The sequence below is a fragment of the Pseudomonas sp. FJ2-5-13 genome (assembly GCF_029201605.1).
Taxonomy (GTDB): domain Bacteria; phylum Pseudomonadota; class Gammaproteobacteria; order Pseudomonadales; family Pseudomonadaceae; genus Aquipseudomonas; species Aquipseudomonas lactis.
In genome coordinates this window covers 2528679-2586349 of the sequence record NZ_CP104045.1, presented here as the reverse complement: position 1 = coordinate 2586349, position 57671 = coordinate 2528679, and the positions used below count along the sequence as shown (strand labels likewise).

The window sequence follows — 57671 nt, the reverse complement described above, 5'->3', positions numbered from 1 at the left end:
GGCTGGTGTTCGGCGACAGCGAGCACTACGAGATCAAGCCACGGCGCAGCAAGCAAAGCCTGTTGCAACTGCTTAACCGGCTGGTGCGGGTCAACCAGAGCCTGAACACCGAGCGTCAGCCGGAAGCCGACGCCCTGGGTATGGCCTTGCGCCGTGGCCGCGAGGTGCTGCGCCCGGGCAGCCTGGTGGTGGTGATCTGCGATGAGCGCGCCCTCACCGAAGGCGCCGAGCAACAGTTGAGCCTGTTGGCGCGCCATTGCGACCTGCTGTTATTACCGATCTCCGACCCGCTGGACCACGCCCTCCCCGCCGCCGGGCTGCTGCGTTTCGCGCAAAGAGGCGCGCAATTGGAACTGGACACCCTGAATATCGACCTGCGCCAGGCCTACAAGGCCCAGGCCGAAGCCCGCATCGCCCGCTGGGAACTGCTCGCGCAAAAACTGCGGCTGTTGTTGATGCCCTTGAGCACCCAGAGTGAAATGGTCGAGCAACTGCGCGAATACCTCAACCCGCAACGCCCGGTTAAAAAACCATGAGCAGCCTGGACCAACTGCAACCGCTGATCGCCCCGCCCGCCATTGGCTTCTGGCCACCTGCGCCCGGCTGGTGGCTGTTGCTGCTGGTGATCCCCCTGCTCGGTTGGGGCCTGTGGTGGCTGCGCCGTTTCCTGCCGGCCCGCCGCCCCGTGGCGCGTGCCGAACAACCGCTGGACCCGTTGCGTATCGCCGCCCTGGCCGAGCTGGCTTTGATGCCCAAGCCCTACGACGGCGCGCCGGCTGGCGCCTGGTTGCAGCAACTCAACGGCCTGCTCAAGCGCCTGTGCCGTAACGACTACCCTTATAGCCAGAGCCACACCCTCAACGGGCGCAAATGGCTGGCCTTCCTGGATAACCGGTGCCCCGCCGCCGGCCTGACGCGCTGGATGGTGTTGGTGGAAGGCGCCTATAAGCCCGAATGCAAGCTCGACGACAAAGCCATCGCTGGCCTGACCCAAGCCGTCGACACCTGGATTCGCAAACATGTTTGAGTTCGCCTGGCCGTGGATCTTCGCCCTGTTGCCATTGCCGTGGATCATGCGCCTGGTGCTGCCCGTGGCCGACAGCGGCGAACCGGCGCTCAAAGTCAGCTACCTCAGCGACCTTGAGGGCCTGGCCCGCCGCCGTGCCCGCGTCAACCTGCCAGGCTGGCGCCAGCAAGCCCCATTCGTGGTGCTGTGGTTGCTGCTGTTGACCGCCGCCGCCCGCCCGCAATGGCTGGGCGAACCCTTACCGATTGCTGCCAGCGGCCGGGATCTGCTGGTGGCGGTGGACGTCTCCGGCTCCATGGACTTTCCCGATATGCATTGGCAGGACGAAGACGTGAGCCGCCTGGCCCTGGTCAAGCACCTGCTGGGGGACTTTCTGGAGGAGCGTGAAGGTGACCGCGTGGGCCTGATCCTGTTCGGCAGCCAAGCCTACCTGCAAGCGCCCCTGACCTTTGACCGCCGTACCGTGCGCACCTGGCTGGATGAGGCACGCATCGGCATTGCCGGCAAGAACACCGCCATCGGCGACGCCATCGGCCTGGCCCTCAAGCGCCTGCGCCAGCGCCCGGCGCAAAGCCGCGTGCTGATCCTGGTCACCGACGGTGCCAACAATGCCGGGCAGATCGACCCGTTGACCGCCGCGCGCCTGGCGGCCGAGGAAGGCGTGAAAATCTACCCCATCGGCATCGGCGCCGACCCCGAGCAAACCGGCTCCCTGGGCATCCTTGGCGTCAACCCGAGCCTGGACCTCGACGAACCGGCGCTCAAGGCACTGGCCGAGGCCACCGGCGGCCAGTATTTCCGCGCCCGTGACGGCGAGGAACTGCTGAAGATCAAGGACACCCTCGACACCCTTGAGCCGGTGGAGCAACAACCCACCCAGGCCCGACCGGCCCAGGCGCTGTACGGCGGCCCATTGGCCCTGGCGTTGGTGTTGAGCCTGTTGCTGGTGGTGCAGGAACGCTGGCCGAATAACGCCTTGCAGCGCGCCTTCAATCGACTATCGAGCAGGAGCATCTTTTTGCAGCAACACCCTGAATGGCGCCAGCGTCTGCAGCGCCTGCGTTTGCGGAGGCGTCGATGATCGCCCTGTGGCCGCACTGGTTGCGCCCCTGGTGGCTGTTGTTGCTGCCCCTGCTTGGCTGGTTGCTGTGGCAGCTATGGCATCGGCAAAAGCGCGCCGGGCGTTGGCAGATGATCCTACCGCCGGCGTTCCATGCCGAGTTGCTCAGTGGTGGCAATGGCCGCGAGAGTAAATCGCCGTGGGTCGTGCTCGGCATCGCCTGGCTGTTGGCCGTGCTGGCGTTGCTGGGCCCCAGTTGGCAACGGGTTGAACAGGCCAGCCAGAAACCTTCCGACCCCTTGGTGGTACTGCTGGAACTGACCCCGCAAATGCTCGCCACCGACAGCCCGCCCAACCGCCTGGAGCAGGCGCGGCGCAAGTTATATGACTTGCTGCAAGCGCGCACCGATGCGCAAACAGCCATCATCGTGTACGCCGGCAGCGCCCATACCTTGGTGCCGCTGTCCGATGACCTGGCCACCAGCCGCAACCTGTTGGAAGCCCTGCGCCCCTCGATCATGCCCGAGCCCGGCCATCGAGCCGACCTGGCCGTGGAAAAAGCCCTGGGGTTGCTCAAGCAAGGCGGTCTCGGCCACGGGCGCCTGCTGCTGATCGGTTCCTCACTGTCCAAACAAGAGCGCCAAGGCATCCGCCTGCAACTGCAAAGTGCCCAGGCTCCGACATTGTCGATCCTCGGCATCGGCAGTCGCGAAGGCACGCCGGTGACTCAGGAGAGCGGCGAATTTCTCAAGGACGACCAGGGCGCGATCTTGGTGCCGCGTCTAGACAGCCCGACCCTCAAGGCGTTCGCCAGCGAAATGGGCGGCCGCTACCGTGCGGCGCGCCTGGATGACAAGGACCTGCGCCAACTCGGCATGCTCGACAGCGCCCAAGCGCTGCGCGACGACGGCCAACGACTGCGCCTGGACACCTGGGCCGACCAGGGTTACTGGCTGCTCTTGCCGTTGTTGCTGCTGGCCGCGTGCGCCGGGCGTCGCGGCTGGCTGTTCTGCCTGCCCTTATTGCTGATGGGCGTGCCGCAACCCAGCTACGCCTTCGGGCTGCAGGACCTGTGGCTGCGCCCCGACCAACAAGGCCAGTACCTGCTCAAGCACAAACGCCCGGCCGAAGCCGCCGAACACTTCCAGGACCCACAGTGGCAAGGCGTGGCGCTGTACGAAGCCGGCAATTACGCCGAGGCCATCAAGCGGTTTGCCCAAGGCAGCGACGCCTATTCCCACTACAACCGTGGCAATGCTCTGGCCAAGGCCGGTGAGCTTGAAGCGGCCATTGATGCGTATGAACAAGCCCTGGAAGCCCAGCCCGATTTGCAACCGGCACTGAAAAACAAAGCCCTGGTTGAAACCCTGATGCAGCAGCAAGCACAGCCCGAGGCAGAGCCGCCAGCAAAAAACGAAGATGACGAAACCTCCCAACCCGGCCAAACTGCGCAACCGGGTGCCAGCGCACAAACGGCCCAGGGTGGCGAGCAGTCGTCCCACGGCCAGGGCGAAGCCGGCACCGGTGAGACTCAGACAGCCGCTACGCCACAGCCAGGCGGCAACGAAGTGCCAGGCAGCGAACTGGGCGACGAGCAAACCACCACGCCGCCACTGCGCCCCGCCGACACACGCCTGGAAGGCGAGCGCCGCCAGGCCTTGGAGCAATGGTTGCAGGAGATCCCGGACAACCCCGGCGAGCTGTTGCGCCGCAAATTCTGGTACGAACAGCAACAACATCAGGACACCACTCGATGAGCCGCCGCACCACCCTTTTGCTTCTGCTCGCGCTGTCGGCAGGCCACGCCCAGGCGGCGGACCTGGTCGCCAGCGTAGACCGCAGCCGCCTCAACTCCGGGGAAACGGTGGAGCTGACGGTGCAATCGAGTGATGTGACCCAGTTTGGCAAACCGGACTTGTCGCCCCTGGATGCGCAGTTCGAAGTCAGCGGCACCCGCCAGATCAACCAACTCACCACGCTGGACGGCGACAACCACGCCACCACCCGCTGGATCATCACCCTGCTGCCCAAGGTGAACGGCAACGTGGTCATCCCGCCACTGCAAGTGGGCGCACTCAAGACCCAGCCGATCACCCTGCAAGTGGTGGAAAGCGCCAGCCAGAACACCAGCGCCGAACTGGCCCCGGTGTTCATCGAAGCCAACCTCGACCAGACCAGCGTATACGTGCAGGCCCAGGCCCTGTTGACCGTGCGCGTGTACCACTCGGTGTCGCTGTATGACGACAGCAGCCTCACGCCCTTGCAGATACCGGATGCGCGTGTCGAACAACTGGGCGAATCACGCACCTATGAAAAGGTCATCAACAGCATCCGCCATGGCGTGATCGAAACCCGCTACGCCCTCTACCCGCAACACAGCGGCTCGGTAGTGATTCCGGCGCAGACCTTCAGCGCCACCCTGGTGGAATCGCGCCCGCCCCAGGAAAACACCCTGCAGGGCACCAAGCCGGGCAAGATGATTCACGTCAGCTCCGCGCCTCTGCCCTTGACGGTCAAACCCAAACCGGACGCCTACCCCACCGACGCCCCCTGGCTGCCCGCACGCAGCCTGACCTTGAGCGAAGGCTGGAACCCCACGCCGGACCACGTGCAAGTCGGCGATTCCCTGACCCGCAGCCTGACCGTGGAGGCCGAAGGCCTGTCCAGCGCACAATTGCCGGCGCTGCCCGGCACCGAGGTCAACGGCCTGCGCCGCTACCCCGACCAACCGGTGATGGCTAACCGCACCAGCGACCGCGGCCTGACCGGCAGCCGTGAAGACCGCGAAGCCCTGGTGCCGACCCGCGCCGGCGAGCTGGAACTGCCCGCCGTGGAAGTGGTGTGGTGGAACACCCACGAAGATCACCTGGAACGCACCAGCCTGCCGGCGCGCACCGTGCACGTGGCGGTGAACCCCAGCCTGGTGGTAGACACCCCGGCGACACCGACCATCATCACCGCACCCGACGATGACCGCCTTTGGCTGTGGCAACTGAGCACACTGATACTTGCCTGCACCACCCTGCTGGGCTTTGGCCTGTGGTGGCGCGCACGCCGGCAACCGGCGGTACAACGCGCCGCCCAAACCGGCCCCAGCCCACGCACGCTGCTCGACGACCTCAAGCGCGCCACCCAGGCCAACGACCCCCACGCCACCCGCCAGGCCCTCGACGCCTGGGCGCGGCAACAACCCGAAACCCTGGCCGACATGGCCGCACGGTTTGTGCCGTTGTCGGATGCCCTGGATGGTTTGAATGGCGCGTTGTACAGCGAAAGCGGCCAATACTGGTTGGGTGATGACCTGTGGCGTGCGATCAAAGCCATCCCCGTGGCCGAACGCGAGCAAGACCCGGCGACCGACACCACCAGCTTGCCGCCGCTCTACCCCAAATAACCCAGCCTCAACCAACACCACAAAACCCTGTGGGAGCGGGCTTGCCCGCGAAGGCCATAGGTATCTACACAACTTTGTAGCCTGTAGCAGCAGCCGGTAACCACGATGCGAAGCGAGCCGCTCTTGATCTTGATCTTAGGCGCCCCGTCAAACCACGCTGGCCGGAATTCGACAGGGATTTGGGGGGTAAACCGGCAGGGATGCCGGTTTAGCCGCCCCGCGCCATGGATGGCGCGTGGCGGCGGCCCCCCAAATCACTGGCGGATTACGGGCACACCGAGCCTAGGCGAGGTGCCGAGTGGTGGGGCAAGAGCGTTTTGCTTACTTTTGCGCTGTTCAAAAGTGAGCCGCTGTCAGAGCGGAACCCTAGGTGGCCGTTACCTAAATAACGGATATGTACCCGGTCCAACTGTGGTGACTGTTAGGCCGCCTTCGCAGGCAAGCCAGCTCCCACATTTGAACTGCGGCGCGTCAGCTAGATCAGCGTCGGCTGTCAGGCCGTCACGGGAGCAAGCTCCCTCGCCACAGGTTCAGCGTCGCACCAAAATTGTGTAGATACCTATGCCGCGTCCGCCATCGCAGCATAGGTCTCTACACAACTCTGTAACGCTCAACGGTAACCACGATGCGAAGCGAGCCGCTCTCGATCTTGATCTGCTTTTGATCTCAGGCGCCCCGTTAAACCACGCTGGCCGGAATTCGACAGGGATTTGGGGGGTAAACCGGCAGGGATGCCGGTTTAGCCGCCCCGCGCCATGGATGGCGCGTGGCGGCGGCCCCCCAAATCACTGGCGGATTACGGGCACACCGAGCCCAAGCGAGGTGCCGAGTGGTGGGGCAAGAGCGTTTTGCTTACTTTTGCGCTGTTCAAAAGTGAGCCGCTGTCAGAGCGGAACCCTAGGTGGCCGTTACCTAAATAACGGATATGTACCCGGTCCAACTGTGGTGACTGTTAGGCCGCCTTCGCAGGCAAGCCAGCTCCCACATTTGGACTGCGGCGCGTCAGCTAGATCAGCGTCGGCTGTCAGGCCGTCACGGGAGCAAGCTCCCTCGCCACAGGTTCAGCGTCGCACCAAAATTGTGTAGATACCTATGCCGCGTCCGCCATCGCAGCATAGGTCTCTACACAACTCTGTAGCGCTCAACGGTAACCACGATGCGAAGCGAGCCGCTCTCGATCTTGATCTGCTTTTGATCTCAGGCGCCCCGTTAAACCACGCTGGCCGGAATTCGACAGGGATTTGGGGGGTAAACCGGCAGGGATGCCGGTTTAGCCGCCCCGCGCCATGGATGGCGCGTGGCGGCGGCCCCCCAAATCACTGGCGGATTACGGGCACACCGAGCCCAAGCGAGGTGCCGAGTGGTGGGGCAAGAGCGTTTTGCTTACTTTTGCGCTGTTCAAAAGTGAGCGCTGTCAGAGCGGAACCCTAAGCGGCCGTTACCGCAGCAATGGATATGTACACAAACCAACTGTGTTGACTGCCAGGCCGCCTTCGCGAGCAAGCCCGCTCCCACAGTTTGATCGTGGGGGATCAGGTAGATAGGCGTCGGCTGCTCCCACAGTTGATCTGCAGTGCCTGCTCGAACGCCTGCCTGCACTTAATGATTACGACGCGGCACCTTCCATTCACGATGGGGGAATTTGTACAGATAGTTCAGGTTATCCATATCGAACCGGCCATCCTCCTTGCCGGGGCCACCGAAGAAGCTGATGCCGATATCCAGCTTGCGCAGCAATTTGGGCCGTGAGAGTAACTCCTTGGCCGCGTGGTGGGCCTCTGGTGAAAATGTCCTGTCGGTGGCTATCAGGCCGGCGGCCTCCCTCAGCTCGTTGAAGTTCACATAGCTGTCTGTCGCGCCAGCGGCGAACTCGCGGAAATGGTCGCGGATCAGCCCTATCAGTTGCCGGTCAGTCACGCTTGCGAATGGGCGTGCGTACGCAGCGTTGGCCTGGGTCTCAGCGCTTCGTGTCTGACGGTGGTTAGCTTGGGTTGAGCGACTGTCAGCTTCCAGTTGCTCTGGTAGAGCGGTGGGAGCAGTGATGGAAGGTGGCTTTATTGAAAATGTCATGCTGGGCCTCTGATTCATTCAGGGATTGATTGAAAAATCCACCTTGTGGGTGGTCGTCACTCAACCTGCCGTTCCATTTATCACCGCCCGCTCGACATGCATTGTTAAAGGCCAGCAATCCATATCCCTTTAACTTGCAGGACGTTTCCTAGACAATCCTTTGGCCTTGCGCCTGCTCATTTCGCTGGCTAGCCTTCGCTTCGTCGCTGCCTATCAGCGATCGGGTGTGAGATCCCGTTACTAGCAGGCGCAATGCGCTACAACCGTCAATGGCGGCTGTGTGCGGGCAGACTTCGGTCTGGCCGGGTCCTGTTTTCCGGTATCTCACCCCGCACATAGCTGCCACCTTTTGACGTGTGAGATCGGCAAAAGAATGGCTCCCCACCCAAGCAGGAGCTTTATCCATGAACAAACTCATACCCGACCCACCCTTCCCAATTTTCGTCGCCCACGAAGACCTGAGTTTCGAAGACGCCATCGCCAGCATCTCCTCGCTACTGCGCTGCGCCGCCGCCACCGCCACCGAAACCGCCGAGGGCCTCAAAGGCACCCAGCGCGACATGGCCTGCTCCACCGCTCACCTGATCGACATGGCCCGCACCCTCGCCGACCGTGCGCTGGATTGCCTGCAGCCCAACCCCACTAACACCCCATAACCCCCGTGTAGGAGCGAGCTTGCTCGCGAAAAACTCACAGGCGCCGCGTTTATCCAGAAAGCCCGCGTTATCGTTGACGTTTTTCGCGAGCAAGCTCGCTCCTACAAATAACCATCGCGTCGGCCATGAGTCCACGCGCACTTTTACAGGTAAACTCCCCTCCTTTTCATCTTCTCCACGGAGTTCGCCTTGCGTCTGTTTCATACCTCCGACTGGCACTTGGGCCAAAACCTTCACGGCCAGGAACGCGACTTCGAACACGCCTGTTTCCTTGAATGGCTGCTGGGCCAACTCAAGGCCCAGCGCCCGGATGTGCTGTTGATCGCCGGCGATATCTTCGACACGGTCAACCCGCCGCTCAAGGCCCAGGAGCGCTTGTATGACTTCATCATCAGCGCTCACGAACAACAGCCGACACTGACCATTGTGATGATTGCCGGTAACCATGACTCCGGCTCGCGCATCGAATTGCCCGCGCCCCTGATGCGCCGCCTGCGCACCCATGCCCTGGGCCGAGTACTGTGGCTGGATGATGGCCAATTGGATGCCGAGCGCCTGCTGATCCCGCTGCCCAATGCCAAAGGCAAGATCGCCGCCTGGTGCCTGGCACTGCCCTTCCTGCGCCCAGCGGAAGTCACCGGCGCGCAGCTAGGCGATGATTACCTGCGCGGCATCGGCCAAGTGCATGAATGGCTGATCGCAGCCGCCAATGCCAAGCGCAACAAAGGCCAAGCATTGATAGCCATCAGCCATGCGCACATGGCCGGTGGGTCGGTGTCCGAAGACTCCGAACGCAGCCTGATCATCGGTAATGCCGAGGCGCTGCCCGCCACACTGTTCGACCGAAGCGTGGCGTATGTGGCCCTCGGCCATTTGCACAAGCCGCAAAAGGTCAATGGCGAGGAGCGCATTCGCTACAGCGGCTCGCCTATACCCTTGTCCTTCTCCGAAATCGGCTACAAGCACCAGATTCTCGACGTGACGTTCCAGGGCGAAAGGCTGGTGGGCTGTGAACCGATCCTGATTCCCCGCTCCGTCAACCTGCAACGCCTGGACGCCGCGCCCCTGGCCGATATCCTCAAGCAACTCGGTGAGTTGCCCGACATCGACCTGCTCGCTGAAACCCAGCGCCACCCTTGGCTGGAAGTGCGCGTGCGCCTCGACGAGCCGCAACCAGACCTGCGTCAACAGATCGAAACCGCGTTGCAAGGCAAGGCCGTGCGCCTGGTGCGTATCGCCGCCGAGTACGCCGGCACGCGCGGCAGCGCAGAGGCAGACGATGCGCAACTGATCGAACTCGACCAACTCACGCCCCAGGAATTGTTCAGCCGCGCCTGGCAGGACAGCTACGGCAGTGAGGTGGATGAACAGACCTTGAAGGACTTCGCCGTGCTGCTCCAGGAAGTGCAACAGGAGGGCGAACAGCCATGAAGATCCTCGCCATCCGCTTGAAAAACCTCGCCTCCCTGGCGGGCCCGTTCGAAATCGACTTTACCGCCGAGCCCCTGGCCAGTGCAGGCCTGTTCGCCATCACCGGGCCAACTGGCGCGGGGAAAAGCACCCTGCTCGATGCGTTGTGCCTGGCGCTGTTTGGCGCGGTGCCGCGCCTGGGTGATACCGGCCAGGCCAAAATGCCGGATGCCGACACGGATATTTCCATCGGCGACCCGCGCACCCTGATTCGACGCGGCACTGGCGGCGGCTATGCCGAGGTGGATTTTGTCGGTGTCAGTGGCCGTCGCTACCGTGCGCGCTGGGAAGCCAACCGCGCCCGCGACAAAGCCAGCGGCAAGCTGCAGAACAGCCGGCAAAGCCTGATCGACCTGGACAGCGACCAACTGCTGGCCAGCCAGAAAACCGAGTACAAGACCCAGCTGGAATTGGCCCTGGGCCTGAACTTCGAGCAGTTCACCCGTGCGGTGCTGCTGGCGCAAAGCGAGTTCAGCGCCTTCCTCAAGGCCAATGACAATGAGCGCAGCGAACTGCTGGAAAAGCTCACCGACACCGCGCTCTACACCCAGCTCGGCCGCCGCGCGTTCGACAAGGCCAAAGAGGCCAAGGACGCCCACAAACAGCTGCAGGACCAAGCCACCGGCGTAGTGCCCCTGGCCCCCGAAGCCCGCGCCGAGCTGGACCAACAGCTGGCCGAAGCTCAGCAACAGCTCAAGACCCAACAAGCCCAGCTCAAGCAGTTAGAGTTGCAGCACACCTGGCTCAAGGAGTTGCGTGAATGGCAGGAGCGCCATCAACACGCAGTGGAGCAACTGCAACGCGACGAAGCAACCTGGGCGAGCCAAGGCCAGCAACGCCAGGACCTGAACCTGCTGGAGCAGTTGGCACCGCAACGCCATCACTTCCTGCGCCAGGCAGAACTCGCCACCTTGCTGACGCCCCTGGCGGCACAGATTGCCCAGCACCTGGAGCAACAGACCGCCCTGCACACCCGCCAAGAACAGGCGCAACACCAGCAAGTGGCCGCCCAGGCAGCACTGGCTGAGGCCCTGAAAAACCAGGCCGACGCCGCCCCCCTGCTGCGCCAGGCCATCGAAGAGCAAAACACCCTCGCCCACGTGAGCCGCGAACTGGCCAAGCGCAGCGAGGAAAAACACCAGCACGAAAGCGCCTGCACCGAAGGCCAGGCCCTGCTCGACGGTTTGCAACACACGCAGGCCCAAGGCACCGAGCGCCTGCAACGCCTAACCACCGAGCTTGAGCACAGCGCCGCCCTCGCGCCGCTGAGCGATGCCTGGAACGCCTACCGTGACCGCCTGCAACAGCTGGTGTTGATCGGCAATCGCCTCAACCAAGGCCAGGCCGAGCTGGGGCAACTCGAACAGCGCGCCAGCGCCGCCGCCGAACAGTTCACCCAGCAGCGCGAAGCCCTGGACCTGCTCTACCACGAGGCCGGTGCCGAACCGCACGCGGTGGCCGAACAAATCCAGTTACTGGCCAGCCTGCTGCAAGACAATCGCAAGCAACAGCGCGCCTTCGAAGACCTGGCCCGCTTGTGGGACAGCCAGCAACAGCTGGATCAACAGGCCGCTGCGCTCACGCAAAGACTCGCCGAGGCCGCGCAAAAACGCGAACAACTGAACCAGACCGGCCTGCAGACCAAGGCCGAACTCACCGTTGCCGAACAAACCCTGGCGGTGACCAAACAACTGCTGGAACGCCAACGCCTGGCCCGCAGTGCCAGCGTCGAGGAATTACGCGAGCAATTGCAGGATGACCAACCCTGCCCGGTGTGCGGTAGCCACGAACACCCCTATCACCAGCCTGAAGCCCTGCTGCAAAGCCTGGGTCGCCATGATGAAAGTGAAGAGGCGGCGGCGCAGAAAGCCGTCGACAGCCTCAAGGAAAAACTCACCGAACTGCGCGGTGAAGTGGGCGGCCTGATCGCTCAGCAAAAAGAATTCCTGCAACAGCAGGAACAGCTGGCCACGCAGCAGCAGGGTTTGGCACCGAGCCTGCAAGCCCATCCGCTGTGCGCCTCGCTGTTCAACCAAGACGTCGACAAGCGCAGCCCTTGGCTGGCCCAGCAACTGGCCCAATTGACTCAAAGCATCAGCCAGGACGAACAACGCCAGGGCGCCCTGCTCAACCTGCAACAGAACGCCGGGCGCTTGCAGCAACAATTGCAAGCCGCCCAGGACGCCAGCCAGCAAGCCCGGCAATTGCTGGTGGATCAACAGCGGCAATTGGCCGGCGACCGCGAACGCCTGGAGACGGAACTCAGCGCCTTCGCCAGCCTGTTGCCCGCCGATACACTGGAAGGTTTGCGCAACGCGCCTGCGGCGACTTTCATGCAGCTCGACCAACAGGTCAGCCAGCGCCTTGAGCAATTGGGCCATCAACGCGATGAGCAGGCCGAGCAGCAGGAGCGCCAACAGGCCATCGAGAAACAACACACCCACCAGCAGCATCGTCAGCAGCAACTCGACACCTTGAATCTGCAAGTCGCCGAGCTGGCCGACCAGCAACACGCCGTCCAGGAAAAACTCCGCGCCTTGCTAGGGGACCACCCCAGCGCCGAACACTGGCAACAGCAACTGGAGCAAGCCGTCATCCAGTCTCGCCAAAGCGAGGCCGACGCCAACCAGGAACTGCACGCCGTGCACACGGCCCTGGTACAACTGGCCGCCGACCTCAAGGCCCAGCAGCAACGCCAGCAGGCATTGGAGGCGGAACAGCAAGCCCTCGCGACCCGCATCGGCGAATGGCGCGCCCTGCACCCCGAACTGGATGATCAGGGCCTGGCACGCCTGTTGGCCTTTGATGAGCCCCAGGTCGCGCAGTTACGCCAGCACCTGCACAGCAGCGAAAAGGCCGTGGAGCAAGCCAAGGTTCTGCTGCACGAGCGCGAACAGCGCCTGGCCGAACACCAGGCCCTGCACAATGGCAACCTGGAGGCCGAGCAACTGGACGCCACCCTGGCAACGCTTAACCAGCAACTGCTCGAGGGTGAGAAACACTGCGCCGAACTGCGCGCACGCCAGTCCGAAGACCAGCGCCGCCAGAATGCCAACCAGGCCCTGGCCGAACAGATTGCCAAGGCTTACGAGCAGTGGCAGCGCTGGGCCCGCCTGAATGCGCTGATCGGCTCGGCCACCGGCGACACCTTCCGCAAGATCGCCCAGGCCTACAACCTCGACTTGCTAGTGCACCACGCCAACGTGCAACTGCGCCAACTGGTGCGCCGCTACCGGCTTAAACGCGGCGGCAGCATGCTCGGGCTGTTGGTCATGGACACAGAAATGGGCGATGAACTGCGCTCGGTGCACTCGCTGTCCGGTGGCGAAACCTTCCTGGTGTCGTTGGCACTGGCGTTGGGGCTGGCGTCGATGGCGTCGAGCACCTTGAAGATCGAGTCGCTGTTTATCGACGAAGGCTTTGGCAGCCTCGATCCCGAGTCATTGCAACTGGCGATGGACGCCCTGGACGGCTTACAGGCCCAGGGTCGCAAGGTGGCGGTGATCTCCCACGTACAGGAAATGCATGAACGCATCCCGGTGCAGATCCAGGTCCAGCGCCAGGGCAATGGCCTGAGCACGTTGGAGGTCAAGTGAGCGAAGCGCTGCTGTATTCGTTCCGGCGCTGCCCCTATGCAATGCGCGCGCGGCTGGCGCTGCGCTACTCCGGCGTGGCGGTGCGCATTATCGAAGTCAGCCTGAAAGCCAAGCCGGCCGAGATGCTCAAGCTGTCGCCCAAGGGCACGGTGCCGGTGCTGAGTGTCGAAGGTCGAGTGATCGAGGAAAGCCTGCAGATCATGCAGTGGGCGCTGGCGCAGCACGATCCCGATGATTGGCTGCTGCAAGGTGACCCTGGGGTGCTGGCGTTGATTGCCGAGAATGATCAGGTGTTCAAGCATCATTTGAATCGATACAAGTACGCCGAACGCTACCCGGAGCAATCGATGGAGCATTATCGGGCCGAGGGTGAGGTGTTCTTGCGCAAGCTGGAAGATTTGCTGGCGAACCGTGAGTATCTGCTCGCCGACCACCTGAGCCTGGCAGATGCGGCACTGATGCCGTTTGTACGCCAGTTTGCCCATGTGGATCGGGAGTGGTTTGCGAGCACGCCGTATGGGCGTTTGCAGGCCTGGCTGCAACGGTTTCTGGATTCACCGTTGTTTATGGCGGTGATGGCAAAACCCTAAGGCCCACTTGTAAGTTATAGCAGCCGACGGTAATCACGATGCGAAGCGAGCCGCTTTTGCTCTGCTTTTGCTCTTGATCTTAGGCGCCCCATCAAACCACGCTGGCCGGAATTCGACAGGGATTTGGGGGGTAAACCGGCAGGGATGCCGGTTTAGCCGCCCCGCGCCATGGATGGCGCGTGGCGGCGGCCCCCCAAATCACTGGCGGATTGCGGGCACACCGAGCCTAGGCGAGGTGCCGAGTGGTGGGGCGAGGACCTTTTGGTTACTTTTGGGTCCTTCCAAAAGTGACCCGCTGTCAGAGCGGAACCCTAAGTGGCCGTTACCGCAGCAATGGATATGTACACAATCCAACTGTGTTGACTGCCAGGCCGCCTTCGCGAGCAAGCCCGCTCCCACAGTTGGATCGTTGGGGTGTCAGGTAAATATTGGTCGGCTGTGAGGCCGTCATCGCAGGCAAGCCAGCACATTTGACCTTGGCTCAATGGCGCCTCAGTGCTGGCTCTTGTGATCCAGCGCAGCATAGAAGTTGGCGCTCTGTTGCAGGTACTTCTGGGTATAAGCCGTGACACTGGATTTTTTGCCGGAGACTTCCACGCTGGCAGCGGCAGGCAGTGCCACAGTAGCGGAAACAGCAGAAGCAGCAATGATCGAGAAGAGATTGAAATTCATGGCGGTAACCCTTGTGTGCGTTTGGTTGGGTGGCCTGTGAAGGCCTTGGAACCCAACTTACGCCCGAGGGTTGAACCTTAGAAATGCTTTGAAACAGTAGCCGTTATCACTGCGATTAATACAAAGGCTCAGGCCCCGCATTGCGGGGCCTGTGGCTTATTGACGCACCAGAAACTTGAGGTCGCTGGGGGCATCGATCGGCAATTTCTGCACGGTTTTACCCAGCAGGCCGGTGTTGGGGTCGCGCTCGACCACCACGATTTCATTGCTTTTCTGGTTGGCGACCAGCAGGAACTTGCCGCTCGGGTCGAGGCTGAACTCACGCGGATGGTCGCCTTCGACAGAGCGCCGCTGTATTTCCTTGAGGTGCGCGGTGGCCGGGTCGATGCTGAACACCAGCATCTGATTGGCCGTGCCACGGTTGCTCACGTACAGGAATTTGCCGTCGTTTGACGCATGCAACGCCGCACCGGCCTTGTCGGACACCGGTTGGCCGGCGGCATAGTCCACCAACTGGGTTTGCTTAAGCTTGCCGTCGTTGTAGTCGAACACGGCCACCTGGGCGCTCATCTCAGTGGTCAGCCAGGCGTGTTTGCCGTCCGCGCTGAACAGCAAGTGACGCGGGCCGCTGCCCGGTGGCAGCTGCACCGACGCCGGGTTGGCCGCGGTGAGTGGCAGCTCGTGATTGGCCTTGGGGTCGTAGCGGTAGGCAAATACCTTGTCTGCGCCCAGGTCCTGCACGAATACATACTTGCCGTCCGGCGATGACACCACCGAATGCACATGGTTGGACGCCTGGCGCTCCGGGTTCACGCGGCTGGCCGGGTGCCCGCTCAACTGCACCGGCGCCGACAGCTTGCCACTGGCATCCACCGGCAAGATCGCCAAGCTGCCACCCGGGTCTTCCACCACCGAATAGTTGGCGACGAACAGGTAACGTCCATCGGCGGCCACGCTGGAATGGGTGGGCTCATTGCCCAGGCTCTGCACCTGGTTGATCAGGGTCAGCTGGTGACTCTGCGGGTCGATGCTGTAGCTGCTGACACGCCCCACCGGGTCTTCCTGGCCCGGGCCGTTTTCATTGACCACGAACAACTGCTTCTGGTCTTTGGAAATCGTCAGCCAGGAAGGGTTGGCGGTTTTCGCCGCCAGCACCGGCTTGCCGTTGAACTGCCCGGTGCGGCTGTCGAACTGCAGGCGGTAAATACCCTCGCTGCTACCGGCGGTGTAGCTGCCCACCAGCAGTTCATGCACATCGCTGGGTGCGGCCTGTACCGACATCGCACCGACACTGCCAGCCATCAGCAGGGGCCAGAATTTACGCATCATCATCCGCTTCGTCCTCATTGTTATTGGTGCCGGTGAAGGCGCTCATGCAGATCAAGCGGTGCTCGCCCGACTCACCGGTAAGGGTCCAGCTTTGCAGCGTGTCGTCAAATGTGGCGGCGTCCACCTGCGCCGTTGTGAAGCTCCAGCGTTTTTCGGCCCGGCCATCCATGGCGGTAATCACAAGCTTTAGTTCAGTCAACTCGAAATCAAAGGCATGCAGGCCGTCGATTTCAAGCATGTCGCTGGTTTCAAGCACGGGGCGCAAGGAGGCGGATTCGGCAGTCATAACATCAATCGTTCAGAGGAAAGCCCCCATGATAGGGCAAATGGTTGCAGCGGCGTAAATCCTCGCGTGACCTGCGCCGCGTTTACATGCAGCCATACATCCCGCGCCCCTGCTCCACCCCGTGCCGTATCAAGGGTTGACGGCCAGCGCGTGCCAATGGAAATGCCTGATTACCTTTTGCCGATTTCACTGAAAAACCCGCCTCGGTAGTTTCCTTGTTACCTGCCCGCATGACGCGAACAGGGTCACCTCTATGACTAGCATGACTCGACAAGGAAGCTGCACGATGATCCAGGGAAACTACCCCCAGCGTTTTTTTGCCCCTAACCTGCCCCTGTCACTGCCAACCCCGGCTGCACGCCAGACCGTCGCCCCCCATCAAGAACCCTTATCGAATACCGCAAACGACCAACCACTGAGCCGGCCCCGGCGTGCATCCGCACCGTTGCGCACCACAGGGACCACCGCTTCCACCCCAGCCACCGAAAGCTCGCCGCCGCTCACCGCAACGGCGGTCGCCCACCAGTTCGATACCCGCCCTACGCTGCGTTCAGTGGTGTCGGGGATGCTCGAGGAGGCGATCAAAAGCCTGTACCCCACTTTGGCATTCAATCCCGCCGAAACGGCGGTCGCCGAACCCATTTCAAGCAGCCCGCCCCAGTACCGCCTGACCCCCTTGCTGGACATCGCCCTGAGGCACCTGACCACCGAAGGCGACCTCGACTTTACCGACAAACATGCACTGCCCTGCACGCTGGTCGACCCAGCCACCGGGCACACCCTCAAACCGGCGCCATCGCCGGATGCCCTGATGCCTGGCATTGATATGCAAGCCATCGAGCTGGCGATCCGCAGCCTGCGCGCCCCGCTCAAAAAAACCTTCGAACAGGCCCTGCTCAAGCACTTCATGGGCAGCACCGATGCCCACTCTCAAGGCAACAACCACTGGCGCTGGCTCAGCGACACGCTGCGCGACACCTTGACCATCGCCGCTCTGAAACAGCCGGGGCTCAGCGCTCAACAGCGCGAAACCCTCGACCAGGTACTGACCTACCCGGACCGTGCGCAGCGCCAAGCGGCCAAAGGCGAGGCCGCGGCGCAGGTGTTTATCCTCGACTCTGCAGTGAGCCATGCCGGTGGCAATGCCTCGCAACTCACCCCAGACCTGCTGATCACGCGCCAGGTCAATGGCCGCACGCAGGTGCTGCACGTCACCGCCGCCGGCGTGGTGGCGCCCTATGACTCCTTGCACGCATTCGGCCAAGCCTGGGGCAAGAAGATGGGCGACGCCTTCGTCTTTGAGTCCCTGAACTGGAAGCGCCAGGAGCCTGCGGGGAATATTTTCGATACCCAGGCGGCGGTCATCCTCAATGCCATGGTGGAGAACGTTGCGTCCATCGAGGTGCCCACCACCGGCTCGCTTGAGGCGTTGGAGCAGGCTTTCGCCCAGGCCAGCGACCCGAGCCCCTGGTTTGTCGGGGCCTATGCACCCAACGCGCGCGAGCTTGAACGCCTGCATGAACAGCTGCCCACCTGGTTCGGCTCGGCAAGCGCCGCAGAACGTGACACCTATCGACAGCACGCACTGGCCCTGGCCAGCAGTGTGCGCCGCAACAAGGGCCGCACCTTCCTCGACGGCATCCCCGATATCCGCACCTACGCCGAGCAACAGCTCGACCAGCATTTAGCCGGCAAGGGTTATACGGCCAAGGATGTGGAGGTGGTGTTCAAGGTCCCGGTGGGCGATATGGGCAGCAACTACCTGGAACGGGTGAAAATGAGCCTGGTGGACATGGCCCTGGAAAACCTTTCGGGCTTGCCCAAGGGTGAGATGGAAGTCCACCTGCATGGGCAACGGGTCAGCGATGCCAGCCTGCCAAAAATGCTCAAGGACTTGATCAACACCGTGGACATAGGCGGCCGCTACCCCGAGTTGCTCAAGCGTGAACTGTTGAACGACAGCCCAGCGGCCCGTGATCGGCTGGCACGTTTCATCGAGCAGGTACCCCTGCAGCTCGCGATGCAGGCCTTGGAGCTCAAGCTCAAGGGTGAAGCCGGCATCACCGCCCAGGGCCACGCGTTCATCGAAGCCGTCACCCAACCCGGCGCGGGCAGCAAATGGGTGGACGGCCAAGAGATTACCGTGCGGCCCCTGGCGTTTGTGCGCAAGCCGGGAGCGACGCCGGATGTGGTCGCCAATATGTTCATCATCGAACCGCTGGCCAGCGACAGCGGCCCACACCTTTTATATCGCCCCCAACTGAAGCCGGCACTGCTGGAGTTCGCCAGCCGCAACGCGCTGCTGGAGGCCATCCGCAAGCCCGGTGCGCTGCAGGAAAGCGTGTTGGCCTGGTTGCCGGACGACAAAGTACGGGCGGTGTACGGCAATGGCGGTTTTCACACGCCCAATATTGCCCGTTTTACCGTATTCAATGAGTTTGACCCGCCTGCGACGCCCAAGCCGACCGCCCTGGCTGTCGACGGCTATGCCGCTGCCAGCACGTTACGCCAGGACCTGCTCAATGGCGACCTGGCCACGCACTGGTTCCACTCCAACGCCAACAGCCTGGTTACCCTCGCAGAAGGCCAATCCACTTCCGATGCGCAAAGCCGATGGGCCTCCTACAAGGAACTCGGCTGGCTGCTGTTCAATACCCTGCTGCCGCTGATGCGCGGGCCGGGCGCCATGGCCGGCTGGTTGCTGCAACTGGCCAATGCCGAAAACGACATCAAGCGCCTGTCGACCGCGAACGATCCGGACCCGGCCGGGGCAATGGTCGACCTGCTGGTGAACCTGGGCATGACCCTGACCCATGTCCCTGTTGCCGAACCCACGCCGACGCGCACCTTTGAGCCGTTCAAGCCGGGGCCAGAGACCAGCAACCCCGCGCCTCGCCCCCATCAGAGCAATGACCCCGTGCGCCCTGCGCCCACCATTCACCAGGACCCGAGCGCGCCGGTCACCACCGGTTTGGGCGCAGGTACGGCCATCGATATCAGGCTGTCGAGCCCACGCGGACTCACCCCTGAGCTGCGCGCGCACATCGACTCGTTCAAGGTGCCCGCACCAACAGCTCCCGGCACCCCCATCGCCGAAGGCATCAGGAAGGGCCTGTATCAGGTGGATAACCGCTGGTACGCCGAGATCGACAACCACTGGTTTCGCGTCGCCACCGACCTGGATGGCCCTTACGTGATTGACGAACACAACAAGGCACGCACCGCGCCCTCGATAGCACGGGACGCCCGGGGCAACTGGTATTTTGATCTGGCGCCCAGGCTCAAGGGCGGTATGCCGAAAACCAAAGACTTGCAGAGTAAGATCAAACAAAACCTGGAAGCCAAGGCCCGTACCGAAGCGGATTTTCAACGCGGCTGGCAGGAACGCAGCAAGATTTCAAAAGAACATGCTGGCAGCATGGAAAAAATCCGCAACACCCTTGCCGAGTACGAACAAGCACGAAAAAAACTCAAGACGCTGCGCAGCCTGGCAACCAATGAAGCATCTGCTGGGCGTTTCGCGGGGACCTACTCCAATCAGCGGCAGGTCGCCGACGCACTCAGGGCCGACCTGGCCCAACAACTTGAAAACCTCAGGCCGTTGACGCAGTCACTGATAGCGGCCAGCGAGCACAACATCGAAACCTTGGCGCCGAAAAAGATCGGCGGCATTGACGATTTATCCGAGTTCAAAGAGAACCGCTCACTGGAATATCAGCAGACTCTAAGCGCGCTGATCGAGATAGATACTGTATACGTGCGTTTGGCCAGCGACACGCTGAAATATGGTGTGAATGGCGCCTCATTGGTTGAACTGACCGAAAGATCCAATAACGGTTTAGAGGCGTCCTATAACGAAATGATGGAAGCGTACAAAATAGGCTATCAGGATACTGAGCACCTGTTGGCACTGCGACAAACCATGAGTGCCATATTCGAAAGCTGGAGGAACGACTCGCCTTTTGGCCACAAGGCCGCCGAGGACTTTCTCAAGCAACGGTATCCGGTGTCCATGAACACCCTGCGACTCATACCACAACTGAACAGATTGTTGTACCTCCAGCAACTGACCACCACACGGGCTGCACGTCGCCCCGATGAAGCCGTGTATTTGCAGATGAACCGCTTGATGACAGAAAACCTGAAAACCGAGATATTGACCTATGAGGATCTTCGCCAATACCACGACTACACCCTTGAGGAGCGCCATGCCGCATTGATCACCATTATTACCAAGTTCAAACAAGTGCTGAACGACAGTCGACTGATGCAAGAGCAGCGCCCAGAGTTTTTTCGGGTCGAGTACCACCATCGCTTCAACGAATTGCTCAATGAGTTCATCACTCAGGCCGAAACCGAACTGGTCCAGGTGGTCAAAGAAGAGCAGTTTCTGCTTCCTGCCGCGCACGCGCGCACCAACCAAAGGGCGAAACCGCAGAATCAACGCGTGTTCAGGACCGAGCACCAGGAAACATTTATCGGCACATTGCGCCCTTCGGAGCCGGGCCGGACCGTCGATATCATCGACGTGGTCGACCCAAGGAGCGGGCAACCCATTGCCAGCTACAGCGAACACCCTGGGGAACGCGGCTGGGTGAAAATCGTCGAGGGACAGCCCACAGCACCCCGCCCAGCCTCACCGCCCAAGTCCTGGTCCACGTATAAGAATGAGGCGCAAAACCTCATCGACGGCGTGCCGAAGATAGAAAAAACCATCCTCTTTCAGAAAAAGAAACTCGATGACCCGCTGTGGCGAGACACTGTCAGCCCCCGCGACTGGAACGACATGCTCGAAGCCCAGGCCAACCTGCTTTTCGAGAAGGCGCAACAGGCGCAAGCCGCCCACGGCAGCAAGCCGGAAACCGCCGAATGGGTGGCGCGCTGGCGAGCAGCGGCCGAGCAAATGTTGCAAAAGGCCCGCCAGCATACCGCCGATGGCTATCTGGTACAGACGCCCACGGCGGAAAACGTCGATTACCTGTGGCGTCACGGTTTTGTCGATATCAACCTGGTACGGCGCGACATCCCGACCAGAAGTGGCGATGTCTTCACCGAGTATGTGGTGCGCAAGAAAAACAAAATCGATGCGTTGTGGTATGCCCACTTCCACTATCCGAAAAAAGGCTGGGCACGTGATGACTTTAGGGCGGCGCACCTGAAAACACCGCTGCAACGCATCAAGACTCAAAAGATGCTGATTGAGGAAGCCGGAAACAACGGGGTCGTTGAGAAACTCATCAGGGCCGCTATCACCAAGCCGCTGGCTGAAAAGCTGTTCTTGAAATTGTGAAAGCCTGGGCCCGAGGCCCAACAAAAAAGCCGCACAGTGTGCGGCTTTTTGTTCTTCTACCCAGGCTTAATGCGCGAACAATGAGTTGCCCTTCTGCCCCGCCAGCTTCTCGGGTTTGATCAGGAACCGCGCCAGCGCCGGCAACAGCCACAGCGCGCCGAACATGTTCCACAGCAGCATGAAGGTCAGCATCAGGCCCATGTCAGCCTGGAACTTGATGGCCGAGAAGATCCAGGTGCACACGCCGATGGCCAGGCACAGGCCGGTGAACAGCACGGCTTTACCGGTGGATTTCAGCGTCTGGTAATACGCCTCTTGCAACGGCAGGCCGGCACGCAGGAAGCTTTCCAGGCGGCTGTAAATGTAGATGCCGTAGTCCACGCCAATGCCCACACCCAAGGCCACCACCGGCAAGGTTGCGACCTTGACGCCAATGCCCATGAACGCCATCAACGCGTTACCCAGTACCGAGGTCAGCACCAGCGGCAGCACGATGCACAGGGTCGCTGCCCAGGAACGGAAGGTGATCATGCACATGGTCGCTACACACAGGTACACCAGGATCAGGATGATCAGCTCCGACTCCTTGATCACCTCATTGGTGGCCGCTTCGATCCCGGCATTACCCGCGGCGAGGATGAATTCCAGGCCGTCCTTGTTGTTTTCCTTGGCGAAGTCCTGCACCGCATGCACGGCGCGGTCGAGGGTTTCGGCCTTGTGGTCGTTGAGGAACACCAGCACTGGCGCCAGGGAGCAATTGTTGTTGTACAAGCCATCGGCACGGGCGATGGAGTTGTTCAGCACATCCGGGTTACGCGACAGAGTTTCCCATTTCAGGTTGCCCTCGTTCATGCCCTTGATCATTTGCTTGGACACGGTCACCAACGAGATCGCCGACTGCACGCCCTCGGTGTTCTGCATCTTCCACATCAACTGGTCGATGGGCGCCATGGCTTCATACCGCGAGCAGCCTTCGGCCTTGGTCTTGACCATCACCACCAGCACGTCGGAACTGGTGGAGTAATTGCTGATGATGAAGTTGTTGTCCTTGTTGTAGCGCGAGTCCGGGCGCAGTTCCGGTGCGCCTTGGTCCAGGTCGCCGATCTTCAGGTTCTGGCTGTACCAGAGGCCCCCACCAAAGGCGATCAGGGCCAGGAACACCGAAACCGGCGCGACTTTCGGGCTGGCGAATTTGGACAGCAGGCGCCAGAAGCTATGTTCGCGGTTCGCGTCTTTCTTGCTCTTGGCGATGGCGCGCTTGCTGATACCCACGTAGGAAATCGCGACCGGTAGCAGGATCAGGTTAGTGAACACAATGACCGCCACGCCGATGGACGCGCCGATGGCCAGTTCGCGGATCACGCCAATGTCGATGATCAGCAGCGTGATGAAGCCTACCGCATCCGCCAGAATGGCGATCATCCCCGGCAGGAACAGTTGCCGGAAGGTACGCCGCGCGGCGGTCAGGGCGTTGTCTGCCTCGCTGGATTGCAGGGCAATGCCGTTGATCTTCTGCACCCCATGGGAAATGCCGATGGCGAAGATCAGGAACGGCACCAGCATGGAATACGGGTCCAGCCCGAAACCGAAGAAGTGCATCAACCCGAGTTGCCAGACCACCGCCACCAATGTCGTACTCAACACCGCAATGGTGCTGCGCAGGCAGTTGGTGAACCACAGCAGCAGAACCAGGGTGATGACAAACGCAACGCCGAAGAACAGCACCACCATCACCAGGCCGTCGATCAGGTCGCCAACCTTTTTGGCAAAGCCGACAATATGAATCTTGACGTTGGGGTTCTGGGTTTCGAACTTGTCGCGGATCTTGTCTTCGAGTTCATGGGAGAACTTGCGATAGTCCAGGGCCAGCAACTTGCCCTGGTCCTGCGGGTCCGGGTAGGACTCCAACAGCGGGATATCAACGATGCTCGACTTGAAGTCATTGGCCACCAGCCGCCCGACCTGGCCGGACTTGAGCACGTTATTGCGCAACTGGTCGAGGCTTTGCGGCGAGCCGTTGTAGCTCTGCGGGATGACCTCCCCGCCGGCAAACCCTTCTTCGGTCACTTCAGTCCAGCGCACGCTGGGACTCCACAGCGACTTGAGGCCCGAGCGGTCCACACCGGAGATGTAGAACACCTCGTCATGGATCTGGCGCAGGGTCTCCATGTATTCCTTAGTGAAGATGTCGCCGTCCTTGGCCTCCACCGAAATTCGCACGGTGTTGCCCAGGTTGGCCAAATCGTTGCGGTGCTCCATCATTTTTTCGATGAAGGGGTGCTTGAGGGGGATCATCTTTTCAAAGCTGGTGGACGGGCGAATCAAGGTCGCCTGCCAGAACAGGAAGAGGCTCACCAGCAGGCAGATGACGATCACCGCCGGGCGATTATTGAAGATCAGACGCTCAAGAAAGGTCGCTTTATCGTTGTGATGACTGCTCATTGAATCCCCGCCTTCTTATTATTTTGAGAGCTCTGCGCCGGCCGAAGTGGCAACCCGCACGCCACCCTGCCCCGCGAGGATCAAATTGCCATTGCCTGCCGCCGTGACCGCCGAGAGTGAAATGCGGTCTGGGCGATTGAACACACTGAAAGTCTGGCCGTCGTCATGGCTGACCACGACGCTGCCGCCGTTGCCGACCACAACGATGGAGCCGTCCTCCAGCAAGGTCGCCCCCGACAGGCCAAACTCCAACGCACCACGCGCCGCGTTCAATTGGACCTGCTCCCAGGTGCTGCCAAAGTCGGTGGAACGGTAGAGGTTGCCGCGCAAACCATAAGCCAGCAGGGTCTGTGGCTGTGCGGTGCTGATCACGCCAAACAGTGAACCCTCGTAAGGGCCTTCGAGTTTCTCCCAGGTCTGGCCGTCATCGCTGGAGCGAAACATGCTGCCTTGCTCACCGACGATAAACAGGCCGGCGCCCTTGATCTGGGCGATGGCGTTGAGGTGGTACTGGTCTTCGTTGTCGAGACGCTCGCTGACATCGTTCCAGGTTTTGCCGCCGTCGGTGGTTTCGATCAGCGCACCGTAGGCGCCCACGGCCAGGCCGTGGTTGGCGTCGTTGAACCACACATCGAGCAACGGCGCTTCGCGTTTGAGGTCTTGATATTGCTGGGTCCACGTGGCGCCGCCATCGGTACTGGCAAGAATCTGCGCATCATGGCCGACGGCCCAACCGTGCTGATCATCAACGAAAAACACCGCCGTAAGCAGTTGCCGGGTGGGTACTTTGGCTTGGGCCCAGGTGTTGCCCTGGTCATCGGAATAAAGGATATGCCCGCGATCACCGACCGCCACCAGGCGCTTGCCCGCGTGAACCACGTCGATCATCAAGCCTTTGGCGGCCTTGGGGGATTCAATCGCAAAGACTGCGGCGGCGGGTGTATCGCTGGCGGCCAGCACCGGCAGCGACAATACGCTGCCAGCAAGCAGCGAGAGCGCTGTGGCCAGCAACGCAACCCTCCGTGCGGCGCGTGGGCGGCAAACAACCCAACCCATGACAGGCTCACTCATAGACCTTTCTCCCATTTATTATTGTTAGGTCGTCTTCTCTGCCAGGACCTTGAAACCTGCAATCTAGAGCGCCTGGAGGAAGCAGGAGCCATCCTATCGGGCTTTGGAATCGTCTGACAATCGGCGCTACGTTATCTTTTGTTAACTGATGGCTGCAAAGCGAAGGGTGAATAGCCGAGCATTCGGCGCAATGATGGCGTTTTAACGTGCGATATCGGAAATTTCGACGGGCCTATTCGGAAACGGCTTACTGGCTGGCCCTTTGCAAGCTGAACCACAATCGGCGCTCAAACCTTGCCATAAGGACGCGCCAGCCATGACCCCCCCTGCCCTAACCCTATTAGTGTCTTGCCTGCTTCTGGTTTCCTGTACGACCTACGATCGAACGTGGGTCAAGGCCGATGCCTCCCGCGAGCAACGCAAGCATCAGCAAGCAGCGTGTGAAGCGGATGCCCTACGGGCACTGCCCCCCAATAACGTGAGGGCGTCGGCCACGTCCAAACGCTCAACCTGCTCGAGTGGCGACAGCACCTGCAAGAAAAAGAATGAACAGACCGACACCGAGTACAGCTATACGGATAAAAACCGGCTGCCTCGCGAAACGTTGATCAAGGACTGCATGTACAAAAATGGTTGGAGTCGCACAAAAGTCGAACGGCCGCTGATCAAGTGGTGAGCGATCAGGCACAATGAATTTTTATTCCATCTATTGAATTTAGAGAATATTTATTCCATTAATAGGCTTCCTGAAAACAATAATCCAAAGGACCACGACGATGCGTGAACTCGGAATCGGCTTGATCGGCACAGGCTTCATGGGCCGCGCCCACGCGCTGGCGTTCAATAACGCGCGGGCGGTATTTGAACTGCCGGTGCACCTCAAGCTGGCCGCCCTGGCCGATGCCGACACCGAGCGCGCCCAGCGTTGCGCCAGCGCCTGGGGGTTTGCCCAGGCCCATGGTGACTGGCAAGCGCTGGTCAACGATCCCAAGGTCGACGTCGTAGCCATCACCACCCCCAACCATTTGCATTACCCCATGGCCATGGCCGCAATAGCGGCGGGTAAAGCCGTGTATTGCGAAAAGCCCCTGGCCGTCAGCCTTGAACAAGCCGATGCCATGCGCCGCGCCGCCCATACCGCCGGGGTGGTGACTCGGGTCGGCTACAACTACCAGCACAATCCGATGATCGTGCTGGCGCGGCAGATGATTGCCCTGGGCGAATTGGGCCAGATCATCAGTTTTCAAGGTGAGTTCAGCGAAGACTTCATGGCCGACCCGGCTTCCCCTTGGTCGTGGCGCTGCGAAGTGGAGCATGCTGGCGGCGCCCTGGCCGACCTGGGCAGCCATTTGCTGTCGATGGCCCGCTATCTGGTGGGCGAGGTAACCCATGTGTGTGCCGATACCCAGACCGTACACAGCCAGCGCCCCGCCACCGCCGGCAGCCCGACCTCAAAAACCATTGCCGTGGATGACCAGGCGCACGCCCTGTTGCGCTTTGCCAACGGCGCCCGTGGCACGGTGAGCAGCAGTTGGCTCAAGCACGGCTACAAGAACCATCTGAGTTTCGAGATCAGCGGTACCCTAGGCACGCTGGCGTTTGACCAGGAACGCTTGAATGAACTGCGCCTGTGCCGCATCGGCCAGGACGGTTTCCAGCGCCTGCTGGCTGGCCCTGCCCTGCCCGGCTATGCGGCGTTCAGCCCGGCCGCGGGGCATCAATTGGGCTACAACGAGTTGAAGACGTTGGAAGTGCACGAGTTGATCATGGCCCTGGCCGGCCACGGGGCGCAGGGCACGGACTTTGAGGCGGCGTGGGAGGTGGAGCGGTTGGCGACGGCGATTCGAGTGGCGGCTCAGGAAGAACGCTGGGTCAAGGTTGGCGAGCTTTAAATACATTGATAAGAACGTTCACGGGGAAAGGGGCGACAGCCTTTCCCCAAGACAAGCACCCATTGGCTGAGTCGCACTTCAAACAGTAATTTTTCCCAACTTCAAATAATCACCTCCCCACCAACACACGCAATACTTAACACACTCGCATACAGACAACTCACACCTTAAGTACGCCCCTTACTTACCATTACACGCCGCAATAAATACCCTCTGGTCTTACGCCAAGAAATAAGCCACTTTACGCCACGACAGAAACTTAAAGCGTTCTGCAACTCAACCCAATGCAACATTCGGAACACATTCATGTCACTTATCAAAAACCAACATCCTGTACACGTCGAACATCAAATTCACCCCCTCTCGATCAACACGCCAACAGCCGCCCCCTCCGCCGTTTCGCTATCGGACAAAGTTGCTCATGACCTTACCCGGGAAAACTTCAAATTAAAGGACAACAATGGCGACGGACAAATAACCGTCTCATATAAGTTTTTCAACTCATCCGACCCGGACACCGCCTGGCTTAAAAACGGTGGTGCATTTGAGTTCAGCCAGGCCAGGAAAAAAGCCTTCAAGCGCGCGATGCAGGCTTGGGAAGACGTGGTCAAGGTCAAGTTCACCGAAAATGCCAAGGACGCTGATGCTTTTTTTGTACTGCATGCCAGTGACGGTGTGGGTGGACATGCCGGCAGGCCAGGCGATGGGAAAAGTGCCATCATTGGCATCGGCGTCGGCAACAAAAATTTGCCTGCGCATTCTTCCATGATCCATGAGCTCGGTCATAGTCTGGGCTTAGGCCATCCAACCGGAAATTATCCAGAAAACAATAAAACCCATACGGCCATGAGTTACAGAAACAAATGGTGGCGTCCCGCGGACGAACGTGGCGTCAGTATTTCTGATAGTAACTTGACCCCCGCGATGCATGACATTGCAGCCGCCCATCGTTTATACACGCCCAACAATGAAACCCGAAAAGGTAATACAACTTATGGCTTCAATTCAAACACTGAGCGTGATCATTACACCTTGACCTCCGCCGACGAACTGACCAACTTTTGTGTCTGGGACAACGGTGGTGAAGATACCTTGGACTTTTCCGGTTTCAAGCAGAACCAAAAGATCAATTTGAACGCCGAGACACTCTCGGATGTGGGCGGCCGTGTGAGCAACGTCTCCATCGCCAAGGGCGTTGTGGTGGAGAATGCCATCGGTGGCTCAGGGCATGACGTACTGACCGGCAACCAGGTCAATAACAGACTAACCGGCGGGGCCGGTGGAGACACACTGATAGGCGGCGGGGGTGCTGATACCTTTGTTTACAACAAAGCCAGCGACTCCAGCCCGGCGAACCCGGACAGACTTGAAGACTTTACCAGCGGTGTCGACAAGATCGACCTGTCCAGGGTTCTCAAGGAAGCCGGCATCGAAAAGCCAACGCTGGTGAACGCACTGACCGGTCGCAAAGGCGAGCTGACGCTAAGTTACGATGAAGACGCCAAGCTGCACAAACTGGTTCTCGATGTGAACGGCAAGCTTGATTCCGCACTAGTGATTCTAAGCAAAAGGCCTATAAAGCTAGACGACATCCTGACGCAGGCTGCCCCAAAACCCGAGCCTGAGCCCGAATCAGACCTCACGCCCGAGCCTAAACCCAAGCCCGAATCAGACCCCAAGACCGAGCCTAAACCCAAGCCTGAATCAGAACCCAAGCCCCAGCCCAAACCCAGGCCTGAGCCAGAACCCCAGCCCAAGCCCAAGCCCAAACCTGAACTCACACCCACGCCAGCGCCAGGCTTCAAACCCGACACGGGCGACACGGTTTATGGTTTCAATGCAAATACCGGACGCCCCGGTACAACCCTCACCTCTGCCTGCGACAAACCTCAGTTCAACGTGTACGACAGAGAAGGCAACGATACCTTGGATTTCTCTGGCTTCTATCAAGACCAACGGATTGATTTAACGCCCGGCACTCGCTCCAGCGTAGGTGGCCTGCACGATAATGTGTTTATTACCTCAGAAACCCTTATCGAAAACGCCATAGGTGGCAAGGGCAACGACCGTATCAGCGGAAATAGCGCCGATAACATCCTGATCGGTGGTGCAGGCGCGGATCATCTGACCGGTAATGGCGGTTTCAATACCTTCAGCTACCATTTTTCCTGCGATTCTCCACGCAATAACGCAGACCTCCTCATGGACTTCACCACTGGCAAAGACAAGATTGACTTGAGAACAATGAGCGAAAACGCCCACGTCAAACTCAACTATGTCAATCAGTACCGCAACCAGCCCGGCGACACGATCATTGTGCACAACCCGGCCACCGGCAGGTACTTCCTGGGCGTTGATTTGACAGGCGACGGGAAGACCGATTTTTTGATCAAAAGTACCCGGCCAATCAGCAGCGAAGACGTTATCGGGCTGAACATCCAGGATGACGGTTACCTCTGATCGTTCAGGGTGGACAGCATCAACGCAAGGCCCGGCGCAGCACCTTGCCCACCGTAGTCTTGGGCAATTCCGTAGTGCGAAACTCCACATACTTAGGCAGCTTGTACCCCGTGAGGTACTCTCGGCAGTGCGCAAGAATCTGCTCCTGTGTCAGGTTCGGGTCCTTGCGCACGACGATGATCTTGACCTTCTCCCCGCTTACCGCATCTTCCACACCAATGGCCGCCACTTCGGCAACGCCAGGGTGCATGGCCACCACGTCCTCGATTTCATTGGGGTACACGTTGAAACCCGAGACCAGGATCATGTCTTTCTTGCGGTCCACCAGGCGGATATACCCGCGTGCGTCCATCACGCCGATATCACCGGTGGACAGCCAGCCCTCGGCATCCAGCACCTCGGCGGTTTCCTTCGGCCGTTGCCAGTAGCCCTGCATCACTTGCGGGCCGCGTACTTGCAACTCGCCCTGCTCGCCGATGTCCGCCAGTTCGCCGTCTTCACGTATAAAACGCACCCAGGTAGAGGGCAACGGCACACCAATGCTGCCGGTGAATTCCATCTCGCGCATGCGCGAAATATCAATGGGGCTGATGCTCACCACGGGCGAGCACTCGGTCAGCCCGTAGCCTTCGATGATCGGCAGCCCGGTCACTTCCTTCCAGCGCTTGGCCACGGCGGTGTGGGTGGCCATGCCGCCAGCAATCACCAGGCGCAGGTCGGAAAAGTCCCGTGCACAGAACGCCTTGTTTTCCAGCAAGCCATTGAACAGCGTGTTCACCCCGGCGATGCCATTGAAGCGTTCCTTGCGCAGGATCATCTGCACGCGCTTCACGTCCCGAGGGTTGGCGATGAGGATATTGCGCCCGCCCAGGCACATGAACATCAGGCAGTTCACCGTCAGGGAGAAGATGTGGTACAGCGGCAGCAAGGTCACGTTGGTTTCCTGCTTGTGCTGGTTTAACTGGTCACCGACCCAAGCCTTGGCTTGCAGCAGGTTGGCAATGATGTTGCGATGGCTGAGCATCACGCCCTTGGCATCGCCGGTGGTGCCGCCGGTGTATTGCAAAAAGGCCAGTTCTTCGCGGCCCAGGCTGACCGGCAAATGGTGCATGGCCCTGCCCTGTTTGAGCACCTGGTTGAAACGCAGCGAGCCGGGCAGCGTGAAGGCCGGCACCTGCTTCTGCACGCTGCGCAGAATGAAGTTCATCGCCGCGCCCTTGAAGGTACCCAGCAAGTCGCCAATGGCCGCGACCACCACACGCTTGACGCTGCTGCCCACCATGGCTTTTTCCAGGGTATGCGCGAAATTTTCGAAGATCACCACGGTTTCGGCGCCACTGTCCTTGAGCAGGTGCTTGAGTTCGTGGGCGGTGTACAACGGGTTGACGTTGACCACCACCGCCCCGGCCAGGATCGTGCCCAGCAGGCAGATCGGGTACTGCAAGCAGTTGGGCATCATCAGGGCCACGCGATCGCCCTTCTTCACGCCCTGGCCCTGCAGCCAGGCGGCAAAGGCAATGCCTTGGGTGCGCCAATCGGCATAGGTCATTTCTGTGCCGATGCTGACGTAGGCGACCCGCTCACGGAATTTTTCCAGGTGCTCCAGGAACACTTCGCGCAGCGAGGGGTAGTTCTCGATCCCGGCCTCAATGTCCGCCGGCACGCCGGGCAGGTAAGTGTTCAACCAGATGCGTTCGGTGTGTTCCAGGCTGATAGCGTTCATGGCAGTGTCCTTATTGTTGTGTTTGATAGCGCTACTTTTCGACGATGGCGGTGATGCCCAACCCACCCGCTGCGCAGATCGAGATCAGGCCGCGGCCGCCACCGCGTTCGTGGATGGCCTTGGCCAGCGCCGCCAGTTGCCGGCCACCTGTGGCCGCAAAGGGATGACCGCAGCCCAGTGAGCCGCCGTTGACGTTCATCTTGGCCCGGTCGATGGCGCCCAGGGGAGCGCTCAAGCCGAGTCGCTCGCGGCAATACTGCGGGTCTTCCCAGGCTTTGAGCGTGCACAACACCTGGGCGGCGAACGCTTCGTGAATCTCGAAAAAATCGAAGTCGGCAAAACTCAAGCCTTCACGTGCAAGCATGCGCGGCACGGCGTAAGCCGGCGCCATCAGCAGGCCCTCGGTGCCGTCGACAAAATTTACCGCGGCCGTTTCGCCCGTGCGCAAGTAGGCCAACACCGGCCAGCCATTGGCGGCAGCCCATTCTTCACTGGCCAGCAGCACCACCGAGGCGCCATCGGTCAAGGGCGTGGAGTTGCCGGCGGTCAGCGTGCCGTTCTGGCGGTCGAAGGCCGGCGACAAGCCTGCGAGCTTTTCGAGGCTGATATCGGCACGCAGGTTGTTGTCACGGGCCAAGCCGCGATAGGGGCTGATCAGGTCGTCGAAGAAGCCGCGTTTATAAGCCGCATCCAGGCGCTGGTGGCTGGTGAGGGTCAGCTCGTCCTGGGCCAGGCGCTTGATCTGCCAACGCTTGGCCATTTCTTCGCAATGCTCGCCCATGGACAGCCCGGTGCGCGGTTCGCCATTACGCGGCAGCAACGGCTTGAACAGCATCGATGGGCGTACTTTCAACAAGGTTTTGAGCTTGTCGCCCAGGCGTTTGGCGCGATTGGCCGCAAGCAAGGTATGGCGCAAGGATTCGTTGATGCCAATGGGCGCGTCGGAAGTAGTGTCGGCACCACCGGCAACGCCCACTTCGATCTGGCCGAGGGCGATTTTATTCGCCACCAGCAGCGCGGCTTCAAGGCCAGTACCACAGGCTTGTTGTACATCATAGGCCGGGGTTTGCGGGGAAAGCGTGGTGGACAACAGCGCCTCGCGGGCCAGGTTGAAATCCCGCGAATGCTTGATCACCGCCCCAGCGGCAAACTCACCCAGGCGCTGGCCGTGCAGGTTGTAGCGCTCCACCAACCCTTGCAGGGCGGCGACCAGCAGGTCCTGGTTACTGTCGTGGGCATACACCGTGTTGGAGCGCGCAAAGGGAATACGGTTGCCGCCGATAATCGCCACGCGGCGGGTCGGGGCTGGGGTAAAGCTGTAGTCGCTCATTGCTGGCTCTCTTTGCAAATGAATAGCCCGCGCATATGGGGCTTGTCCCCGGCGAAATTGCGCACTTCGAACTCGCGCCGTGGGCCGGTCACGGGGTGGCGCCACAAGGCAACCTGGCCGGGCAGGAAGATCGGCAATTTGAAGTCGCAATGGGCCTCGGCCTGGTCCAGGCCGCCGGGTGGCTGTTGCGCTGCCAATGCGCGGCCCAGGGTCCACATGCCATGGGCGATGGCGCGACGAAAGCCGAAGAGTTTGGCACCGATGACCGACGTGTGAATGGGGTTGAAGTCCCCCGAGACCTTGGCAAAGCGTCGCCCCAGGTCGGCGGGCAGCACCCAACGCTGGGTGCGTAACAGGCCGTCTTCCCGCAGTGGCAGAGGGTCATTCCAGGGTTCACCCACCGGATTGCTGACGTCACGGCGCAAGTACAGGCTGTCGCTTTCCCACACCAGGGTTTCCTGGCTGTAGGCCCGAGTCGCGATGCTCAAGGCCTGCCCTTTCGGATGGGCCACCCAGCGCTCGCAATACACTTCCAGGCGCAGCGCCTGGCCCTCGTGCAGGCGCTGGTGCTGACGAATACGATTGGCCAGGTGCACCATGCCGCTGGCCGGGTACGGGAAGCTTGGCCGGGTCAGCAGCAGCAGGTGCAGTGGGAACGCCAGCACATGGGGATAGGACAATGGCACGCCCTGCTCGCGACGAAAGCCGCACGCCCGTGCGTAAGCGGCGATACCGGCCGGCGAAAGCTCCACCGCGCTGCGCACCAGGCGTGCGGTGGGCAATGGCGGCGCACCGTCGAGCTTGGGTTTGCGCAAGGCACGCAGGCCGTCGAGCAGCAACTGCGTGCGCGACGGCGGTGGGTCGATAATCTGTGTCACGTAGTCCATCGGTCAGGCTCCCAACAGGCTTTGGCCACACACCCGCACCACCTGGCCATTGACCCCGCCCGACGCCGGATGGGCCAGCCAGGCGATGGTCTCGGCCACGTCGATGGGCTGCCCGCCCTGGGACAACGAATTCATGCGCCGCCCCGCTTCACGGATCATCAGCGGGATTTTCGCGGTCATCTGGGTTTCGATAAAGCCGGGCGCCACCGCGTTCACCGTGACCTGCCGGCCTGCCGCACGCGGTGCCAGGCCCTGTACCAGGCCGATCACCCCGGCTTTGGATGTGGCGTAGTTGCTTTGCCCCAGGTTGCCGGCGATACCGGAAATCGACGACACGCACACAATGCGCCCGCCAGGGTTCAAACCCTGACTGTCGAGCAAGGCCTCACTGAGCTGCCACGGCGCTTCGAGATTGACCGCCAGCACACTGCGCCAGGCGGCCTCGGTCATTTTGGCGATGGTCTTGTCGCGGGTGATCCCGGCGTTGTGCACCACCACATCAAAGGCGCCGTATTGGCTGACGTGGGTGTGCAACAGCGCGGCGGTGTCGGCGGCGGTAATATCCAGGGGCAGCGCCGAACCGCCCACGCTGGTCGCCGCCTGCTGCAAGGCTTGCTGGGCCTGGGGCACGTCGACGCACACCACATGGGCACCGTCGCGCGCCAGCACCTGGGCAATTGCCAGGCCGATGCCACGGGAGGCGCCGGTGACCAGGGCGCGTTTACCGGCAAAGGGTTTGTCCCAGTTGACGGCGGCGTGGCCATCGACCGGTTTTTCCAGGCGCACCACTTGCCCCGAGACATAGGCGGAGCGCCGCGACAGGAAAAACCCCAGGCTGCTGTCCAGCGCATCTTCGGCGCCCGGCGCCACGTACAGCAATTGCACGGTGATCGCCCGGCGCAGCTCCTTGGCCAGCGACCGCACCAAGCCCTCAAGGGCACGTTGGGCGATGGCCTGGGGCAAGTCGTTACAATGCTCGGGCGCGGTGCCGAGTACGACCACCCGGCCATGCTGGCCCAGGCGTTTGGCATTGCTGTGAAAGAACAGGTAGAGCTCATCCAGCTGTTGCAGGTCGGTCACGCCGCTGGCGTCGAACACCGCGCCTTGCACCTTGACCGTGGACGGCGCCTTGAGCGTCGCCGGGGTCGCGGCGACGGTATCGGTGGCGCTGAAGAGGCGCTGCACCGAGGCCACCAGGCGCCCTGCCCCGGCGATGATCACCGGGTTAGCCAGGCCAACCTGGCCGCTGCGATGCCGTTGCAATGCCAAGGGTTGCGGCAAGCCAACGGCCTGGGCCAGGCGCCGGCCCCAGGGAGAATTGACGAACGAAAGGTAGCTGTCACTCATAGAGGGTTCCACTCACAACACAGTTCTTGTCTTGTAAACCCGATCGATGTGGGAGCTGGCTTGCCTGCGATGCCGGCGACTCGGTGTATCAGTCAAACCGAGGTGATGCCATCGCAGGCAAGCCAGCTCCCACAGGTGGACCGTGTTTCTCCTAGTTGACCGGGACGCTGCGCCGTTTGGCCACCGGTTCGAGCGCCTGCTTACGCTGCTGCAGGGCCTCCAGCAAACCAAAGTCCTGGGGGAAGTCATCCACCTGGATACCGTGGTCGGCGTATTCCACATAGCGCGCCAGCAAGGCGTCTTCGTCGTCGCTGATCAAATCCAGCGCCCGCGCCTTGACGCGCCAATCGGTAAAGGCCGTGGCAGCAATCGGCAGCGGGCCGAGCAGACCTTGCTTGATGGCGGGTTTGAGCCGCGCCTCGATCAACTCCACTTGGGGCAACAAACGGAAACCCAATTCGCCGTAGGCCAGCTTGTCGACTTCCGGACGCGGAATGTAGGAATTGGCCAGCAAACGGTCGCGGGTCTCGCCAGGGGTCTGCACCACCTGCGCCACCTGTGCCAACAGCCGGTCCGATGGTTTGCGCAGCGGGATGCCAAACGGAAAACTCAACGTGCGCACCACCGCTGCAGCGGGTTTTGAGGGGTAGTTGTCGAGCACTTCGGCCAAGGCTTCATGGGCGCGCAGCAGCGCGTCCTGGGCCGCCCAGTGCACCAGCGGCAAGTCCGCCTGGGGCCTGCCGTCATCCTCGAAACGCTTGAGCACGCAAGACAGGATGTACAGCTGCGACAAAATATCCCCCAGGCGCCCGGTGATACTTTCCTTGCGCTTGAGGGCGCCGCCCAGCACGCCCATGGAAATATCCGAGATCAGCGCCAGCACCACCGACAGCCGATTGGCCTGGCGGTAGTAGGCAGCCAGTGCCGGGTCGGTCTTGGCCGGCGCCGCAATCAGGCGCCCGCCGGTCAGGGCATGCACCGCTGCGCGTACGGTGTTGGCTACTACAAAACTCACATGGCCGAACATCGCACTGTCGAAGTCTTCCAGGGCCTTGCGCCGGTCGGGGTTGTGCGCCGCTTCCATCTCGCGGAACACGTAGGGATGGCAACGAATCAAGCCCTGGCCAAAGATGATCAGGCAGCGGGTCATGATGTTCGCGCCCTCCACCGTAATGGCGATGGGGCTTTGCTGGTAGGCACGGGCGAGGAAGTTATTGGGGCCCATGCAGATGCCTTTGCCGGCGACGATGTCCATGCCATCGTTGACGATGATGCGCGCACGCTCGGTGACGTGGTACTTGGCGATGGCCGAGATCACCGACGGTTTCTCGCCGGCGTCCAGGGACGCCACCGACACCTTGCGCACCGCATCACACGCATATAGATGCCCGGCCATGCGCGCCAACGGCGCCTGTACACCTTCGAACTTGCCGATGGGCAGGCCGAATTGCTTGCGCATCGCCGCATAGGCGCTCGTACCGCGCACCGCCACTTTGCCCAGGCCGACGTTGGCCGAAGGCAGGGAAATCGCCCGGCCTGCCGCCAGGCATTCCATCAACATGCGCCAGCCGTTGCCGATTTGGTCGCGGCCACCGATCACCCACTCCAAGGGAATGAACACATCCTTGCCGGTGGTTGGGCCGTTCTGGAAGACCGCATTCAACGGCCAGTGACGCCGGCCGCTGTTCACCCCTGGATGGGAGGTGGGGATCAACGCACAGGTAATGCCCAGGGAACCTGGCGCGCCAAGCAGGCCCTGCGGGTCTTCGGCGCGGAACGCCAGGCCCAGCACCGTGGCAATCGGGCCGAGGGTGATATAGCGCTTGTCCCAGGTCACTTTGAAACCCAGCACTTCCTCGCCCTCATGCATACCTTTGCAGACGATGCCCAGGTCGGGGATCGCGCCGGCATCGGAGCCCGCATACGGGCTGGTCAGGGCGAAACAGGGGATGTCTTCACCGCGTGCCAGGCGCGGCAGGTAGTAGTTGCGCTGGGCGTCGGTGCCGTAATGCAGCAGCAGCTCGGCCGGGCCGAGGGAGTTGGGAACCATCACCGAAATCGCTGCCGCCGAGCAGCGTGTCGACAGCTTCATCACCACTTGGGAATGGGCGTAGTGGGAGAAGCCTTTGCCGCCGTACTGCTTGGGAATGATCATGCCGAGGAACCCGGCCTCCTTGGTGTACTGCCAGCCCTCGGGGGACATGTCCTGCCAGACCTGCGTGGTTTCCCAGTCGTTGGCGATGTCGCACAGGGTTTCGACTTCGTTGTCGAGGAAGGCTTGCTCCTCGGCGCTCAGGCTGGCCGGCGCGGCTTGCAGCAGGCGCTGCCAGTTGGGTTTGCCGCTGAACAGCTCGGCATCCCACCACACGGTGCCGGACTCGATGGCCGCACGCTCGGTATCGGACATCGCCGGCATGATCGTGCGAAACAGGCCCAGAGCCTTGGCGGTCAGCAGCTTGCGGCGCAGCGGTTTGACCGCCAGCACCACGGCGGGCAGCACCACCAGCACTGCCGCCAGGGTCATGCCCGGCACGGCCACCACGTTGAACAGGTAACCCGCCGCCAACCAGACCAGGCCAGCGCCCAGCCACAAGGTGGCGGCGGCTTGTCGATACGCCAGGGCAATCGCGGCGGCGAGACCCACCAATAACCAGATAAGCATAGGGATACCTCTACTTGATTCAGGGCGTAAAACCACACTACAAACTTCAAATCATAAATTCAAATTATGTTTTGAAATTTTTATTTAGTGTGTTGACGAAAAAATTCAGGCTGAACGACTCAGCCTTGTGGAATAAGGAATCAGAACAGCCTAAACAGCCCTGGCAGGGTCTCCAGGTGCGCTGGGAACCCTGCTCGACAACTGCCCCGCGTGCTCTTTAGAACTTGTAGGTAGCCGACAGACTGACCACATCACCTGACGATTCGGCCTTGCCGTCCAGTTGAGCGGCTCCGAGACGATCAACGTTCTTGGTCTTCAGATTGACCTTCTGAACGAACTGGTGCGAATACGCGGCATCCACTGACAGACCAGGCACAGCCTTGATGTCATAGCCGGCACCAAACGCCAAGAAGTAGCGGTCGCCGTCGGGGATCCGGGGGTCACGCGTGGAGTTACGGGTAGGTGTCTGGTCGTAAGCTACACCGGCACGCAGGGTAAGTTCGTCAGTGGCTTTATAGTCGCCACCGATCGAGGTCATCCAAGCGTTCTTGTAGTTGTACGGGATGGCAACAATAGTCGAGCCTTGCGACTTGAGTGTCAGGTCTTTGAACGACGACCATTCAGTCCACTGGGCGCTGACACCCAATGTCCAGCGATCATTGAACTGGTGTACCCAGTCAATCGCCGCAGTCGCCGGAATATCCAACTGAGTGCTGGCATGCGCCCCGTCCGGGAAAAGCTTCAGTCCGGGATACGCCATTTCAACCAATGTTTCGCCGTTCGGTCCAATAGGATTGGTCATCGCGTTGCGACCGATAGCATCCGTATAGACATTGTATTTGCCGGTCATCTTGTTTTTGATTTTGGCGTGATAGTTCAAGCCCAGGGTGTCTTGCGCCGTCGGTTTCCATACCACACCGCCAAACCAACCGACCGAAATATTATCGACTTTCACACGCATCAACGAATGTCCTACACCGGTCGGAAAGCCAGTCCCGCCGAGTCCGGGAGAGACGTCCGCCGCTGCCAGCAAGTCGACGTTCTGGCTGACAAATCCCTGGCTGCGTTGGACGATGGCGCCGCCGCCGACCGAAAACTGGTCATTGACCTTGAACGACAGTGAGCCTGTCAGGCCAACGGTCTCAATTTTGGTGTCGACTGCAAAATCCCGCAGCTTGGAGTCTTCGTTCCAAGTTGTTCTCATGCCCTGGGGGACCACCTGGCTCAAGCCAAAAGCAAAGCGGTCGCCGATTGGGATCACCAGGAAGCCGGTCGGCAGCCACGCGGTAAAGCCACCTTGCCCCCCATTATTGTTATTGAGGGTCGGATCGCCCATGTTGCCCTGATCGTCCAATACTGGCGTATTGGTCACTGGATTACCGTTGTGGTCAAAAGCCTGACCCGAATATTTGATCTTGACCCGGGCATAATCCACTGTCTGCTGCGCGATAGTTGAGTCGATGAAGGCCATGGCTGCCGGGTTGTTGTACGCGGCACTGGGGTCGTTCTTGAACAATGAACCGCCGCCAAACGCGCGACCCCAGCCGGGCGCACCGTAGGTTGGCGTAGAGAAGCCGCCCGCCTGCACATGTCCCGTGGCCATCAAACCTCCCAACAGCGCCAACCCGAGTAACGTGTGAGCGTGTTGTTTCTTATTATTCATGCGCTGCTCCTTATTATTATTTCGCCCGGCCCCTGCCGGTGGGTCGTGTGGCCGTAGGCAGACCGTAAGTACCCTGCCCAACCGATGCCTCGCGTGAGGCATCGGTCTTTCAATGGGTGATCAGCCCTCAGGAGTCACATGCTTATGGGTTAACCGTCAGTGTCGGGGCAACAACACTCAGCGATACGACAGTGCAGTTGCCGGTCAGCGACTGATTGGTAGCCGAAAGTGTTTTGGTACCTGGAGTCCACGCCACGGCAATGGTGGTAGGGCCGCAGTTAGTGGCCGGAATCGAGGTGATTTTGTAGCCTACGTTGGTCACAGTGCCGGTGGTGCCCGTCGAAGCGGTAAGAACCCAAGGCAGGTTAGTCAGCGTGGGCAGTGCGCACAGACCGCCGCCGGTCAGGGAAGCACCGTTGATAGAAGCCACGCCACCGCTAACGTTGCCGGTAAAGGTAATGCCGCACGTCACTGCTGCACCAAAGGATGAAGGTGACTTCACCACGATGGTACCGGCGTTAGTCGAGAACGGACCGTCTGGAGAAACGGAAGCCGCACTCGCCATCGACGCAGCGCCAAAGCACAGAGCAAACGAAGTTGCACAAACGAGGGTTTTCAAGCTTTTCATTGTTTTTCCTCACATGTTATGGCGATTCATTTCGCCAGGGGTAATGGCCATGATCGAGAGGTCACGGTGAAACTGCAGAACTTCCCTTTCCAGCCAAATTTCAATGTATTTACCGCTGCAACAGTCGGAACGCGTTATTCGACAACTTTGAAGTTGGTTGGCATCTTGATCGACACCGTCTTGATCTTGCAGTCTTCGCCAATCGCCACATCGCTGGCTTCCAACTTGCCAGTGGCGTTATCCCAAGTACCGTCGGCCGTCGAAGGCCCGCACTTGCCGCCCAGGCCGAAGGCATGCACATCCACGCTGATCTTCGACATGGAGCCACTTTTTGTGTCTTTGGCGATTAACACCCAAGGCAAGTTGATAGCTTCGACGCGACTGCACTTGAGGCCACCGTCGAACTCGACCTTGTCCACATTCACCGACGAACCATCGGCTGCAACCTTGCCGGCCACCTTGATGGTGCAATCGGCACTGATGAGCTTGCCTTTGGAAAAGCTGATAGGCCCCTGGGCAGTGAAGGCACTGCCCGCGGGTTCGATACGCGCAGCCTGGGCCTGGTGATACACAATCAGGCCCATGGCCGCCAAGAAGATGTGGGCGGTGAACTTGGCAGAACTTTGCATGGTGTACGTCCTTCCCTTGAAATTATTGTTGTAGGGTCAAACCAGGTGCTTGCACTCAATACTCCGGGCGATCAGAACCTGCGCGATACACAGATCCCGAGTACACCCTGAAGGCTTACTTCATCTCAAAACGGCTTGGCACTACCGCTGTACTTTTCCAGGTACTTCAAGCGTTTTGACGGTTGAAGATTGGTCAGGTTGATATCGCCGGCATAGTGATTCAGTACGCGATGGTCCATTCGACGCCGCCACAAATACGGCACATAAGCCCAGACAATCATGCTGGCGTAGCCATACGGAAGTTGCGGTGACTCATCAAAATGACGCAGCGACTGATAACTGCGCGTGGGGTTGGCATGGTGATCGGAGTGCCGTTGCAACTGGAACAGAAAGATATTGGTGACAATGCGATTACTGTTCCACGAGTGACGCGGCGAGCAGCGTTCATAACGGCCATTGGGCAACTTCTGGCGCTTGAGACCGTAATGTTCGACGTAGTTCACCACTTCCAACAACGAGAACCCGTAGATGCCCTGGATAATCAAGAACGGAATTACCGCCGCCCCCAGCCAGGCAATCATCGCGCCCCACAACACCACGCTGTACATCCAGGCGCTGAGCACGGCGTTCTTCCAGTGCAGCGCCGGCAGGCCGAGTTTGCGCAGGCGTTCGCGCTCCAGGTTCCAGGCCGACACGGCGCTGAACCACACCGAACGCGGCAGAAAAGCCCAGAAACTTTCACCCAGGCGCGAGCTGGCCGGGTCTTCCGGCGTGGCGACCCGTACGTGATGGCCACGGTTATGTTCAGTGTAGAAGTGCCCGTAGAAGGTCGGCGCCAGAGTAACCTTGGCCAGGAACACTTCCAGGGGCTTGGGTTTGTGCCCCAGCTCATGGGCGGTGTTGATGGCAATGCCGGTGGCGGCACCGGTGGACATGGCCATGCCCACATAGGTCAACCAGCTGATTTCACCGTGAAGTTCAGTGCGTGCGGTGATGAACGCGGCGGTCTTGGCCAGCCAGCTTGAGGGTTCCAGGGTGGCCGTGGCGTGCAACAAGCCGCCGTTGATGATCCAGTCGATGCCGCCTGCGGCGAGCCAACCGGTGATGACCACAGACGCAATCACAAACAGCACGCCGGTGTAGACGATCCAGCGGTAGTAGCGTTGGGATTCAAGGTGGCTGACCGCAGATTCGGGCGGGTTGCTGACGTCTTCGCCGAGCAGGCCGTCAATCAGCGGGATCAAGCCGAAGATCACCAGCACGCCCACCCACCACAGTTGTTGCACGCCTGTGGTGATGGCAAGGGCGCCAGAGAGTAAGGGAGTGGCCAGCGGCATGATGCCGAGCCACCACAGGTGGCGTTTGCCGTCGGCCCACACGTTCGCAGCTGCCAGCGTCTGGTTCATGGCAGCCTCCGAACACATTCGGTAGGCAATGCGGCAGAGATGCGCTGACTGCTGCGAAAAATCATGCATGCGATAAAAGGCGTTTTTTTCATTATTTTATTCGCTCTTAGGCATTTCAAAAATAATTTCAAATTACACATTGAAATATTTTTTTAAATAAATAGCGCGGAATCGTTAGGTCGTCAACTAGTTTCTCCAGCCCTTTTTTCCGTGACCGAGCAGTCTCTTTTCAGCCATTGGGTCAAGTATTCAGGGCAGGCATCAACGCTAATGAACCGCAGTCGAGTGGCACTGTTATTTGCTCGCCAAGGCTACAGATGGCTGTAACTGCCTACCGTTTTCACCGGGTCGAACCCGCTTGGCCACCTGCTCCACCAGCGCCGCCACGCGCTCGGAGGCGGTGATCGGCAACATATGCCCGCGGCCTTCGATCACCTGCATTTTCAGCCCTGGCACCTTGCTGGCCAGGGCTTGGCCGTGTTTCTGGAAGTCGAGCACCTTGTCTTGCCCACCGTAGATCAGGCCGATGGGCAGGGTCAGTTGGGGGTAGCGCTTGACCATGTCCGGCAGGTGATCATTGACCCGGTTGATCTCGGTGGACGCGGCGTAGAAGTTGTCGGGGCGCATGCCCAACAAGCCGCCGCCACGGCTGGCGAAGTCTGGCGGCGCAGGGTCCGGGGCGAACACGCCCTTCACCACTGAGTCTTTGGTCAGCAGGCCGATGGGCAGGGTCAAGGTGTGGGCCACCCAGCGCCGCAGCCAGGCCGGGCGCACGGCCAGAGACAGGAACACCAGCGGCAGCATGCGCTGGGGGTGAGTCAAGGGCGCAACCAGCACCAACCCAGACACCGCATGGGGATGGTCGAGGGCCAGCGCCAGGGCAATCGCGCCGCCCAGGGAGTGTCCCAGCACCAGCGGCTTGTCCAGGTCCAGCGTCTTGATAAAGGCCGCGATTTGTCGCGCCTGGGCCGGCAAGTCTGCTGGCGTGCCGCTGCGCCGGGTGGAATAGCCTGAGCCCGTCCGGTCGAGGCTGATGACGCGAAAATGCTCACGCAACTGGCCGGACAAGGCATAGGTCAGGTTGCGACTACTGCCCATCAGCCCGTGAATCATCACCAGCGGCGGGCCCTTGCCCTCTTCGACATAATGAAAGCGCTCGCCATCCACCTCGACGAAGCGCCCGTTGATCGGCACGGTCGCTTCAATGCGCCGCGTCATCCAGGCACTCAAGCCCCATAACACCGCGCTGGCGCCCACCAGCACACCCGCAGCGACAACCCACTCCACAGCCATAGCTCGGTCCTCTGCTTCCCTGCTGCTGGCGACCCGACCGGAATTGGCCTGGCCTCAGCCATCGTCCACACCCTGGACCTAGACTTCATGCATACCACGTTCGTCCGTCGGACAAATCGCTCATGCGCAACAAGGCCCTAGCGTAGGCGAATTTTTCAGGTAGATTATTTAAAATCTTTTTTAAAATAAATAATTCAATTTTCCTTTGCAATGGTGTTCTATCTAAAAGACAAAACAAAAACAGGAGCACATCCGATGCCCAAGCGCTTTATTGACGAGGCAGCCCTATGAATGCCCCCAGTGACTCAATCGACATCGCCATCATTGGCTCCGGGTTCGCCGGCCTGTGCATGGCGATCAAACTCAAGGAGGCCGGGCTCACCGACTTCTTTATCGCCGAACAGGCCGAGACACTCGGCGGTACGTGGCGCGACAACCACTACCCAGGGTGCGCCTGCGACGTGCAGTCCCATGTGTACTCGTTTTCCTTTGCGCCCAACCCGAACTGGACGCGACAGTTCGCGGCGCAACCCGAGATTCGTGCCTATCTGGAAGACTGCGCCAGGCGCTTCGAGCTAGCGCCTTACCTGCGCTTTGGCATGGGCTTGCAACGTGCGCTGTTTGATGAACAGCAGCAGCGCTGGCAACTGACCTTCACTAACGGCCGCCACGTCAGCGCACGGGTGCTGGTGTCGGGCATGGGGGGCTTGTCACGCCCGGCAATGCCAGATATCCCAGGGCTGGACAGTTTCAAGGGCAAGCGCTTCCACTCCCAGCAGTGGGATCACGAGTACGCCTTGAAGGGCAAGCGCGTGGCGGTGATCGGCACCGGTGCCAGCGCCATCCAGTTCGTGCCGCAGATCGCCCCGCAGGTAGCGCACCTGGACCTGTTCCAGCGCACGCCGCCGTGGATCATGCCCAAACCTGATCGGCCGATTTCAACGGTCGAACGGTGGCTGTTCAAGCACCTGCCGCTCACCCAGAAGCTGGTACGCGCTGCACTTTACTGGGCACTGGAAGGCCGCGTGGTGGGCTTTGCCCTGCATCCACGCCTGATGAAAATGGTGCAGAAAATCGCCCTGCGTCACCTGCGCAAACAGGTGGCCCGCCCTTCCCTGCGCAAAACCCTGACGCCGGACTACACCATCGGCTGCAAGCGCGTGCTGATCTCCAACGATTACTACCCCGCACTCTCGCGCAGCAATGTCGAAGTCGTCACCGACAGCGTGCTGCGCATCGAAGCCGACGGCGTGATCACTGCCGACGGTATCAAGCACCCCGCCGATTGCCTGATCTTCGGCACAGGTTTCCAGGCCAGCGACCCGTTGCCCCGTGGCTGCATCATCGGCCGTGACGGCATCGACCTGATGGACGCCTGGCGCGATGGCGCCCATGCCTATAAAGGCACCACCGTGCCGGGCTACCCGAACCTGTTTCTGATCGTCGGCCCCAACACTGGCCTGGGGCATAACTCGATGATCCTGATGATTGAGGCCCAGGTCGCGTACATCCTCGATGCCCTGAAACACATGCAGCGCCAGCGCATCACCACGGTGGAGGTCAAACCTGCCGTGGAGCACGCCTACAACCAGCAGTTGCAGGACAAACTCAAGCGCACCATCTGGAACACCGGCGGCTGCCAGAGCTGGTACCTCGACCCGCGTACCGGCAAGAACACCACGCTGTGGCCCGGCTCGACCTGGCGCTTCAAGCAGGTCACCCGGCATTTTGCCCTCAAGGACTACAGCGTCAGCCAGGTGCCGGCGCCCGTCCTCCCGCGTGCGGTTGCAACGCCCCACTCCACCACAGAAGGCAGCCTGTCATGAAGTCATTCAACGGCCGCGTCGCGGCGATCACGGGCGCGGCTTCCGGCATGGGCCGCGCACTGGCCCTGGCCCTGGCGCGGGAAGGGTGTCACCTGGCGCTGGCAGACAAAAACAGCCAGGGCCTGGAACACACCCAGGAGCTGATCCGCGCCTCGACCTTGGCGCCCGTCACCGTCACCATCCAAGTGCTGGACGTCTCCGACCGCCAGGCCATGCAGGCGTGGGCAGCGCGTTGTGCGGCCGAGCACGGCCAGGTCAACCTGGTGTTCAACAATGCCGGGGTGGCGCTGTCGAGCACCGTCGAAGGGGTGGATTACGCCGACCTGGAATGGATCGTCGGCATCAACTTCTGGGGAGTGGTGCATGGCACCAAGGCGTTCCTGCCGTACCTCAAGGCCAGCGGCGACGGGCATATCATCAATACGTCCAGCGTGTTCGGCCTGTTCGCCCAGCCGGGCATGAGCGGCTACAACGCCACCAAGTTCGCCGTGCGCGGCTTCACCGAAGCCTTGCGCCAGGAACTCGACCTGCAACGCTGCGGCGTGTCGGCCACCTGTGTACACCCCGGTGGCATTCGTACCGACATCTGCCGCAGCAGCCGCATCGACGCGAACATGACCGGTTTTCTCATCCACAGCGAGCAACAAGCCCGCGCCGATTTCGAAAAGCTCTTCATCACTGACGCCGACCAGGCCGCCAACGTGATCCTGCAAGGCGTACGCAAAAACAAGCGCCGCGTGCTGATTGGCCGCGATGCCTATTTCCTCGACCTGCTCGCCCGTTGCCTGCCGGCGGCCTATCAGGCGCTGGTGGTGTTTGCCAGCAAACGCATGGCGCCCAAGCCGCGTACGCCAGTGTTTGAAACCAACGACGAGCCTCGACTCTGAACAGGAGCACGCAGCATGTTGCCGATCCGTCGCGATATCCGTTTTGCCTTGCCTGCCGAGCGCATCAAGAACTGGCACGAACAAGGGCCTGTGGTCAGCCATTTCTTCAATGCCCTGTCGTTGCTGTTTCCCCAGGGCGAGCTGTTCTTCATGGACAGCGTGCGCCACTACCGTGGGCAGATCGACGATGCCGAACTGAAAAAAGAGATCCAGGGGTTTATCGGCCAGGAGGCCATGCACAGCCGCGAACACGTGGCCTATAACGACTTGCTGCAAGCGGCCGGCCTGCCGGCGCATACCCTTGACCGACGCTTGAAGTTCTTCCTCGACCTGCAGAAAAAACACCTGCCGCCGTCGTTCAACCTGGCGGTGACCATCGCTCTGGAACACTACACCGCCATGCTCGCGGAAATCCTGCTGAGCGACCCGTCGCGCTTTGGCGACTCACTCAAGGGTTACCAGCAGATGTGGTACTGGCACGCCTTGGAAGAAACCGAACATAAAGCCGTGGCGTTCGATGTGTGGAACACAGTGATCAAGCCAGGGCCTGCGCGTTACTTGCTGCGCACTGGGACCATGCTGACCACCAGCGTGCTGTTCTGGGTGGTGGTGCTGGATTTTCACGTGCGCCTGTTGATTGCCGACCGCACTTCGGGTGGCACGCTGAAGGGGCTGTGGCGCATGGTTAAATTCTTGTATGGGCCCAAAGGCGTGTTTCCACGGATGTTCCGGCCGTGGCTGCATTACTTCAAGCCGGGGTTTCATCCCTGGGATCATGACAACCGGGCGCGGTTGGCGGGCATTGACCGGTTGGTCGAAGAGATAGAGCGTACGCGCCGCAGCTACGACGCTTATCAAACTGACGCCCCCTGACCTAACTGTGTGTGGGCTTGCTCGCGAAGGCGGTGGGTCAGTCACTGAAGCTTTAACTGAACCACCGCTTTCGCAGGCAAGCCAGCTCCCACATTAATCATGTATTGCCCACAGAATCAGCGCCTAGCACAGATCCCCTGTGGGAGCGGGCTTGCCCGCGAAAGCGGTGTGTCAGTCACTGAATCTTTAACTGAACCACCGCTTTCGCAGGCAAGCCAGCTCCCACATTGGTCATGTACTACCCACAAAATCTGCGCCTGGCACAGATCCCCCTGTGGGAGCGGGCTTGCTCGCGAAGACGGTGGGTCAGTCACTGAATCTTTAACTGAACCACCGTTTTCGCAGACAAGCCAGCTCCCACATTGGTCATGTACTACCCACAAAAACTGCGCCTGGCACAGATCCCCCTGTGGGAGCGGGCTTGCTCGCGAAGGCGGTGGGTCAGCCACTGAAGCTTTAGCTGAACCACCGCTTTCGCAGGCAAGCCAGCTCCCACATTGGTCATGTATTACCCACAAAATCTGCGCCTGGCACAGATCTCCCTGTGGGAACGGGCTTGCTCGCGAAAGCGGTGTGTCAGCCACTGAAGCTTTAGCTGAACCACCGCTTTCGCAGGCAAGCCAGCTCCCACATTAATCATGTATTGCCCACAGAATCAGCGCCTAGCACAGATCCCCTGTGGGAGCGGGCTTGCCCGCGAAAGCGGTGTGTCAGCCACTGAAGCTTTAGCTGAACCACCGCTTTCGCAGGCAACCCAGCTCCCACATTGGTCATGTACTACCCACAAAATCTGCGCCTGGCACAGATCCCCTGTGGGAGCGGGCTTGCCCGCGAAAGCGGTGTCTCAGTCACTGAATCTTTAACTGAACCACCGCTTTCGCAGGCAAGCCAGCTCCCACATTGGTCATGTACTACCCACAAAATCTGCGCCTGGCACAGATCCCCTGTGGGAGCAGGCTTGCTCGCGAAGGCGGCGTGTCAGTCGACATCAATATTGACTGACACACCGCTTTCGCGAGCAAGCCCGCTCCCACAGGGGGATCGCATTAGGGCTGTGAGGGTTACGCCAGGCTCTTGCTGACCACCTCAAACACATCGCTGGACAGCTCACCCGCGCCCAGGATGCGTTCCAGCTCCGCTTTCATCAGCGCCTGCCGGGCGCTGTCGTATTTACGCCAGCGGGTCAACGGCGCCAGTTGGCGCGAGGCGATCTGCGGGTTCAAGGTATTAAGCTGGATCACCAGGTCCGCCAGGAAGCGGTAACCCGAGCCATCCGCCGCATGGAAGTTGATCAGGTTCTGCCCGGCAAAGGCGCCCACCAGCGCGCGCACCTTGTTGGGGTTCTTGATGGTGAACGCCGGGTGCTCCATCAACGCCTTGACCCGCGCCAGCCCGCCCGGCAAGGTGCTGCCGGCCTGGACGCTGAACCATTGGTCCATGACCAGCGGGTTGTCCTTGAAGTTCTCGGCAAACACGGCCAAGGCCTGGGCTTTCTCTGCTTCAAACGGCGAGTTCACCAGCACTGCCAACGCCGTCAGGCGTTCGGTCATGTTATCGCTGGTGTCGAACTGATCCAGGGTGGCCGCCAACACTTCTGGCTTGCCACTGAGCATCAAGTACGACAGCGCGATGTTCTGCAGCGCACGCCGGGCGAAGTGCTCGGCCTCTGCCACATATGGCGTTTGCTTAGATAGCTCACGGTTGGCCTGATAGCGCAGCCACAACCCTTCGAACAGGTTGTCGGCCAGTTGCTTGCGGGCAAACTCGCGGGCAGCGTGGATGGCATCCACATCCGCCACTTCGCTGATTTCCGTGAGGTAGGCTTCACTCGGCAGCGAGAGCATTTCGGCGACCATGGCCTGGTCCAGGCTTTCATCGCTCAACACCGTGCGCAGCGCGTCGATCAGGCGTTGGTCGAGCTTGAGCGGCTGGCCGGCCTGGTGCTGGCCGATCAGCTCCTGCAATACCTGCACGGCCAACTGCTGGCCAGCATCCCAGCGGTTGAAACCGTCGCTGTCGTGCTGCATCAGGAACATCAGTTGATCGCGGCTGTAGGGGAAGCTGAGCTTCACCGGCGCCGAGAAACCCCGCAGCAACGAAGGCAAGGGTTTTTCAGCAATGTCGACAAAAGTAAACGTCTGCTCCGCTTCGGTTACCGAGATCACCCTTGAGGTGCCACCTGCCGTCGCCTCACCGGCCAGGCGCAAAGCGATACCGGCGCCCTGCCCGTCCAGCAAGCCCAGCTCCACCGGGATCACGAAGGGCAGTTTCTCGACCTTGTCCGGGGTCGGCGGGCAGCTCTGGCGGAAGGTCAGGCTGTAGGTCTTGGCCGCCGCATCGTAGGCTTCGCTCACCGCCAGACGTGGGGTGCCGGCCTGGCTGTACCAGCGCTTGAACTGGCTGAGGTCGGCGCCATTGGCGTCTTCCATGGCCTTGATGAAGTCGTCGCAGGTCACGGCCTGGCCGTCATGACGTTCGAAATACAGGTCGCTGCCTTTGCGAAAGCCCTCGGCGCCGAGCAAGGTGTGGATCATGCCGACCACTTCCGAGCCCTTTTCATACACGGTCAGGGTGTAGAAGTTGGAGATCTCGATAAAGCTGTCCGGGCGCACGGCGTGGGCCATGGGGCCGGCATCTTCAGCGAACTGATGGGTACGCAAGTACGCCACGTCCTGAATGCGCTTGACCGTGGCCGAGTTCATGTCGGCCGAGAAGCCCGAGTCACGGAACACGGTGAAGCCTTCCTTGAGCGACAGCTGGAACCAGTCGCGGCAGGTCACGCGGTTGCCCGACCAGTTGTGGAAGTATTCGTGGGCAACGATGGCCTCGACGCGCTGGTGAGCGGCATCGGTGGCGGTTTCGGCGCGGGCCAGCACGGCGCTGGAGTTGAAGATATTGAGGCCCTTGTTCTCCATGGCGCCCATGTTGAAGTCGTTGACCGCGACGATCATGAAGATGTCCAGGTCGTACTCGCGGCCGTAGGTCTCTTCGTCCCAGCGCATGGATTTTTTCAGGCTGGTCATGGCGTGCTGGCACTTGTCGATATTTTCCGGCTCGACGTAGATGCGCAGCGCGACTTCGCGGTTGGTCATGGTGGTGAAGCTGTCTTCGACGCACCACAGGTCACCGGCCACCAACGCAAACAGGTACGCCGGCTTCTTGAACGGATCTTCCCAGGTCGCCCAGTGCCGGCCGTCTTCACCAGGGCCGCTGGCGATCGGGTTGCCGTTGGACAACAGCACCGGGTAGCTGTGCTGCTCGGCGATCACCGTGGTGGTGAACACGCTCATCACATCCGGGCGGTCGAGGTAATAGGTGATCTTGCGGAAACCTTCGGCCTCGCACTGGGTGCAGAACATACCGCTGGATTTGTATAAGCCTTCCAGGGCGGTGTTGGTTTCCGGGTGGATCTTGACCGTGGTGTCCAGGGTGAAGGTTTCACGCTGGGGCTGCAGGGTCAGGTGGCTGTCGGTCAGCTGGTAATCGGCGGCGGTCAGTTCCTGATCCGCGAGGGTGACGCTCAGCAACTCAAGCTGCTGGCCATCGAGCACCAGCGGTGGCAGGCCGGTACCGCGCTCGGGGTTGCGGCGCATCACCAGCTGCGCGTGGACCAGGCTGTGGTCCTCGAACAACTCGAAGGTCAGGTGCGTCTCGTCGATCAGGTAGTCCGGCGCCTGATAGTCCTTCAGGTAAATCATCTTCGGTTGTTCGGTGCGCATGCTGGGGATCCTTCTACTGATGCACGGCGAGCTGGTAGGCCGTGTATTTACGAATGTTGATGACGCCGGTGTCGAAGATCAGGTATTGGCCCTTGATCCCCAGCAGCGTGCCTTCGGCAATCGGGTTCTTGTCCAGGTTGAAGCTGACGATCTTGGTCGGATACTGCTCGACCGGGTAGCGGATTTCAATCGGCTCAATGTCGGCAATGGTTTGGATGGCTTGCAGCCCAAAGCGTTCCTGCAAACCCAGCAAGCCCTCGGCGCAAGAGGCGAACAGCTCGTCACGCACCTGCTTGAGGTCCACCGATTGCGCATCGCCCTTGAGCAAGGCGCGCCAGTTGGTCTTGTCGGCCACCTGGCTGCGAAACAGGTCTTCGACGAAGCCCGATTGCTGGCGCGTCGCCACGCGCATGATCGGCAGCGCCTGGCTGGCGCCCTGGTCCAGCCAACGGGTGGGCAACTGCGTAGCCCGCGTAATGCCAACCTTGATGCCCGACGAGTTGGCCAGGTACACCACGTGGTCGGTCATGCAGAATGTCTCGCCCCAGCTTGGATCGCGGCAGGTACCGGCATCGTAATGGCAACGCTCGGGGCTCATGATGCACAAGTCACACTGGGCCAGCTTGGTCATGCACGGGTAGCAATAGCCCTGGCTGAAGCTGGTCTTGGTCTTGCGCCCGCAATGGCTGCAATGAATCGCGCCCAGGTACTCCAGGCGTACATGGGTGCCGATCAGCGGATTGACCGGCACCTCGGTGTTTCCTAAGCGAAAGGCGTATTGAACGGTCGGCTCACCGAGTTGCGCCGACATTTTGCTGACTGCACCGCGACCAATTTCAATCAATGGATCGCATCCGACTTGAACAGGATGTTGGGTACCGGTGCCGATTTCGACGCGCATTCCTGCGGGCCCATATAGCCGGTGCGCTGGTCTTCGGGCAGGTTCTGGATTTCCCAGGCGATCACCGCTTGCAACGACAGCTCGCGCTGCTCGGCGGTGAGCTTGCGGCCATCGGACCATTTGCCGATCTCTACCGCGAGCTTGAGGCTCTCGTAGATGTCCGGGGTGATGTTTTCGATCATTTCAGCAAAAGAGGACATAAGGCTCTTCCTTATCAAAGAGACGCTTTGCGACGGTTGTACAAACCGCCGAGCAAACCCGTCAAGCAACCGATGACCAAGCCGCCCACATGGGCCGCGTTGGCGATTTCGCCGAAACCGATCATCGAGACCAGCCCCGACAGGCAGAGCAGCAACCACACCAGCATCATCACTAGCACCCCACGGGGCAGGCGATAGGCCGGGTTGGGCGACAATAATTGAAAGATCCAGCAATGCCCAAGCAGGCCATACAACACGCCGGACAAGCCGCCAAACAAACCGGGGCCACCGTAAGCGTATTGCGCATAGTTGGAGGCCAGGCTGAACAACAGGGTCAGGCCCAGCAGGTTGATACCGCCCTGGCGCGCTTCAATGCGCCGGCCCAGCTCCCAGTACCACATGCCGTTCATGGCCAGATGCAGGATGCCGAAGTGGATCAGCATCGGCGTGACCAGGCGCCACCACTGCCCCGAGGCCAGGGTGTCGGCCAGCGGCGTGAACTGGATGTACTCGCCCAGCACCCGGAACGGCAGGAAGGTCAGCCAGGCCATGGCTTGCAGGTTTTCACCCAGCAGGGTCACGGCACCCACGATAAGGCTAGCCAACAGCACCAGCGCGGTGACCGGGCTGTGACGCACCTGCTGGACAAAACCTGGCCGCGCAGCGGGCGCCTGCTCGGGAATGTCCAGTTGCTGGTCCGGGTCGCCAGCGGGGAAACGTTGATACAACACGCGCACATCGTCGCTGATGGCCTCGGGCACCCACAGCACCTGCTCACCGGCCTCCTCGCTGACGCGGTGCGGCACCTGCATGCGGTGCAGCAACTTGACGAAGCCACCCAGGTCGACGCTCAGGGGCAAGCGCAATACAGCTACGGTACTCATGGAATGGCCTCTGGTCGCTCAACGTCGACCCATACGAATTTATGCGGATCCAGTTGGGTTTCCTGGTCCAGTCGATACGCCACCAGCTTGCCGTAGAGCACGGCGCTGTAGTCCAGGCAGGCCAGGTTCGGGCGGATCGGCGCCGGTTTGCCACTGCGCCAGTAGTGGCCGACGAACAACAGCGGTTCATCGACGCCATAGCGCAGCAGGGAATTCTTTTGTGTGGACGACAATGGCGTACGCGCCACCGGCTCCGGCAAGGCGTCGGGCTGGAACACGATGTCGCCGTAGGTCTTGGGGTCATCTTCCCAGAACTTGGTGCGAAAGAACGAACGCGTCAGGCCATCGCCACCGGTCAACGTCAGGCCGTCGGGCAGGCGCATATCGGTGCCGCGCAACAGGCGATCGAACGCGTTGCAGGCGAAACTGCCCGGTACGGCGGCGGCTTGCAGGAAGTGTTGGTCGATGCAGCCATCCGGGAAGGTTGCGCGCAGCGGCTGGATAAAACTGTCATCCCAGCACGCGTGCACCACGCGAAAACGCCCGGCGTCGACAAACAGCGGCATGTCGTAGAACCAGCCGAGGAAGTCGTGCCAGTCGGCCGGGTGGTGCTCGAACTGGGTCAGGGTCTCTTGGATCAAGCGTGCATGACGTGGGTTGTGTTCGCGCACAAACTGCTTGCCGCTGCCCGGCGGGGCCGGCGTGGTCCAGCCCAGCGCATTGAACTCGTGGTTGCCCATGATGCACAGCGCCTGGCCGGCCTCGGTCATATCGTGGACGATATGCAGCGCCTCGCGGATGCGTGGGCCACGGTCGATGATATCGCCCAGGAACACGGCCATGCGTGACGGATGGCGCCAGGTGCCGCCCTGCTTGTGGTAACCCAATTGGTCGAGCAAGTGCTCAAGGGTATGAGCGCAACCGTGCACGTCACCAATCAGGTCGTAGCTACGCGCGGGATCGAGCATCAGTCGCCTCCACCTCCCAAGCGGCTGCCCCAGCCCAACTTGGTGCGGCACACTTCGTAGTAGTTGTGATCCAGCGGGTGGATCAAGCGCAACTTCTGTGCCTTCTTGCTCACGGTGATGGTGTCACCGGGGGCGCAGGTGAAATGGTTCTGCCCGTCGCAGGAGACTTGCGGGTAGATTTGCATGTCTTTGGACACCACGATTTTCAGCTCACTGTTGCCATCGACCACAATTGGCCGACTGGACAACATATGGGGGTACATCGGCACGATCACAATGGCATCGAGCTTGGGGTGCATGATCGGGCCGCCGGCCGACAGCGCGTAGGCGGTGGAACCTGTGGGCGTGGCGACGATCAGGCCGTCGGCCTTCTGGCTGCACACGAACTGGCCGTCGATGTACAGCTCGAACTCGATCATGCGCGTGGACTTGCCGGGGTGCAGCACCACATCGTTGAGGGCATCGCCCTGGCCGATCGCCTCGCCGTGGCGGCGCACTTCGGCTTGCAACAGGAAGCGGTTCTCCACCAGGTAATGGCCGTCGAGCACCTTCGCCACTTCGACTTCCAGCTCATCGGGGCGGATGTCAGTGAGGAACCCCAGGCTGCCGCGGTTGATCCCCAGCACCGGTACGTTATGCCGCGCCAGCGCTCGGGCGGCGCCGAGCAGGCTGCCATCGCCACCGACCACGATGACCATGTCGCACACCTCGCCAAGCATCTTGCGCGACGAGGTTTGCAGGCCGTGGCCGGGGAGGATTTCAGCGATGGTGTCTTCGAGGATCACATGCAGGTGGCGCTCGAGCAGAAACTTCTTCAGCCGGCGGACGGTGTCCAACACCTGGGTACTGCCCAGGCGACCGATAATGCCGATATTGCGAAAGTGCTCCATGGGGCTCCTGCGGAATCTGGGGTGAGGCAAAAAGAGCGATTATGGGCGAAAGGCCGCCTCAGGCAAAATCCTTTGTCGCCGCCAGGCCTTGATGACAATGGTTCTCAGGCACCTTGCGCGCGCTGAAAAGGCTATGCTCGGAGCATGATGCCATTCCCCGACTTGCACACCCTGCCCCGCCAATTGCGCCACCCCGAGGTGCGCGACCTGGCGTGGGTGATGCTCGCGCCACCGATGCTGGCGCAGACGCCTTGGCCCCAGCGCCACCCGCTGGCCGGCAGTGACTGGGTGCAGGCCCCTCATCAGCTCGAAGCCTGGCTGCGCCAGTTGGACCAGGACAGCAGCGCGTTGCAGCAGTGGCTGAGCCTGTCACGTACCCGGCGCCTGGGCCTGTATTACGAGCGCTTGTGGCAATTTGCAGTGCAGCATGCGCCGGGCGTGGAGTTGCTGGCCGCCAACCTGCCGATCCGCCGTGCCGGGCACACCCTGGGCGAGCTGGATATGCTGCTGGGCGACCGCGATGGCGTGCATCACCTGGAGCTGGCGATCAAACTTTACCTGGGCCCGCAGGACGGCAATGGCCAGGACACTGCGCAATGGCTGGGGCCTGGCTGTCATGACCGGCTGGACCGCAAGCTGGCGCACCTGACCCAGCATCAACTGCCGATCTCTGCGCGGGCAGAGAGCCGCGAGGCCTTGGCGGCGTTGGATATCCAACAGTTCGATGCGCATTTGTGGCTCGGCGGCTACCTGCTCTACCCCTGGCCTGGCGCGGCGCAATCCCCGCTCGGCGCTCACCCGCAGCACCTGCGTGGGCGCTGGTTGCATCAGCGCGACTGGGCGGACTTTGTCAGCACTCGCCCAGCGGGCCGCTGGCAACCCCTGCCCCGGCATGCCTGGCTGGCGCCGGCGCATTACCCGGCTGATGAAGTGTGGAGTGAGGTGCAGATGCAAGGTTGGCTGGCAGACCTGGACCCAATGGCCCCGGCGCAGTTGCTGGTGCGCATGGTGCCCAACGGTGAGGAGTGGGAAGAAGCCGAGCGGTTGTTTCTGGTGGCCGATCTTTGGCCGAATGTGCCGGGGACAGGCTGATACTGGTGTGGTGTGTTTGAGGGCCTCTTCGCAGCATAGGTATCTGCACAACTTTGTAGGCTGTCGCAGCTAACTGTAACCACGATGCGAAGCGAGCCGCTCTTGATCTTGATCTGCTTTTGATCTTAAGCGCCCCGTCAAACCACGCTGGCCGGAATTCGACAGGGATTTGGGGGGTAAACCGGCAGGGATGCCGGTTTAGCCGCCCCGCGCCATGGATGGCGCGTGGCGGCGGCCCCCCAAATCACTGGCGGATTACGGGCACACCGAGCCTAAGCGAGGTGCCGAGTGGTGGGGCAAGAGCGTTTTGCTTACTTTTGCGCTTTTCAAAAGTGAGCCGCCGTCAGGGCGGAACCCTAAGTAGCCGTTACCGCAGGAATGGATATGTACACAATCCAGCTGTGTTGACTGTCAGGCCGCTATCGCAGGCAAGCCAGCTCCCACATGGGATAGGCGGCGAGGTCAAAATGTGGGAGCTGGCTTGCCTGCGAAAGCGCTAGCCTAGGCGCTACAGCTTATCGATGTGCTGATAATCCAACTGCAACCCCACCGCCAATTCCTCAGCCCGCCCCAACCTGATCGGCCCGCGCTCGATATCAATCAATACGCCTGGGCACTCCAATCGCGGCAGCGCGCCCATCGCCTTCAGTCGCCCATCGGTCACCACCAGCAACTTCTGCTGCTCGGCGGGATAACGCTTACGCCGTGCCGCCAACCAATGCCCCGCCTCGGTCAGCGCAGCCAGCAACGGCGTCCCGCCGCCCGCCCCCAACTGCGCCAACAAATCGGCCAAGCCTTTCGCCGCCTTCAAGCCTTGCACTTGCCACTTCGGTGACTGCCCGCTAGCCGTGAGCAACGCCATGCGCGCCCGTTGCTGATAAGCATCGTCAAACAACTGAGCCAACAACCCCTTGGCGTCGGTCAACGCCCGATGGCGCCGCGTGGACGCCGAGGCATCGACAATCACCAGCCACAGCTCAGGGGCTGACCGGCTACGCAGATGAAACAGCAGGTCAGCACGGCATTGCGGTCGCCCACCGAGCAACGTGCCCGGCCAATTGATCGCCCCGCGCTGTGCGCTGCGGGCCTTGCCCTGCCGGCCGGTGTTCAATCGCCCCGCCTGGGGCCGGGCATCCGCCCCCGCTTCAGGTCGGGGGCGGATGCCTAGGGCTTTTTTGGCCAGGTGGGTACATCGCGGCGTGCGCCCGTAGGCAAGGCGGGTGCGGGCATATCGCCCCACTGGCCTTGGCCGGGCGAAGTGTCAGAGGGTTGCGACGACGGCCCGTCATTCGGCTGGGGCGGCGCGCCTGGCGGAGTCTGTTGCTGACGACGATGGCGCAAGGCAAACTCTGCCACCGCATCGATATCTTCCTGCTCGATAGCGGCCGCACCACGCCACGCCGCGTGGGCACGGGCGCCACGCAACCAGACCAAATCGGCGCGCAAGCCGTCGACCCCTGCGGCAAAGCAGCGCTCGGTGATGCGGGCCAGCGCCTGGTCATCCAGGGCGATGCTATCGAGCCGTGCCCGCGCCTGGGTGCAACGTTCGCGCAAGGCAGCTTGGGCTGGCGCCCACTGCGCGCAGAACGCAGCTGGGTCGGTGTCGAAATCCAGGCGACGTCGGATGATCTGCCCACGCTCGGCGGGCAAGGTCTGCCCGCTCAAGGCCACGTTGAAGCCGAAGCGGTCGAGCAACTGCGGGCGCAGCTCGCCCTCCTCCGGGTTCATGGTGCCGATCAATACAAAGCGCGCCGGATGGCGATGGGAAATCCCGTCGCGTTCGATCAGGTTGGTGCCGCTGGCCGCCACGTCCAACAGCAGATCCACCAAGTGGTCCGCCAGCAGGTTGACTTCATCCACGTACAACACGCCGCCGTCGGCCTTGGCCAACACGCCAGGGGAAAATTGCGCGCGGCCCTCGCCCAGTGCGGCGTCCAGGTCCAAGGTGCCGACCAGGCGCTCTTCGGTCGCGCCCAGGGGCAAGGTGACAAATTGCCCGCTGGCCAGCAGGTCTGCCAGCCCACGGGCCAGGGTGGACTTGGCCATGCCCCGTGGCCCTTCGATCAGCACGCCGCCGATCTTCGGGTCGATGGCGGCCAGGCACAGCGCCAGCTTCAGGTCATCGGCGCCGACCACGGCGGACAGCGGGAAATGGGGAGTATCAGTCATCAGCTGTCTTCTTCTATGTCCAGCAACAGGTTTTCCAAGGCTTCGCGGTACGCTCCCGGTGCCTGCCACAAGCCACGTTGTTGGGCTTCGAGCATGCGCTCGGTCATGTCGCGCAGGGCATCGGGGTTGTGCTGTTGCACAAAGGCACGGGTGTCGGGGTCCAGCAGGTAGGCATCGGCGAGCAAGGCATATTGGTGATCGTCAATCAGCGCGGTGGTGGCGTCGAAGGCGAACAGGTTGTCCACGGTCGCGGCCATTTCAAACGCGCCTTTATAGCCATGGCGCTTCACGCCTTCGATCCACTTGGGGTTGGCCGCGCGGGAACGGATCACCCGGTTGAGCTCTTCCTTCAAGGTGCGGATTTTCGGCAAGTCCGGCTGGCTGTGGTC

42 protein-coding genes and 1 pseudogene (2 of these 43 cut by a window edge) are annotated in these 57671 nt (G+C 61.1%); 18 read left to right on the top strand and 25 right to left on the bottom strand.

The features are described from left to right. The 5 genes in view from N2A98_RS11305 to N2A98_RS11285 are tightly spaced (each overlapping or abutting the next) and all read left to right on the top strand, a layout consistent with a single transcriptional unit that may run on beyond the window. Positions 1-536, top strand: the 3' portion of a protein-coding gene (locus N2A98_RS11305; protein WP_044273431.1) for a DUF58 domain-containing protein. Its footprint begins 397 nt before the window's first position; only the last 536 of its 933 coding nucleotides appear in the window; the start codon falls outside the window, past its left edge; its stop codon occupies positions 534-536. Next, positions 533-1027, top strand: a complete 495-nt coding sequence (locus tag N2A98_RS11300) for a DUF4381 domain-containing protein (protein ID WP_003190798.1) — start codon at positions 533-535, stop codon at positions 1025-1027. Before N2A98_RS11305 ends, N2A98_RS11300 begins: the two co-directional genes overlap by 4 nt. Continuing rightward, positions 1020-2108, top strand: coding sequence for a VWA domain-containing protein (locus tag N2A98_RS11295; RefSeq protein WP_044273430.1), 1089 nt, complete (start codon positions 1020-1022; stop codon positions 2106-2108). The genes N2A98_RS11300 and N2A98_RS11295 overlap by 8 nt, the downstream gene beginning before the upstream one ends. Beyond that, on the top strand, positions 2105-3844 hold the full coding sequence (locus tag N2A98_RS11290) for a tetratricopeptide repeat protein (RefSeq protein WP_275623440.1): 1740 nt from the start codon (positions 2105-2107) through the stop codon (positions 3842-3844). Before N2A98_RS11295 ends, N2A98_RS11290 begins: the two co-directional genes overlap by 4 nt. Further along, positions 3841-5481 (top strand): BatD family protein, encoded by a 1641-nt coding sequence (locus N2A98_RS11285; protein ID WP_275623439.1) that lies wholly within the window; start codon positions 3841-3843, stop codon positions 5479-5481. Before N2A98_RS11290 ends, N2A98_RS11285 begins: the two co-directional genes overlap by 4 nt. Before the next feature lie 1599 nt (positions 5482-7080). On the opposite strand, the gene N2A98_RS11280 is transcribed toward N2A98_RS11285, so the two are convergent. Beyond that, a complete protein-coding gene (locus tag N2A98_RS11280; RefSeq protein ID WP_275623438.1) occupies positions 7081-7551 on the bottom strand; it encodes a hypothetical protein in 471 nt (156 codons plus the stop codon). A 404-nt stretch (positions 7552-7955) separates the two neighbouring features. Between N2A98_RS11280 and N2A98_RS11275 the strand changes: the two genes are divergently transcribed. From N2A98_RS11275 to N2A98_RS11260, 4 genes are all read left to right on the top strand, one after another. Continuing rightward, the gene (locus N2A98_RS11275; protein WP_275623437.1) at positions 7956-8207 is read left to right on the top strand and encodes a DUF3077 domain-containing protein; all 252 of its coding nucleotides are present in this window, start codon (positions 7956-7958) and stop codon (positions 8205-8207) included. Between the two features lie 189 nt (positions 8208-8396). Beyond that, positions 8397-9638, top strand: coding sequence for an exonuclease SbcCD subunit D C-terminal domain-containing protein (locus tag N2A98_RS11270; RefSeq protein ID WP_047710693.1), 1242 nt, complete (start codon positions 8397-8399; stop codon positions 9636-9638). Beyond that, on the top strand, positions 9635-13273 hold the full coding sequence (locus tag N2A98_RS11265) for an SbcC/MukB-like Walker B domain-containing protein (RefSeq protein WP_275623436.1): 3639 nt from the start codon (positions 9635-9637) through the stop codon (positions 13271-13273). Before N2A98_RS11270 ends, N2A98_RS11265 begins: the two co-directional genes overlap by 4 nt. After that, positions 13270-13863: a glutathione S-transferase gene (locus N2A98_RS11260; RefSeq protein WP_078802993.1), complete on the top strand. Its 594-nt coding sequence runs from the start codon at positions 13270-13272 to the stop codon at positions 13861-13863. The genes N2A98_RS11265 and N2A98_RS11260 overlap by 4 nt, the downstream gene beginning before the upstream one ends. Positions 13864-14355: 492 nt before the next feature. Here the strand turns inward: N2A98_RS11260 and N2A98_RS11255 are convergent, their stop codons facing one another. From N2A98_RS11255 to N2A98_RS11245, 3 genes are all read right to left on the bottom strand, one after another. Then, positions 14356-14535: a hypothetical protein gene (locus N2A98_RS11255; protein WP_032892147.1), complete on the bottom strand. Its 180-nt coding sequence runs from the start codon at positions 14533-14535 to the stop codon at positions 14356-14358. Positions 14536-14691: 156 nt separating this feature from the next. Further along, on the bottom strand, positions 14692-15867 hold the full coding sequence (locus tag N2A98_RS11250) for a lactonase family protein (protein WP_275623435.1): 1176 nt from the start codon (positions 15865-15867) through the stop codon (positions 14692-14694). Continuing rightward, positions 15854-16150 (bottom strand): DUF5629 family protein, encoded by a 297-nt coding sequence (locus N2A98_RS11245; protein WP_044273423.1) that lies wholly within the window; start codon positions 16148-16150, stop codon positions 15854-15856. Before N2A98_RS11245 ends, N2A98_RS11250 begins: the two co-directional genes overlap by 14 nt. A gap of 286 nt (positions 16151-16436) precedes the next feature. Between N2A98_RS11245 and N2A98_RS11240 the strand changes: the two genes are divergently transcribed. Continuing rightward, entirely contained in the window at positions 16437-21440 is a 5004-nt protein-coding gene (locus N2A98_RS11240; RefSeq protein WP_275623434.1) for a DUF6543 domain-containing protein, read from the top strand. Positions 21441-21506: 66 nt separating this feature from the next. On the opposite strand, the gene N2A98_RS11235 is transcribed toward N2A98_RS11240, so the two are convergent. Further along, the gene (locus N2A98_RS11235) at positions 21507-23882 is read right to left on the bottom strand and encodes an RND family transporter (RefSeq protein ID WP_044273422.1); all 2376 of its coding nucleotides are present in this window, start codon (positions 23880-23882) and stop codon (positions 21507-21509) included. An 18-nt stretch (positions 23883-23900) separates the two neighbouring features. Continuing rightward, positions 23901-24938: a YCF48-related protein gene (locus N2A98_RS11230; RefSeq protein WP_047710689.1), complete on the bottom strand. Its 1038-nt coding sequence runs from the start codon at positions 24936-24938 to the stop codon at positions 23901-23903. 331 nt (positions 24939-25269) lie between these two features. On the opposite strand from N2A98_RS11230, the gene N2A98_RS11225 reads away from it, so the two are divergent. The 3 genes from N2A98_RS11225 to N2A98_RS11215 all read left to right on the top strand — a co-directional run bounded on the left by N2A98_RS11225 (position 25270) and on the right by N2A98_RS11215 (position 29305). Further along, entirely contained in the window at positions 25270-25629 is a 360-nt protein-coding gene (locus tag N2A98_RS11225; protein ID WP_275623433.1) for a hypothetical protein, read from the top strand. A 100-nt stretch (positions 25630-25729) separates the two neighbouring features. Then, complete coding sequence (locus N2A98_RS11220) at positions 25730-26845, top strand: Gfo/Idh/MocA family oxidoreductase (protein ID WP_275623432.1); 1116 nt, start codon at positions 25730-25732, stop codon at positions 26843-26845. 306 nt (positions 26846-27151) lie between these two features. Continuing rightward, positions 27152-29305, top strand: a complete 2154-nt coding sequence (locus tag N2A98_RS11215) for a M10 family metallopeptidase C-terminal domain-containing protein (RefSeq protein ID WP_275623431.1) — start codon at positions 27152-27154, stop codon at positions 29303-29305. Positions 29306-29324: 19 nt separating this feature from the next. On the opposite strand, the gene N2A98_RS11210 is transcribed toward N2A98_RS11215, so the two are convergent. From N2A98_RS11210 to N2A98_RS11165, 10 genes are all read right to left on the bottom strand, one after another. Beyond that, a complete protein-coding gene (locus tag N2A98_RS11210; RefSeq protein ID WP_275623430.1) occupies positions 29325-31028 on the bottom strand; it encodes an AMP-binding protein in 1704 nt (567 codons plus the stop codon). 31 nt (positions 31029-31059) lie between these two features. Next, entirely contained in the window at positions 31060-32358 is a 1299-nt protein-coding gene (locus N2A98_RS11205) for an acetyl-CoA C-acetyltransferase (protein ID WP_275623429.1), read from the bottom strand. Then, positions 32355-33245, bottom strand: a complete 891-nt coding sequence (locus N2A98_RS11200) for a MaoC/PaaZ C-terminal domain-containing protein (RefSeq protein WP_275623428.1) — start codon at positions 33243-33245, stop codon at positions 32355-32357. Before N2A98_RS11200 ends, N2A98_RS11205 begins: the two co-directional genes overlap by 4 nt. Before the next feature lie 3 nt (positions 33246-33248). Next, complete coding sequence (locus N2A98_RS11195) at positions 33249-34592, bottom strand: 3-oxoacyl-ACP reductase (RefSeq protein WP_275623427.1); 1344 nt, start codon at positions 34590-34592, stop codon at positions 33249-33251. Between the two features lie 151 nt (positions 34593-34743). Further along, positions 34744-37254, bottom strand: a complete 2511-nt coding sequence (locus tag N2A98_RS11190; protein WP_275623426.1) for an acyl-CoA dehydrogenase — start codon at positions 37252-37254, stop codon at positions 34744-34746. 217 nt (positions 37255-37471) lie between these two features. Then, the gene (locus tag N2A98_RS11185; protein WP_032892161.1) at positions 37472-38917 is read right to left on the bottom strand and encodes an outer membrane protein transport protein; all 1446 of its coding nucleotides are present in this window, start codon (positions 38915-38917) and stop codon (positions 37472-37474) included. Positions 38918-39059: 142 nt separating this feature from the next. Further along, complete coding sequence (gene praB, locus N2A98_RS11180; RefSeq protein WP_078802984.1) at positions 39060-39545, bottom strand: alkane oxidation protein activator PraB; 486 nt, start codon at positions 39543-39545, stop codon at positions 39060-39062. 134 nt (positions 39546-39679) lie between these two features. After that, on the bottom strand, positions 39680-40174 hold the full coding sequence (gene praA, locus N2A98_RS11175) for an alkane oxidation protein activator PraA (RefSeq protein WP_032892163.1): 495 nt from the start codon (positions 40172-40174) through the stop codon (positions 39680-39682). 125 nt (positions 40175-40299) lie between these two features. Further along, complete coding sequence (locus N2A98_RS11170; RefSeq protein WP_044273412.1) at positions 40300-41580, bottom strand: alkane 1-monooxygenase; 1281 nt, start codon at positions 41578-41580, stop codon at positions 40300-40302. Between the two features lie 294 nt (positions 41581-41874). Next, on the bottom strand, positions 41875-42873 hold the full coding sequence (locus N2A98_RS11165; protein ID WP_275623425.1) for an alpha/beta hydrolase: 999 nt from the start codon (positions 42871-42873) through the stop codon (positions 41875-41877). 287 nt (positions 42874-43160) lie between these two features. Between N2A98_RS11165 and N2A98_RS11160 the strand changes: the two genes are divergently transcribed. From N2A98_RS11160 to N2A98_RS11145, 4 genes and pseudogenes are all read left to right on the top strand, one after another. Then, positions 43161-44699: an NAD(P)/FAD-dependent oxidoreductase gene (locus N2A98_RS11160; RefSeq protein ID WP_078802982.1), complete on the top strand. Its 1539-nt coding sequence runs from the start codon at positions 43161-43163 to the stop codon at positions 44697-44699. Further along, positions 44696-45586 (top strand): SDR family NAD(P)-dependent oxidoreductase, encoded by an 891-nt coding sequence (locus N2A98_RS11155; RefSeq protein WP_044273409.1) that lies wholly within the window; start codon positions 44696-44698, stop codon positions 45584-45586. The genes N2A98_RS11160 and N2A98_RS11155 overlap by 4 nt, the downstream gene beginning before the upstream one ends. Before the next feature lie 15 nt (positions 45587-45601). Then, the gene (locus N2A98_RS11150; protein ID WP_275623424.1) at positions 45602-46459 is read left to right on the top strand and encodes a metal-dependent hydrolase; all 858 of its coding nucleotides are present in this window, start codon (positions 45602-45604) and stop codon (positions 46457-46459) included. Positions 46460-47381: 922 nt separating this feature from the next. After that, a pseudogene (locus tag N2A98_RS11145) lies at positions 47382-47495 on the top strand (DUF4381 domain-containing protein); the annotation flags it as partial. A gap of 25 nt (positions 47496-47520) precedes the next feature. On the opposite strand, the gene pepN reads toward N2A98_RS11145, so the two are convergent. Genes pepN through N2A98_RS11115 form a run of 6 tightly spaced genes read right to left on the bottom strand, consistent with a single transcriptional unit; the run spans position 47521 to position 54021 of the window. After that, on the bottom strand, positions 47521-50178 hold the full coding sequence (gene pepN, locus N2A98_RS11140) for an aminopeptidase N (RefSeq protein ID WP_044273408.1): 2658 nt from the start codon (positions 50176-50178) through the stop codon (positions 47521-47523). Positions 50179-50191: 13 nt separating this feature from the next. Then, positions 50192-51022, bottom strand: a complete 831-nt coding sequence (locus N2A98_RS11135; protein WP_044273407.1) for a DUF2797 domain-containing protein — start codon at positions 51020-51022, stop codon at positions 50192-50194. Then, complete coding sequence (locus tag N2A98_RS11130) at positions 51019-51279, bottom strand: DUF1315 family protein (RefSeq protein WP_016972751.1); 261 nt, start codon at positions 51277-51279, stop codon at positions 51019-51021. Before N2A98_RS11130 ends, N2A98_RS11135 begins: the two co-directional genes overlap by 4 nt. Positions 51280-51293: 14 nt before the next feature. Further along, positions 51294-52163: a rhomboid family intramembrane serine protease gene (locus tag N2A98_RS11125; protein ID WP_044273406.1), complete on the bottom strand. Its 870-nt coding sequence runs from the start codon at positions 52161-52163 to the stop codon at positions 51294-51296. After that, positions 52160-53134, bottom strand: coding sequence for a metallophosphoesterase (locus N2A98_RS11120; protein ID WP_179119744.1), 975 nt, complete (start codon positions 53132-53134; stop codon positions 52160-52162). Before N2A98_RS11120 ends, N2A98_RS11125 begins: the two co-directional genes overlap by 4 nt. Beyond that, positions 53131-54021: an NAD(+) kinase gene (locus tag N2A98_RS11115; RefSeq protein WP_003190745.1), complete on the bottom strand. Its 891-nt coding sequence runs from the start codon at positions 54019-54021 to the stop codon at positions 53131-53133. Before N2A98_RS11115 ends, N2A98_RS11120 begins: the two co-directional genes overlap by 4 nt. Before the next feature lie 144 nt (positions 54022-54165). Between N2A98_RS11115 and N2A98_RS11110 the strand changes: the two genes are divergently transcribed. Beyond that, the gene (locus N2A98_RS11110) at positions 54166-55113 is read left to right on the top strand and encodes a DUF1853 family protein (RefSeq protein WP_275623423.1); all 948 of its coding nucleotides are present in this window, start codon (positions 54166-54168) and stop codon (positions 55111-55113) included. Positions 55114-55621: 508 nt separating this feature from the next. On the opposite strand, the gene N2A98_RS11105 is transcribed toward N2A98_RS11110, so the two are convergent. The 3 genes in view from N2A98_RS11105 to cobN are tightly spaced (at most 53 nt apart) and all read right to left on the bottom strand, a layout consistent with a single transcriptional unit that may run on beyond the window. Then, positions 55622-56224 (bottom strand): VWA domain-containing protein, encoded by a 603-nt coding sequence (locus N2A98_RS11105; protein WP_275623422.1) that lies wholly within the window; start codon positions 56222-56224, stop codon positions 55622-55624. 53 nt (positions 56225-56277) lie between these two features. Further along, positions 56278-57282 (bottom strand): AAA family ATPase, encoded by a 1005-nt coding sequence (locus tag N2A98_RS11100; RefSeq protein WP_275623421.1) that lies wholly within the window; start codon positions 57280-57282, stop codon positions 56278-56280. After that, positions 57282-57671, bottom strand: the end of a protein-coding gene (gene cobN / locus N2A98_RS11095; protein ID WP_275623420.1) for a cobaltochelatase subunit CobN. 3372 nt of this gene lie beyond the right edge of the window; the window shows 390 of its 3762 coding nt (coding positions 3373-3762); the start codon falls outside the window, past its right edge — the gene reads right to left on this strand; the stop codon is at positions 57282-57284. The genes N2A98_RS11100 and cobN overlap by 1 nt, the downstream gene beginning before the upstream one ends.

What these genes read in the sequence shown, in the direction of transcription:
- N2A98_RS11300 (WP_003190798.1), top strand. Translation starts at nt 533, where the DNA reads ATGAGCAGCCTGGACCAACTGCAACCGCTGATCGCCCCGCCCGCCATT.
- N2A98_RS11295 (WP_044273430.1), top strand. Translation starts at nt 1,020, where the DNA reads ATGTTTGAGTTCGCCTGGCCGTGGATCTTCGCCCTGTTGCCATTGCCG.
- N2A98_RS11290 (WP_275623440.1), top strand. Translation starts at nt 2,105, where the DNA reads ATGATCGCCCTGTGGCCGCACTGGTTGCGCCCCTGGTGGCTGTTGTTG.
- N2A98_RS11285 (WP_275623439.1), top strand. Translation starts at nt 3,841, where the DNA reads ATGAGCCGCCGCACCACCCTTTTGCTTCTGCTCGCGCTGTCGGCAGGC.
- N2A98_RS11280 (WP_275623438.1), bottom strand. Translation starts at nt 7,551, where the DNA reads ATGACATTTTCAATAAAGCCACCTTCCATCACTGCTCCCACCGCTCTA.
- N2A98_RS11275 (WP_275623437.1), top strand. Translation starts at nt 7,956, where the DNA reads ATGAACAAACTCATACCCGACCCACCCTTCCCAATTTTCGTCGCCCAC.
- N2A98_RS11265 (WP_275623436.1), top strand. Translation starts at nt 9,635, where the DNA reads ATGAAGATCCTCGCCATCCGCTTGAAAAACCTCGCCTCCCTGGCGGGC.
- N2A98_RS11255 (WP_032892147.1), bottom strand. Translation starts at nt 14,535, where the DNA reads ATGAATTTCAATCTCTTCTCGATCATTGCTGCTTCTGCTGTTTCCGCT.
- N2A98_RS11250 (WP_275623435.1), bottom strand. Translation starts at nt 15,867, where the DNA reads ATGATGATGCGTAAATTCTGGCCCCTGCTGATGGCTGGCAGTGTCGGT.
- N2A98_RS11245 (WP_044273423.1), bottom strand. Translation starts at nt 16,150, where the DNA reads ATGACTGCCGAATCCGCCTCCTTGCGCCCCGTGCTTGAAACCAGCGAC.
- N2A98_RS11240 (WP_275623434.1), top strand. Translation starts at nt 16,437, where the DNA reads ATGATCCAGGGAAACTACCCCCAGCGTTTTTTTGCCCCTAACCTGCCC.
- N2A98_RS11235 (WP_044273422.1), bottom strand. Translation starts at nt 23,882, where the DNA reads ATGAGCAGTCATCACAACGATAAAGCGACCTTTCTTGAGCGTCTGATC.
- N2A98_RS11230 (WP_047710689.1), bottom strand. Translation starts at nt 24,938, where the DNA reads ATGGGTTGGGTTGTTTGCCGCCCACGCGCCGCACGGAGGGTTGCGTTG.
- N2A98_RS11225 (WP_275623433.1), top strand. Translation starts at nt 25,270, where the DNA reads ATGACCCCCCCTGCCCTAACCCTATTAGTGTCTTGCCTGCTTCTGGTT.
- N2A98_RS11220 (WP_275623432.1), top strand. Translation starts at nt 25,730, where the DNA reads ATGCGTGAACTCGGAATCGGCTTGATCGGCACAGGCTTCATGGGCCGC.
- N2A98_RS11215 (WP_275623431.1), top strand. Translation starts at nt 27,152, where the DNA reads ATGTCACTTATCAAAAACCAACATCCTGTACACGTCGAACATCAAATT.
- N2A98_RS11210 (WP_275623430.1), bottom strand. Translation starts at nt 31,028, where the DNA reads ATGAACGCTATCAGCCTGGAACACACCGAACGCATCTGGTTGAACACT.
- N2A98_RS11205 (WP_275623429.1), bottom strand. Translation starts at nt 32,358, where the DNA reads ATGAGCGACTACAGCTTTACCCCAGCCCCGACCCGCCGCGTGGCGATT.
- N2A98_RS11200 (WP_275623428.1), bottom strand. Translation starts at nt 33,245, where the DNA reads ATGGACTACGTGACACAGATTATCGACCCACCGCCGTCGCGCACGCAG.
- N2A98_RS11195 (WP_275623427.1), bottom strand. Translation starts at nt 34,592, where the DNA reads ATGAGTGACAGCTACCTTTCGTTCGTCAATTCTCCCTGGGGCCGGCGC.
- N2A98_RS11190 (WP_275623426.1), bottom strand. Translation starts at nt 37,254, where the DNA reads ATGCTTATCTGGTTATTGGTGGGTCTCGCCGCCGCGATTGCCCTGGCG.
- N2A98_RS11185 (WP_032892161.1), bottom strand. Translation starts at nt 38,917, where the DNA reads ATGAATAATAAGAAACAACACGCTCACACGTTACTCGGGTTGGCGCTG.
- praB (WP_078802984.1), bottom strand. Translation starts at nt 39,545, where the DNA reads ATGAAAAGCTTGAAAACCCTCGTTTGTGCAACTTCGTTTGCTCTGTGC.
- praA (WP_032892163.1), bottom strand. Translation starts at nt 40,174, where the DNA reads ATGCAAAGTTCTGCCAAGTTCACCGCCCACATCTTCTTGGCGGCCATG.
- N2A98_RS11170 (WP_044273412.1), bottom strand. Translation starts at nt 41,580, where the DNA reads ATGAACCAGACGCTGGCAGCTGCGAACGTGTGGGCCGACGGCAAACGC.
- N2A98_RS11165 (WP_275623425.1), bottom strand. Translation starts at nt 42,873, where the DNA reads ATGGCTGTGGAGTGGGTTGTCGCTGCGGGTGTGCTGGTGGGCGCCAGC.
- N2A98_RS11160 (WP_078802982.1), top strand. Translation starts at nt 43,161, where the DNA reads ATGAATGCCCCCAGTGACTCAATCGACATCGCCATCATTGGCTCCGGG.
- N2A98_RS11155 (WP_044273409.1), top strand. Translation starts at nt 44,696, where the DNA reads ATGAAGTCATTCAACGGCCGCGTCGCGGCGATCACGGGCGCGGCTTCC.
- N2A98_RS11150 (WP_275623424.1), top strand. Translation starts at nt 45,602, where the DNA reads ATGTTGCCGATCCGTCGCGATATCCGTTTTGCCTTGCCTGCCGAGCGC.
- pepN (WP_044273408.1), bottom strand. Translation starts at nt 50,178, where the DNA reads ATGCGCACCGAACAACCGAAGATGATTTACCTGAAGGACTATCAGGCG.
- N2A98_RS11130 (WP_016972751.1), bottom strand. Translation starts at nt 51,279, where the DNA reads ATGTCCTCTTTTGCTGAAATGATCGAAAACATCACCCCGGACATCTAC.
- N2A98_RS11125 (WP_044273406.1), bottom strand. Translation starts at nt 52,163, where the DNA reads ATGAGTACCGTAGCTGTATTGCGCTTGCCCCTGAGCGTCGACCTGGGT.
- N2A98_RS11115 (WP_003190745.1), bottom strand. Translation starts at nt 54,021, where the DNA reads ATGGAGCACTTTCGCAATATCGGCATTATCGGTCGCCTGGGCAGTACC.
- N2A98_RS11110 (WP_275623423.1), top strand. Translation starts at nt 54,166, where the DNA reads ATGATGCCATTCCCCGACTTGCACACCCTGCCCCGCCAATTGCGCCAC.
- N2A98_RS11100 (WP_275623421.1), bottom strand. Translation starts at nt 57,282, where the DNA reads ATGACTGATACTCCCCATTTCCCGCTGTCCGCCGTGGTCGGCGCCGAT.